General features: G+C 60.3%; 50 protein-coding genes. 33 read left to right on the forward strand and 17 right to left on the reverse strand.

The annotated features are described in order from the left end of the window. Positions 1-37: 37 nt before the first annotated feature. From BFP92_RS10830 to BFP92_RS10845, 3 genes are all read right to left on the reverse strand, one after another. A protein-coding gene (locus BFP92_RS10830; protein ID WP_122527355.1) for an IS3 family transposase occupies positions 38-1,260 on the reverse strand; the annotation gives its coding sequence in 2 pieces (ribosomal slippage) (positions 38-909 and positions 909-1,260; 1,224 coding nt in all). A gap of 105 nt (positions 1,261-1,365) precedes the next feature. After that, positions 1,366-2,154, reverse strand: a complete 789-nt coding sequence (locus tag BFP92_RS10840; protein WP_056857109.1) for an MlaA family lipoprotein — start codon at positions 2,152-2,154, stop codon at positions 1,366-1,368. Continuing rightward, on the reverse strand, positions 2,147-3,445 hold the full coding sequence (locus BFP92_RS10845; RefSeq protein WP_065929489.1) for a serine/threonine protein kinase: 1,299 nt from the start codon (positions 3,443-3,445) through the stop codon (positions 2,147-2,149). Before BFP92_RS10845 ends, BFP92_RS10840 begins: the two co-directional genes overlap by 8 nt. Positions 3,446-3,679: 234 nt before the next feature. Between BFP92_RS10845 and BFP92_RS10850 the strand changes: the two genes are divergently transcribed. Next, entirely contained in the window at positions 3,680-4,051 is a 372-nt protein-coding gene (locus BFP92_RS10850) for a hypothetical protein (protein ID WP_065929490.1), read from the forward strand. Positions 4,052-4,161: 110 nt separating this feature from the next. Here the strand turns inward: BFP92_RS10850 and BFP92_RS10855 are convergent, their stop codons facing one another. Then, positions 4,162-5,715: a glycoside hydrolase family 17 protein gene (locus BFP92_RS10855; RefSeq protein ID WP_065929491.1), complete on the reverse strand. Its 1,554-nt coding sequence runs from the start codon at positions 5,713-5,715 to the stop codon at positions 4,162-4,164. Positions 5,716-6,047: 332 nt separating this feature from the next. Between BFP92_RS10855 and BFP92_RS10860 the strand changes: the two genes are divergently transcribed. The 3 genes from BFP92_RS10860 to BFP92_RS10870 all read left to right on the forward strand — a co-directional run bounded on the left by BFP92_RS10860 (position 6,048) and on the right by BFP92_RS10870 (position 9,151). Further along, positions 6,048-6,899 (forward strand): glycine betaine ABC transporter substrate-binding protein, encoded by an 852-nt coding sequence (locus BFP92_RS10860; RefSeq protein WP_056859736.1) that lies wholly within the window; start codon positions 6,048-6,050, stop codon positions 6,897-6,899. Positions 6,900-7,184: 285 nt separating this feature from the next. Beyond that, complete coding sequence (locus BFP92_RS10865; protein WP_065929492.1) at positions 7,185-7,496, forward strand: DUF485 domain-containing protein; 312 nt, start codon at positions 7,185-7,187, stop codon at positions 7,494-7,496. Further along, the gene (locus tag BFP92_RS10870) at positions 7,493-9,151 is read left to right on the forward strand and encodes a cation acetate symporter (protein WP_065929493.1); all 1,659 of its coding nucleotides are present in this window, start codon (positions 7,493-7,495) and stop codon (positions 9,149-9,151) included. Before BFP92_RS10865 ends, BFP92_RS10870 begins: the two co-directional genes overlap by 4 nt. A gap of 324 nt (positions 9,152-9,475) precedes the next feature. On the opposite strand, the gene gltA is transcribed toward BFP92_RS10870, so the two are convergent. Next, the gene (gene gltA / locus BFP92_RS10875; protein ID WP_003210575.1) at positions 9,476-10,765 is read right to left on the reverse strand and encodes a citrate synthase; all 1,290 of its coding nucleotides are present in this window, start codon (positions 10,763-10,765) and stop codon (positions 9,476-9,478) included. 364 nt (positions 10,766-11,129) lie between these two features. On the opposite strand from gltA, the gene sdhC reads away from it, so the two are divergent. The 11 genes from sdhC to BFP92_RS10935 all read left to right on the forward strand — a co-directional run bounded on the left by sdhC (position 11,130) and on the right by BFP92_RS10935 (position 25,122). Further along, the gene (sdhC, locus tag BFP92_RS10885; protein ID WP_016979564.1) at positions 11,130-11,504 is read left to right on the forward strand and encodes a succinate dehydrogenase, cytochrome b556 subunit; all 375 of its coding nucleotides are present in this window, start codon (positions 11,130-11,132) and stop codon (positions 11,502-11,504) included. Continuing rightward, positions 11,498-11,866 (forward strand): succinate dehydrogenase, hydrophobic membrane anchor protein, encoded by a 369-nt coding sequence (gene sdhD / locus BFP92_RS10890; protein ID WP_003233245.1) that lies wholly within the window; start codon positions 11,498-11,500, stop codon positions 11,864-11,866. The genes sdhC and sdhD overlap by 7 nt, the downstream gene beginning before the upstream one ends. A 3-nt stretch (positions 11,867-11,869) precedes the next feature. Then, entirely contained in the window at positions 11,870-13,642 is a 1,773-nt protein-coding gene (gene sdhA, locus BFP92_RS10895) for a succinate dehydrogenase flavoprotein subunit (RefSeq protein ID WP_065929494.1), read from the forward strand. An 11-nt stretch (positions 13,643-13,653) separates the two neighbouring features. Continuing rightward, the gene (locus BFP92_RS10900; protein ID WP_003172807.1) at positions 13,654-14,358 is read left to right on the forward strand and encodes a succinate dehydrogenase iron-sulfur subunit; all 705 of its coding nucleotides are present in this window, start codon (positions 13,654-13,656) and stop codon (positions 14,356-14,358) included. A gap of 261 nt (positions 14,359-14,619) precedes the next feature. After that, the gene (locus BFP92_RS10905; RefSeq protein WP_065929495.1) at positions 14,620-17,451 is read left to right on the forward strand and encodes a 2-oxoglutarate dehydrogenase E1 component; all 2,832 of its coding nucleotides are present in this window, start codon (positions 14,620-14,622) and stop codon (positions 17,449-17,451) included. A 44-nt stretch (positions 17,452-17,495) separates the two neighbouring features. Beyond that, a complete protein-coding gene (gene odhB / locus BFP92_RS10910; protein ID WP_065929496.1) occupies positions 17,496-18,719 on the forward strand; it encodes a 2-oxoglutarate dehydrogenase complex dihydrolipoyllysine-residue succinyltransferase in 1,224 nt (407 codons plus the stop codon). A 99-nt stretch (positions 18,720-18,818) separates the two neighbouring features. After that, a complete protein-coding gene (gene lpdA, locus BFP92_RS10915) occupies positions 18,819-20,255 on the forward strand; it encodes a dihydrolipoyl dehydrogenase (RefSeq protein WP_065929497.1) in 1,437 nt (478 codons plus the stop codon). A 204-nt stretch (positions 20,256-20,459) separates the two neighbouring features. Continuing rightward, positions 20,460-21,626, forward strand: a complete 1,167-nt coding sequence (gene sucC, locus BFP92_RS10920; protein WP_003210567.1) for an ADP-forming succinate--CoA ligase subunit beta — start codon at positions 20,460-20,462, stop codon at positions 21,624-21,626. Continuing rightward, positions 21,626-22,507 carry a succinate--CoA ligase subunit alpha gene (sucD, locus tag BFP92_RS10925; protein WP_065929498.1) on the forward strand — a complete coding sequence of 294 codons (882 nt, stop codon included), beginning with the start codon at positions 21,626-21,628 and terminating at the stop codon, positions 22,505-22,507. Before sucC ends, sucD begins: the two co-directional genes overlap by 1 nt. A 328-nt stretch (positions 22,508-22,835) precedes the next feature. Next, positions 22,836-24,149: a branched-chain amino acid transport system II carrier protein gene (gene brnQ / locus BFP92_RS10930; RefSeq protein WP_056859730.1), complete on the forward strand. Its 1,314-nt coding sequence runs from the start codon at positions 22,836-22,838 to the stop codon at positions 24,147-24,149. Between the two features lie 232 nt (positions 24,150-24,381). Next, on the forward strand, positions 24,382-25,122 hold the full coding sequence (locus tag BFP92_RS10935) for a DUF599 domain-containing protein (protein WP_056859729.1): 741 nt from the start codon (positions 24,382-24,384) through the stop codon (positions 25,120-25,122). A gap of 96 nt (positions 25,123-25,218) precedes the next feature. Here the strand turns inward: BFP92_RS10935 and BFP92_RS10940 are convergent, their stop codons facing one another. Beyond that, complete coding sequence (locus BFP92_RS10940; protein ID WP_056859728.1) at positions 25,219-25,476, reverse strand: hypothetical protein; 258 nt, start codon at positions 25,474-25,476, stop codon at positions 25,219-25,221. A gap of 157 nt (positions 25,477-25,633) precedes the next feature. Here BFP92_RS10940 and BFP92_RS10945 point away from each other — a divergent pair, with 157 nt between their 5' ends. The 4 genes from BFP92_RS10945 (at position 25,634) to BFP92_RS10960 (ending at position 29,345) form a co-directional block, all read left to right on the forward strand. Further along, complete coding sequence (locus tag BFP92_RS10945) at positions 25,634-26,110, forward strand: PaaI family thioesterase (RefSeq protein WP_065929499.1); 477 nt, start codon at positions 25,634-25,636, stop codon at positions 26,108-26,110. Continuing rightward, a complete protein-coding gene (locus tag BFP92_RS10950) occupies positions 26,107-26,559 on the forward strand; it encodes a PaaI family thioesterase (protein WP_065929500.1) in 453 nt (150 codons plus the stop codon). Before BFP92_RS10945 ends, BFP92_RS10950 begins: the two co-directional genes overlap by 4 nt. 89 nt (positions 26,560-26,648) lie before the next feature. Beyond that, positions 26,649-28,553, forward strand: coding sequence for a molecular chaperone HtpG (gene htpG / locus BFP92_RS10955; RefSeq protein WP_065929522.1), 1,905 nt, complete (start codon positions 26,649-26,651; stop codon positions 28,551-28,553). Between the two features lie 66 nt (positions 28,554-28,619). Further along, positions 28,620-29,345, forward strand: coding sequence for a dienelactone hydrolase family protein (locus BFP92_RS10960; RefSeq protein ID WP_065929501.1), 726 nt, complete (start codon positions 28,620-28,622; stop codon positions 29,343-29,345). 113 nt (positions 29,346-29,458) lie between these two features. Here the strand turns inward: BFP92_RS10960 and BFP92_RS10965 are convergent, their stop codons facing one another. Continuing rightward, the gene (locus BFP92_RS10965) at positions 29,459-30,325 is read right to left on the reverse strand and encodes a pirin family protein (RefSeq protein ID WP_065929502.1); all 867 of its coding nucleotides are present in this window, start codon (positions 30,323-30,325) and stop codon (positions 29,459-29,461) included. Between the two features lie 64 nt (positions 30,326-30,389). Continuing rightward, positions 30,390-30,806, reverse strand: a complete 417-nt coding sequence (locus BFP92_RS10970; protein ID WP_065929503.1) for an OsmC family protein — start codon at positions 30,804-30,806, stop codon at positions 30,390-30,392. A gap of 205 nt (positions 30,807-31,011) precedes the next feature. Here BFP92_RS10970 and BFP92_RS10975 point away from each other — a divergent pair, with 205 nt between their 5' ends. Next, the gene (locus BFP92_RS10975) at positions 31,012-32,637 is read left to right on the forward strand and encodes a methyl-accepting chemotaxis protein (protein ID WP_065929504.1); all 1,626 of its coding nucleotides are present in this window, start codon (positions 31,012-31,014) and stop codon (positions 32,635-32,637) included. A 176-nt stretch (positions 32,638-32,813) separates the two neighbouring features. Here BFP92_RS10975 and fabB read toward each other — a convergent pair whose 3' ends face one another. From fabB to BFP92_RS11000, 5 genes are all read right to left on the reverse strand, one after another. Continuing rightward, a complete protein-coding gene (fabB, locus tag BFP92_RS10980; RefSeq protein ID WP_012723103.1) occupies positions 32,814-34,034 on the reverse strand; it encodes a beta-ketoacyl-ACP synthase I in 1,221 nt (406 codons plus the stop codon). A gap of 11 nt (positions 34,035-34,045) precedes the next feature. Beyond that, positions 34,046-34,561 carry a 3-hydroxyacyl-[acyl-carrier-protein] dehydratase FabA gene (fabA, locus tag BFP92_RS10985; protein WP_003210552.1) on the reverse strand — a complete coding sequence of 172 codons (516 nt, stop codon included), beginning with the start codon at positions 34,559-34,561 and terminating at the stop codon, positions 34,046-34,048. Between the two features lie 249 nt (positions 34,562-34,810). Next, complete coding sequence (locus BFP92_RS10990; RefSeq protein ID WP_056859721.1) at positions 34,811-36,712, reverse strand: ATP-binding protein; 1,902 nt, start codon at positions 36,710-36,712, stop codon at positions 34,811-34,813. After that, the gene (locus tag BFP92_RS10995; protein ID WP_065929505.1) at positions 36,709-37,638 is read right to left on the reverse strand and encodes an ABC transporter substrate-binding protein; all 930 of its coding nucleotides are present in this window, start codon (positions 37,636-37,638) and stop codon (positions 36,709-36,711) included. Before BFP92_RS10995 ends, BFP92_RS10990 begins: the two co-directional genes overlap by 4 nt. A 1-nt stretch (position 37,639) precedes the next feature. Beyond that, positions 37,640-39,760 carry a TonB-dependent receptor plug domain-containing protein gene (locus tag BFP92_RS11000; protein WP_342356517.1) on the reverse strand — a complete coding sequence of 707 codons (2,121 nt, stop codon included), beginning with the start codon at positions 39,758-39,760 and terminating at the stop codon, positions 37,640-37,642. Positions 39,761-39,953: 193 nt separating this feature from the next. Here BFP92_RS11000 and BFP92_RS11005 point away from each other — a divergent pair, with 193 nt between their 5' ends. The 9 genes from BFP92_RS11005 to BFP92_RS11045 all read left to right on the forward strand — a co-directional run bounded on the left by BFP92_RS11005 (position 39,954) and on the right by BFP92_RS11045 (position 47,801). After that, on the forward strand, positions 39,954-40,979 hold the full coding sequence (locus tag BFP92_RS11005; protein ID WP_056859718.1) for an NAD(P)H-dependent glycerol-3-phosphate dehydrogenase: 1,026 nt from the start codon (positions 39,954-39,956) through the stop codon (positions 40,977-40,979). 11 nt (positions 40,980-40,990) lie between these two features. Further along, a complete protein-coding gene (locus BFP92_RS11010; protein ID WP_065929507.1) occupies positions 40,991-41,338 on the forward strand; it encodes a DUF4389 domain-containing protein in 348 nt (115 codons plus the stop codon). Next, complete coding sequence (gene sixA / locus BFP92_RS11015) at positions 41,335-41,784, forward strand: phosphohistidine phosphatase SixA (RefSeq protein ID WP_065929508.1); 450 nt, start codon at positions 41,335-41,337, stop codon at positions 41,782-41,784. Before BFP92_RS11010 ends, sixA begins: the two co-directional genes overlap by 4 nt. Positions 41,785-41,869: 85 nt before the next feature. After that, the gene (locus BFP92_RS11020; protein ID WP_065929509.1) at positions 41,870-43,519 is read left to right on the forward strand and encodes an AMP-binding protein; all 1,650 of its coding nucleotides are present in this window, start codon (positions 41,870-41,872) and stop codon (positions 43,517-43,519) included. A gap of 30 nt (positions 43,520-43,549) precedes the next feature. Beyond that, entirely contained in the window at positions 43,550-43,993 is a 444-nt protein-coding gene (locus BFP92_RS11025; RefSeq protein ID WP_065929510.1) for a hotdog fold thioesterase, read from the forward strand. A gap of 97 nt (positions 43,994-44,090) precedes the next feature. Beyond that, on the forward strand, positions 44,091-44,894 hold the full coding sequence (locus tag BFP92_RS11030) for an alpha/beta fold hydrolase (protein ID WP_065929511.1): 804 nt from the start codon (positions 44,091-44,093) through the stop codon (positions 44,892-44,894). Further along, positions 44,891-45,745, forward strand: coding sequence for an alpha/beta hydrolase (locus BFP92_RS11035; protein WP_065929512.1), 855 nt, complete (start codon positions 44,891-44,893; stop codon positions 45,743-45,745). Before BFP92_RS11030 ends, BFP92_RS11035 begins: the two co-directional genes overlap by 4 nt. A gap of 102 nt (positions 45,746-45,847) precedes the next feature. After that, entirely contained in the window at positions 45,848-46,666 is an 819-nt protein-coding gene (locus BFP92_RS11040; protein ID WP_065929513.1) for a DUF4892 domain-containing protein, read from the forward strand. 73 nt (positions 46,667-46,739) lie between these two features. Beyond that, a complete protein-coding gene (locus BFP92_RS11045) occupies positions 46,740-47,801 on the forward strand; it encodes an AI-2E family transporter (protein ID WP_065929514.1) in 1,062 nt (353 codons plus the stop codon). Here BFP92_RS11045 and BFP92_RS11050 read toward each other — a convergent pair. Together BFP92_RS11050 and BFP92_RS11055 are read right to left on the reverse strand one after the other, a co-directional pair. After that, entirely contained in the window at positions 47,798-48,832 is a 1,035-nt protein-coding gene (locus BFP92_RS11050; protein ID WP_065929515.1) for a sensor histidine kinase, read from the reverse strand. The two genes, BFP92_RS11045 and BFP92_RS11050, sit on opposite strands and share 4 nt — an antisense overlap. Next, on the reverse strand, positions 48,832-49,596 hold the full coding sequence (locus tag BFP92_RS11055) for a response regulator (RefSeq protein ID WP_056859738.1): 765 nt from the start codon (positions 49,594-49,596) through the stop codon (positions 48,832-48,834). The genes BFP92_RS11050 and BFP92_RS11055 overlap by 1 nt, the downstream gene beginning before the upstream one ends. Before the next feature lie 261 nt (positions 49,597-49,857). Between BFP92_RS11055 and pyrF the strand changes: the two genes are divergently transcribed. Continuing rightward, positions 49,858-50,556: an orotidine-5'-phosphate decarboxylase gene (gene pyrF, locus BFP92_RS11060; protein ID WP_065929516.1), complete on the forward strand. Its 699-nt coding sequence runs from the start codon at positions 49,858-49,860 to the stop codon at positions 50,554-50,556. Positions 50,557-50,667: 111 nt separating this feature from the next. On the opposite strand, the gene BFP92_RS11065 is transcribed toward pyrF, so the two are convergent. Next, positions 50,668-51,675 (reverse strand): NADP-dependent oxidoreductase, encoded by a 1,008-nt coding sequence (locus tag BFP92_RS11065; protein WP_065929517.1) that lies wholly within the window; start codon positions 51,673-51,675, stop codon positions 50,668-50,670. A gap of 228 nt (positions 51,676-51,903) precedes the next feature. Here BFP92_RS11065 and BFP92_RS11070 point away from each other — a divergent pair, with 228 nt between their 5' ends. From BFP92_RS11070 to BFP92_RS11080, 3 genes are all read left to right on the forward strand, one after another. After that, complete coding sequence (locus tag BFP92_RS11070; RefSeq protein WP_065929518.1) at positions 51,904-52,665, forward strand: SDR family oxidoreductase; 762 nt, start codon at positions 51,904-51,906, stop codon at positions 52,663-52,665. Positions 52,666-52,868: 203 nt separating this feature from the next. Next, complete coding sequence (locus tag BFP92_RS11075; RefSeq protein ID WP_065929519.1) at positions 52,869-54,281, forward strand: aminotransferase-like domain-containing protein; 1,413 nt, start codon at positions 52,869-52,871, stop codon at positions 54,279-54,281. Positions 54,282-54,395: 114 nt separating this feature from the next. After that, positions 54,396-56,363: a methyl-accepting chemotaxis protein gene (locus tag BFP92_RS11080; protein WP_065929520.1), complete on the forward strand. Its 1,968-nt coding sequence runs from the start codon at positions 54,396-54,398 to the stop codon at positions 56,361-56,363. A gap of 27 nt (positions 56,364-56,390) precedes the next feature. Here BFP92_RS11080 and BFP92_RS11085 read toward each other — a convergent pair whose 3' ends face one another. After that, complete coding sequence (locus tag BFP92_RS11085) at positions 56,391-57,203, reverse strand: alpha/beta fold hydrolase (RefSeq protein WP_065929521.1); 813 nt, start codon at positions 57,201-57,203, stop codon at positions 56,391-56,393. Positions 57,204-57,457: the final 254 nt, after the last annotated feature.

Here is a 57,457-nt window from a genome sequence, read left to right on the forward strand (position 1 = left end):
TGTCCAGTCCTGACATAGGTTTACACCTATTTCAGCCTCAAAACGCCCGATGCACCGCATCGGGCGTTTTGTATTTCAGCGATAGATGTGGCCGCTCACTGTTATAGATATGCACGGATTGATCCACCATTCGCGCGGCTTCAGCCGCATCTTTGGGCCGATGCAAGAGAAACTCGGTTTTCAAAATCCCGTTCACTCGTTCGGCCAAAGCATTTTGGTAGCAGTCGTAACCATCGGTCATAGAACACCGGATACCGTGCTTTACATGCAGCCGCTGATAAAGCTCGGAGCAGTATTGGATGCCTCGATCTGAGTGATGAACAAGGTTTTGCTCTGTTTTTCTGCACTTGAGGGCTTTACTGAATGCCTGAATCACAGACTCCGTGTGCAAGCTTTCGTGAACATGATGCCCCACGATCTTCCGAGAGTAGGCGTCAGTCACCAAGCTCAGATAGGCCACGCCCGTTTGAGTGGGCAAGTAGGTGATATCGGCTACCCAAACTTGTTCTGGCGCCGTAGCAACTACCTGTGATGGCCCTTCTTTGAGCAGGTTGGGGTGCCTGTGAAAGCGATGATGACTGTTTGTCGTTTTGTGATAGGCCCGCTTTCGAGGAACCAACTCTCTGCGATCCCGCAAAATGTCGAAAAGGCAGTCTCGACCAACCTTTACCGGGGCTTCGGGCTCGCTATGCATGAGGTTATGAAGCTTTCGGGTTCCAAGCCTAGGTTGTCTGAGGCGCTTTTCGTGCACGAACCCCATAACCTTCTGAGCCTGGAGGGCTCGAGCATTACATGCTCGAATGCGTTTGTAATATGCCTGGCGGGATATCCCGATGAACTGGCAAGCCCGGCTGATACTCAGGTCTTGGACTTTCCTTTGGGAGAGGGCTTGCCGGATCGCTTTTTTACGACAGAGACACCAAAGTCATTCTTGAGTACATCAACAACGGCTTCGAAAAACTGAGCTTTCTGATTGGCTTGAGCGAGTTGCTCTTCAAGCTCTTTGATTCGCTGTTCGGGCGTCAGCGGCTTGTCGGGCTCATCCATGGAACGGGATCTCTTGGTACGAATGGACGCGCTTTGACTCCAGTTCTGTCGACCATGCCTGCGTAGCCAGTTCAACACCGTAGATTTGCCCTGGATGCCGTAGCGCTCTTGAGCCTCTTTATAACTCAACTCGCCTTTTTCGACCTGATCGACGACTGACAATTTAAAGGTCAGCGAGTAGTCACGCTGACTGCGCCTTTTTCCTGAATTCATTACGCCTTCCTGAGATTGGGTCAGAAGGTGTAAACCTTATTCAGGACGGGACACACGCAATAAAAAAGGCCATTCAGTTGAATGGCCTTTTTTGTGTCGCCAGATTTACTCGGCAATCTGCAACTTGCGCGATTCGGTATAGATGTAGCGCACCTTCTCATACTCAAACGGCGAGTTCATCTGACCGTAGCGGAAGCTGGTCTGGTAGCGCTTGTCGACGGCGCGCAGGGCCCAGATTTCCGGGTGGTTTTCGCTGACTTTGGAGACGTTGAGGAAGTTGATCTCGGTCTCGGCGCCGTAGTCGACGATCAGGCCGGTGGTGTCGCGCAGGTTCGAAGGGCCGAAGATCGGCAGCACCAGGTAGGCGCCGCCCGGCACACCGTAGAAACCCAGGGTCTGGCCGAAGTCTTCGCTCTGGCGCGGCAGGCCCATGGCGGTGGCCGGGTCCCACAGGCCGGCGATGCCGATGGTGGTGTTGAGCAGCAGGCGCCCGGTGGTTTCCAGGGAGCGGTGGCCCTTGAGTTGCAGCAGGCTGTTCAACAGGTTGGGCACATCGCCCAGGTTGTTGAAGAAGTTGCTCACGCCGGTGCGCAGGAAGCTTGGGGTGACGTAGGTGTAGCCGTTGACCACGGGCAGGAACACCCATTGGTCGAAGCGGTAGTTGAAGTGGTACACGCGGCGGTTCCACGACTCCAGCGGGTCATAGACGTTAAGTGCCGTCAGCGATGAACGCTCGAACTCACGTTGGTCCAGGCCTGGGTTGAACTTGAGTTTGGTCAAGGGCTCCTTGAAACCATCGGAGTCAACCTTGACCGGCTCGTGGGCCTTGCTGTTGTCGGCATTGGCGACGCCTGCGCACATCAGCGCGGCGAGCAGCAAAAGATATTTAGCCACGGAAGAACTCCAGCATGGCGTCGGCGTTGACGCGGTAATTAAGGTTGCCGCAATGGCCGCCCAGCGGGTAGACGGTCAAGCGATCGCCGAAGGTTTTACGCAGGAAGCCCAGATCGCCAGGGCCGAGGATCACGTCGTCGGCGTTGTGCATGACTGCAATTTTCGGGCTGTCGTGCAGGTAGTCCTTGAGTGCGTACAGGCTGACCTGGTCAACCAGTTGCAGCAGGCTGCCGCCGTCGGAGCGGGCGCGCCACATCGGAATCACTTGTTCGGTGAGGTAGCAGTCGAAGTCGCATTGCAGTGCACGCTTGAGGAACGGCGTGAGGCTGGTGCCTTCGGTGATCGGGTATTTCGGCGGGATGATCAGGCCACGGCGGTTGATCAGGTCCGAAGTAAAGGCAATGTCGGCCGCCGAGAAGCGGAACGAGGTGCCGATCAGCATGGCCATCTGTTCGTTGGTCAGGTGCTGCTTGGAGTTCTGGAAGTCGTAGAGCAGGGCGTCATTGAGGTCGATGTAGCCCTTTTGCTGGAAATAGCGCGTCAGTTTGGCCAGCACCAGCTCATAGAAGGTAGTGGTGTTGTTGATGCCCTTGACCTCGGTCTGTACCAGCTTGTCCAGGTTGGTGATCGAGGTGTAGAGGTTGACCGGCGGGTTGAGCAGCAGCACTTTCTTGAAGTTGAAGCTGCGGCGGGTCTCGTCGAGCTTGCTGACAAACGCTGCATCCAGGGCGCCGAGGCTGTAGCCGGTGAGGTAGTAGTCGGTCACCGGCAGCGAGGCGTTCTGCGCGCGCACCGCTTGCATCACGCGGTACATGTCTTCGGCGTCTTCCTGGGTGATACCCGGCGTGGCGAAGCGCGAGGCGGCGCTGATGAAGTCGAAGCTGGTGGGCGATGACAGCTGCACCACGTGGTAGCCGGCCTGGTAATAGAGCTTTTTCAGGTATTCGTTGATGCTGCTGTCAAACCGGGCGCCCGTGCCGGCGATCAGGAAGATCAGCGGCGCAGCGTGGTCCTGTTTGGCGATGCGGTAGGTGAGTTTCTTCACTGCCCAGAAGTTGTCCGGCAGGCTGAACTCACGCTCTGGGCGCATGTTGAGGGTGTAATCGGACTGGTTGATCTCGTCGTTGCTGGGCAATTTGGGCCGCAGGTCCGGCGGGGTGGTGGCAATGGTCGCCTCGAACGGGTTCGTCAAAGGGAAGCCATAAGTGGCCTGGTCGACATCGACGGCCAGTGCTGACGCACTCAAAAATAGGCTGCCCAGCAAGGCAGCGCAGCGCAAGGAACGGAGCATGACTTAATCCCTAAGAGGAAACGTGCTGAATGAAGTTCGCAGGCTATGACCACCGCGTTGCCACCGAAGTGCCAGCCCTCGGCACTAAAAGTCGGAAAAAACCACGGAATCGGGGTAATAGTAGCGAGAAGATACACTTTGCAGCGCCTTGATGAACAGTTATCTGCGTACACACCTTGCTAACGGCCGCCGTGGGATTAAGCTGAGCGCCGTTTTTGCCTATCGGAGTTCGCCATGTCCCGTCGTTTGCCACTTATCCTGCTGCTTATCGCCTTGCCGTTATGGCTGGCCGCCAGTTATGGCGCCCGTTACGGTTTTATGGAAGACGGCCAGTGGGTGGGGGTCTGCGTCGATGAGGCGAGCCGCTGGGAATGCCAGCTGCGCTCGAACCTGGGGCTGATGATTCACTTCAAGGTGTTGGGCTGGGCGGCGTTGGTGACGTCGGTGCTGGCGTTTTTTGTGCCGGGCCGCGTCGGCTGGGGGTTGGCGGTGCTGGGGATGGTGTTCGGGCTGCCGGCGCTGGCGTTGTATAACACCACGTTTGCGGTGTTTGCGGTGGTGATTGCGGGGTTGCGATTGGTCAGGAAGCCTCGTGTTGTCGGATAGGGCCTATTCGCGAGCAAGCCCGCTCCCACAATTGACCGAGTACATCCCTTGAAATGCGGTCGAATGTGGGAGCTGGCTTGTCGAATCGTCGCACCGCTGCGATGGCGATGTCAGCCCTTACGCACCCGCAAGCACCGCCACAAAGCCACCACCATCAACCCGCTGACCACCGCCCAACCCCACGCCTGCTGGTTCAGCAACCCTTCGCGATACAGCTGCGGCGCAATGCCGGCGCCAATAATGAAGGCCAGCAGCGCAATCTCCCGACGCGGGCCGGTGACCGGGCGAACCAGGTAAACCAGAGCCGGCAACACCAGCGCCGCACTTGGAAAGCTGCGATAGCGCGGGTCGAACACCAGCGCCAGCATCATCACTGCCCCTGCGAACCCGGCGATTGCCACCAGCCAGCCGGCGCGCTGTTCCAGCCAGTTGAAGCTCCGTTCACGCCAGCCTTCCCGGGCACTCAGCGCCAGTGCAGCATGGGCCAGCACGAGCAGGTTCAGCATCACCAGCAAGCCTGCCCACACCCATTCATCGTTGAAGCGCGCTGTGACGCGGGTCAGTTCAGCCCAGGTGCCGATGGAGCAGGCCGCCACTGCACCGAGCAGTGGCAGCAACAGCGCGGCACGGGTGCTGCGCGCCCGACCACCCAGCGCCAGGGTGCCCAGCAGGATCAGGCCGCCGACGCCCAGCCACAGCGGCCAATACGGCACGTTGCTCACCGGCCCGGCAAGAATGCCCTTATCCTGGCGGTCGGCATCAAACAGGCCCCAGTAACCACCGACGGCACCTTCGCTGGCGCGTTTCCAGGGTTGGTCAAACGCTTCGATCAGGTTGTAGCGCCAGCCATTGGCTTCGGCCATGGCCACGAAACCGCGCATGAACTTGGCCTCGTTGACCCGGCTTGGCACCGCGGTTTCGCGCTGGCGGCCTTCGCTGGGCCAGCCGGTCTCGCCGATCAGCACATCTTTAGGCGCGAATTTGTTGCCGAAGGTCTGGCGCACATCACCCACATGCTTGAGGGCTTGATCGATGCCCGATGGGTCGTCTTCCCAGTAGGGCAGCAGGTGAATGGTCAGGAAATCCACCGCCGGGGCGATTTCCGGGTGCTGCAGCCAGAATTCCCACACATCGGCATAAGTGACCGGCTGCTTGATCTGGCTTTTGACCTGATGGATCAGCGTCACCAACTGCTTGGCGGTGACTTCCTTGCGCAGCAGGGCCTCGTTACCGACGATCACCGAAGTGACCACATCGGGGTTGGCATTGGCAGCAGCAATCAGTTCTTTGATTTCTTTTTCGGTGGCCACCGGGTCACTGCTGACCCAGGCGCCGGCCATCAACTTCAAACCATGGGCGCGCGCCATGCCCGGCAGGGCTTCCAGGCCGGTCATGGAGTAAGTGCGGATGCATTCAAAACGGGTGGCCAGCAGTGCCAGGTCGGCGTCCATGCGCTCGGGGCGCAGTTTGAACGGTTGGTCGAACGGCGACTGGTCCTTGTCGAACGGCGTATAGGACGCGCATTGCATCTTGTGGCTGGCACTGGCCACATCCGGCAGCACCACCGGCCGGCCGAGGCCGTACCAGTAGCCGACAAGGGCAAGCACGCCGAGGATCAAGGCGCAGAAATAGGGCAGGGCAGGGAAGCGGGCAGTCGCGGGCATGGTCAGCTTATCTGGGGGAGCAAAGGCGCGCATCTTACCCGGATTTGGCCCGTCCCAGTGGGGCTGCATAATTTAGACATGCAAAGTTCGGGCGGGAAATTGACGCCAAGTCCTAGGAACTATCCTGCTGGCGATGTGATGTCGTTTCTTGCTTACCCGAGGTCGCTGACAGAGCAGGTCCAAGGTCCCGGCAGGTTGATGATCCAAGTGTCAGCACTCCACTGGCGGGGCACCACCGTGATCGACGCGCGTGAAGGGGGCGCGATGCACCCTATAACAACAGGTTGACGTCGCTCGGCATCCGCCGGGCGCAGCACTTTCGGGGAAGTATTATGAAGATGCGACGACTCTTGGGCGCAGCTGCCACTCTGGTAGTTGCGATGGGCTCCACACTGGCCAGCGCCGACAGCAAAACCCTGAGCATCGGCTATGTAGATGGTTGGTCCGACAGCGTTGCCACGACCCATGTGGCGGCCGAGGTGATCAAGCAAAAACTGGGTTACGACGTGAAACTGCAAGCCGTCGCCACCGGGATCATGTGGCAGGGCGTCGCCACCGGCAAGCTCGACGCCATGCTGTCCGCCTGGCTGCCTGTGACCCACGGTGAGTATTGGACCAAGAACAAGGACAAGGTGGTCGACTACGGCCCCAACTTCAAGGATGCGAAGATCGGCTTGATCGTGCCGGAGTACGTCAAGGCCAAGTCCATCGAAGACCTCAAGACCGACACCACCTTCAAAAACAAGATCGTCGGCATCGACGCCGGTTCAGGCGTGATGCTCAAGACCGACGAAGCGATCAAAGCCTATGGCCTGGACTACAAACTGCAAGCCAGCTCGGGCGCCGCGATGATCGCCGAGCTGACCCGCGCCGAAGACAAGCAGGAATCCATTGCCGTGACCGGCTGGGTGCCGCACTGGATGTTTGCCAAGTGGAAACTGCGTTTCCTCGACGACCCAAAAGGGATTTATGGTGCTGCTGAGACCGTCAACAGCATCGGCAGCAAGGGCCTGGAAAAGAAAGCGCCGGAAGTCGCCGCGTTCCTGAAGAAATTCCAGTGGGCCTCCAAGGACGAAATCGGCGAAGTCATGCTGGCGATTCAAGAGGGCGCCAAGCCTGATGCCGCGGCCAAGGATTGGGTCGCCAAGCACCCTGAACGTGTGGCCGAGTGGACCGCCAAATAAAGCACTGACGCTTCACAAGCCCCACCACAACCCAATGTGGGAGCGGGCTTGCCCGCAATTGGGGTGTATCAGTCAGCCTATGCATTGACTGATACGCCGCCTTCGCGAGCAAGCCCGCTCCCACATTTTTTTGCCTGTATTCAGGCTGTTGTTTATTTGTTGCCCGCAAAACTTGCTAAGTGGCCATCTCGATCTACTACTAAGGTCGTCTGGAACCTGTTCCGCAGCCGCATACAGTGGATATGTTCCAAAATAATAAAAAGCTGTGCTGCGAGGATAAAAACAATGAACGACAGCATTTACCTCTCGATTCAAAACAGCCCGCGTTTCAAGGAGCTGGTCAGAAAAAGGGAAAGGTTCGCCTGGATTCTCTCGGCGATCATGCTAGGGCTTTACTCCGCTTTCATCCTGTTGATTGCCTACGGGCCACAAGTGCTGGGGGCCAAACTCAGCCCCGGCTCATCCATCACCTGGGGCATCCCCATCGGGGTCGGCCTGATTGTCTCGGCCTTTGTCCTCACCGGCATCTATGTACGACGCGCCAACGGCGAATTCGACGACCTGAACAATGCGATTCTCAAGGAGGCTGCGCAATGATCCGTCGTCTATTGGCTGTACTTGGCGCTTCGGTCTTTGCGCCCGCCGTTTGGGCGGCGGATGCATTGACCGGTGAAGTGCACAAACAACCGCTGAACGTTGCAGCGATCCTGATGTTCGTGGTCTTCGTCGGCGCGACGCTGTGCATCACTTACTGGGCATCCAAACGCAACAAGTCGGCGGCCGACTACTATGCGGCCGGCGGCAAGATCACCGGTTTCCAGAACGGCCTGGCGATTGCCGGTGACTATATGTCGGCGGCGTCCTTCCTGGGGATTTCCGCGCTGGTGTTCACCTCCGGCTACGATGGGCTGATCTACTCGATCGGCTTTCTGGTGGGCTGGCCGATCATTCTGTTCCTGATCGCCGAGCGCCTGCGTAACCTGGGCAAGTACACCTTTGCCGACGTGGCGTCCTATCGCCTCGGGCAAACCCAGATCCGCAGCCTGTCGGCCTGTGGTTCGCTGGTGGTGGTGGCGTTTTACCTGATCGCGCAAATGGTGGGGGCGGGCAAGCTGATCCAGCTGCTGTTCGGCCTGGACTACCACGTCGCGGTGATCCTGGTAGGTATCCTGATGTGCATGTACGTGCTGTTCGGCGGCATGCTGGCGACCACTTGGGTGCAGATCATCAAGGCGGTGCTGTTGCTGTCCGGTGCCTCGTTCATGGCGCTGATGGTGATGAAGCACGTCAACTTCGACTTCAACATGCTGTTTTCCGAGGCGATCAAGGTTCACCCTAAAGGTGAGGCGATCATGAGCCCTGGCGGCCTGGTGAAAGATCCGATTTCGGCATTCTCGTTGGGCCTGGCGCTGATGTTCGGTACGGCCGGCCTGCCGCATATCCTGATGCGCTTCTTCACCGTCAGCGACGCCAAGGAAGCGCGTAAGAGCGTGCTGTACGCTACCGGTTTCATTGGCTACTTCTATATCCTGACGTTCATCATCGGCTTCGGCGCGATTCTGCTGGTGAGCACCAACCCGGCGTTCAAGGATGCTGCTGGCGCCTTGCTCGGCGGTAACAACATGGCGGCGGTGCACCTGGCCAACGCGGTGGGTGGCAGTATTTTCCTGGGCTTCATCTCGGCCGTGGCGTTTGCCACTATCCTGGCAGTGGTTGCCGGTTTGACCCTGGCCGGTGCTTCGGCGGTGTCCCATGACCTGTACGCCAGTGTGATCAAGAAGGGCAAGGCCAACGACAAAGATGAGATTCGCGTGTCGAAGATCACCACCGTGGCGTTGGGCGTGTTGGCAATCGGCCTGGGTATCCTGTTCGAAAGCCAGAACATTGCGTTCATGGTCGGCCTGGCATTCTCGATTGCGGCCAGCTGTAACTTCCCGGTACTGCTGCTTTCCATGTACTGGAAAAACCTCACCACCCGTGGCGCCATGATTGGCGGCTGGCTGGGCTTGATCAGCGCCGTCGGCCTGATGATCCTCGGCCCGACCATCTGGGTGTCGATCCTGCACCATGAAAAAGCCATCTTCCCTTACGAGTACCCGGCGCTGTTCTCGATGATCATTGCGTTCGTCGGCATCTGGTTCTTCTCGATCACCGACAAGTCGGCGGCGGCAGAGAAAGAGCGTGCGCTGTACTTCCCGCAGTTTGTGCGTTCGCAGACTGGCCTGGGGGCAAGTGGGGCGGTTAACCACTAATATTTGGAACGGCTACAAAAAATGCCCCGGTCGTGAGATCGGGGCATTTTTTTACTTTTATTGGTAACGGATTTCACAAAACAGTTTCTCAACTCCTGCATCAATAAAATGCCTCTACACCGATCGTTCCCATGCTCCGCGTGGGAATGCAGCCACGCACGCTCTGCGTCCCGATTGGCGCTGGCCTCAGATGTTGCGCAATGGGGCGCGGAGCGTCACGGGAGGCATTCCCACGCAGAGCGTGGGAACGATCATCAGGCTGCACAAATAAAAACGGCCTCCCTGGATAAGGAGGCCGCTTTTTATTACCAAGCCATCAGATGCTTACTTGCGATCTTCCAGTTTGGTGATATCACGCGACTCGTAGCCGGTGTACAGCTGGCGCGGACGGCCAATCTTGTACGGGCTGGAGAGCATTTCTTTCCAGTGCGAGATCCAGCCGACAGTACGTGCCAGGGCGAAGATCACGGTGAACATGCTGGTTGGAATGCCGATCGCCTTGAGGATGATCCCCGAGTAGAAGTCGACGTTCGGGTACAGCGAGCGTTCGATGAAGTACGGGTCGGTCAGGGCGATCTCTTCCAGGCGCATGGCCAGTTCGAGTTGCGGATCGTTCTTGATGCCCAGTTCCTTCAACACTTCGTCGCAGGTCTTCTTCATCACGGTGGCGCGCGGGTCACGGTTCTTGTAGACGCGGTGACCGAAGCCCATCAGCTTGAACGGGTCGTTCTTGTCCTTGGCCTTGGCGATGAACTTGTCGATGTTCGAGACATCGCCGATTTCATCCAGCATGGTCAATACGGCTTCGTTCGCACCGCCGTGGGCAGGGCCCCACAGTGCGGCGATACCGGCGGCAATACAGGCGAACGGGTTGGCACCCGAAGAGCCGGCCAGGCGTACGGTAGAGGTGGAGGCGTTCTGTTCGTGGTCGGCGTGGAGGATGAAGATCTTGTCCATCGCAGCGGCCAGCACCGGGCTGATCGGTTTGATCTCGCACGGAGTGTTGAACATCATGTGCAGGAAGTTTTCCGCGTACGTCAGGTCGTTGCGCGGGTACATCATGGGTTGGCCCATGGAGTACTTGTAAACCATTGCGGCCAGGGTGGGCATCTTGGCAACCAGGCGGATCGCGGAAATTTCGCGATGCTGCGGGTTATTGATGTCCAGGGAGTCGTGATAGAAGGCCGACAGGGCGCCGACTACGCCGCACATGACGGCCATCGGGTGGGCGTCGCGACGGAAGCCGTTGAAGAAGGTCTTCAACTGCTCGTGAACCATGGTGTGGTTCTTCACGGTGCTGACGAACTGGGCTTTCTGCTCGGCTGTTGGCAATTCGCCATTTAGCAGCAGGTAGCAGGTTTCCAGGTAGTCCGACTGTTCAGCAAGCTGTTCGATCGGGTAGCCGCGGTGCAGCAAAATACCATTGTCACCATCGATGTAGGTGATCTTCGACTCGCAAGAGGCGGTCGACATGAAGCCTGGGTCGAATGTGAAACGGCCCGTGGCCGTCAGGCCCCGTACGTCGATAACATCGGGACCAACGGTGCCGGTTAAAATGGGCAGCTCGACGGGGGCTGCGCCCTCGATGATCAACTGCGCTTTTTTGTCAGCCATGTGGCCTCCTATTTATGCTTCAAATCATCAGACAGACCCCCCACGCAGGGCCCGCACCACTATATTGATATAAATCCAGATGTCAATTTGCCTAAAGTCTTGCTCCAGAAGGCTTTAACCATACTTTTTCGTCGAAATTGACTGCCATTTACGCCTTTTATACCGCCAGCGCAATCAGCTATTAGGGTGAGGAGTGCGCGTTGTCATTAGTAACCTAACTGTCTATACTCGGCCACCGACCGCCAAGGGCTTTTGGGCTTGCTTTCATTGGGGGTCGCACTCCCTGGGTGGTGCTTACCTGACCAGTGCACTCCCCAACAACTTTGCCCTGATTGTTAGGGGCTCTTCAGTGTGAAAAAAAGCCGTGAATAGCCAACGACCTGTAAACCTAGACCTAAGGACCATCAAACTCCCCATCACCGGCGTTACGTCGTTCCTGCACCGTGTTTCCGGCATCATCCTGTTCCTGGGCTTGGGCATCATGCTTTATGCATTGAGCAAATCCCTGGGTTCCGAGGAAGGATACGCCGAGGTGAAGGCATGCTTGACCAGCCCGCTGGCCAAGTTCGTAGCATGGGGCCTCCTGTCCGCTCTGCTGTATCACCTGGTTGCCGGTGTGCGCCACTTGATCATGGATGCGGGTATCGGTGAGACGCTCGAAGGCGGCCGCCTGGGCTCGAAAATCATCATCGCCATTTCCGTGGTGCTGATCGTTCTGGCAGGAGTTTGGATATGGTAACCAGCGTTACGAACCTTTCGCGTTCGGGCCTCTATGACTGGATGGCACAGCGTGTGTCTGCGGTCGTTCTCGCGGCTTATTTCATTTTCCTGATCGGATACCTCGTCGCAAACCCGGGCATCGGCTATGAGCAATGGCATGGCCTGTTTGCCCACAATGCGATGCGAATCTTCAGCCTGCTGGCCCTTGTAGCCCTGGGCGCTCACGCCTGGGTCGGCATGTGGACCATCGCGACCGACTACCTCACGCCAATGGCGCTGGGCAAGTCCGCGACTGCAGTCCGTTTTCTCTTCCAGGCAGTCTGCGGCATTGCGATGTTCGCTTACTTCGTCTGGGGTGTGCAGATTCTTTGGGGTATCTGATTCATGGCTAACATTCCAACTATTTCCTTCGACGCCATCATTATTGGTGGCGGCGGTGCCGGCATGCGCGCAGCGCTGCAGCTGGCCCAGGGTGGTCACAAGACTGCCGTGATCACCAAGGTGTTCCCGACTCGTTCCCATACCGTATCGGCCCAGGGTGGCATCACTTGCGCCATCGCCTCCGCCGACCCGAACGATGACTGGCGCTGGCACATGTACGATACCGTCAAGGGTTCCGACTATATCGGTGACCAGGACGCTATCGAGTACATGTGTCAGGAAGGCCCGGCCGCGGTGTTCGAGCTGGACCACATGGGTCTGCCGTTCTCCCGTACCGAGCAAGGCCGTATCTACCAGCGTCCATTCGGCGGCCAGTCGAAGGATTACGGTAAAGGCGGGCAGGCTGCCCGTACGTGCGCCGCTTCCGACCGTACCGGTCACGCACTGTTGCACACCCTTTATCAGGGCAACCTGAAAGCCGGTACCACGTTCCTGAACGAGTACTACGCGGTTGACCTGGTGAAGAACGCCGACGGCGCCTTCGTCGGTGTGATCGCCATCTGCATCGAAACCGGTGAAACCACCTACATCCGCGCCAAGGCTACTGTACTGGCAACCGGCGGTGCAGGTCGTATCTATGCGTCGACCACCAATGCCCTGATCAACACCGGTGACGGCGTCGGCATGGCCCTGCGTGCTGGCGTGCCGGTACAAGACATTGAGATGTGGCAGTTCCACCCGACCGGTATCGCCGGCGCCGGTGTACTGGTTACAGAAGGTTGCCGTGGTGAAGGTGGTTACCTGATCAACAAGCACGGCGAGCGTTTCATGGAGCGTTATGCTCCGAACGCCAAGGACCTTGCCGGTCGTGACGTTGTGGCCCGTTCGATGGTTAAGGAAATCATCGCCGGCAACGGCTGTGGCCCGAACGGCGACCACGTACTGCTCAAACTCGATCACCTCGGTGAGGAAGTGTTGCACAGCCGCCTGCCAGGCATCTGCGAACTGTCCAAGACTTTTGCGCACGTTGACCCGGTGCTTGCTCCGGTGCCGGTTGTTCCAACCTGCCACTACATGATGGGCGGCGTGCCGACCAACATTCATGGCCAGGCGATCACCCAGAACGCCGACGGCGTGGACGAGATCATCCACGGTCTGTTCGCCGTAGGCGAAGTGGCCTGCGTATCGGTACACGGTGCCAACCGCCTGGGCGGCAACTCGCTGCTCGACCTGGTGGTATTCGGTCGCGCTGCCGGCCTGCACCTGGAAAAAGCCCTGACCGACGGCATCGAATACGATGACGCCACCGACGCCAACATCGAGGCCGCCCTGGCGCGCCTGAACGCTCTGAACGAGCGTACCGATGGCGAAGACGTGGCTACCCTGCGTCGCGAACTGCAAAGCTGCATGCAGAACTACTTCGGTGTATTCCGTACCGGCGAATACATGCAGAAGGGTATTGCCCAGCTGGCCGACCTGCGCACGCGCATCGCCAACGTCAAGATCAACGATAAGAGCCAGGCGTTCAACACCGCTCGTATCGAAGCCCTTGAGCTGCAAAACCTGCTGGAAGTGGCTGAAGCCACTGCGATCGCCGCCGAGGTTCGTAAAGAATCCCGTGGTGCCCACGCCCGTGAAGACTTTGAAGATCGCGACGACGAAAACTGGTTGTGCCACACCCTGTACTTCCCGGGTGACAAGCGCGTAACCAAACGTGCCGTGAACTTCTCGCCGAAGACGGTGCCGACGTTTGAACCGAAGATTCGGACTTACTAAGGGTGGCTGCCATGTTGAAAGTCAGTGTTTACCGCTACAACCCTGATCAGGACGCCGCGCCGTTCATGCAGGAATTTCAGGTCGATACCGGTGGTAAAGACCTGATGGTGCTGGATGTACTGGCACTGATCAAAGAGCAGGACGAAGGTTTTTCCTACCGTCGCTCTTGCCGTGAGGGCGTTTGTGGCTCCGACGGCATGAACATCAACGGCAAGAACGGCCTGGCGTGCATCACGCCGCTGTCTGCTGTTGTTAAGGGTAACAAGCTGATCGTTCGTCCACTGCCAGGTTTGCCGGTTATCCGTGACCTGGTGGTCGATATGAGCATCTTCTACAAGCAATACGAGAAAGTTAAGCCGTTCCTGCAGAACGACACGCCGGCTCCGGCCATCGAGCGTCTGCAGTCCCCTGAAGAGCGTGAAAAGCTCGACGGTCTGTACGAGTGCATCCTGTGCGCTTGCTGCTCGACCTCGTGCCCGTCCTTCTGGTGGAACCCGGACAAGTTCCTGGGTCCAGCTGCCCTGCTGCAAGCGTACCGCTTCCTGGCAGACAGCCGTGACACCAAGACGTCCGAGCGTCTGGCTTCACTGGATGACCCGTTCAGCGTATTCCGCTGCCGCGGGATCATGAACTGCGTCAACGTATGTCCCAAAGGCCTGAACCCGACTAAGGCCATTGGTCACATCCGTAACATGCTGCTGCAAAGCGGCGTGTAAGCGACGTTGTAGCAAAGCAGGACCGTTGTGCCCGTAAATGCTACGGCGCAGGCTTCAACCGGCGCCGTAGTTTTAACTTGAGCAGCGACTTACAAAGCCGCAGCTCTTATTTTGAAGAAATGAGACAAGCAGGGGCATTCGGGTTGGTACCCGAACTATCAGCGTGATCCTAAGTGGCTTGTTTTGGTCGCTGCACTTGGCCTTTTGCAAGCAAACTCGGTGTTTTCGCCGGTGGTGTCCCCAAATCGAGGGTGACCAAGCATGCAAGAAAGCGTGATGCAGCGCATGTGGAACAGCGGCTATCTTTCAGGTGGTAACGCTGCCTATGTGGAAGAGCTTTATGAGCTCTACCTGCACGACCCTAACGCTGTGCCAGAAGAATGGCGCACCAAATTTCAGACGTTGTCTTCAGACGGCAACGCTGCCACCGATGTATCGCACGCAACAATTCGCGATCAATTTGTGCTGCTGGCAAAGAACCAGCGCCGCGCCCAACCGGTTTCCGCCGGTAGCGTGAGCAGCGAGCATGAGAAGAAGCAAGTTGAAGTATTGCGACTGATCCAGGCTTACCGGATGCGTGGCCACCAGGCGGCCCAGCTTGACCCGCTGGGGCTCTGGAAGCGTCCTGCACCTGCTGACCTGTCGATCAATCATTACGGCTTGACCAATGCCGATCTTGATACGACCTTCCGTGCCGGCGACCTGTTCATCGGCAAAGAGGAAGCGAGCCTACGCGAAATTCACGAAGCGTTGCAGCAGACATATTGCCGCACCATCGGCGCTGAATTTACGCACATCACCGATTCCGAGCAGCGCCACTGGTTCCAGCATCGTCTGGAAGGTGTGCGTGGCCGTCCGGTTTTGTCCGCCGACGTGCGCAGCCACTTGCTGGAGCGCGTGACCGCGGCCGAAGGCCTCGAGAAATACCTGGGCACCAAATACCCGGGCACCAAGCGTTTCGGCCTGGAAGGCGGCGAAAGCCTGATTCCAATGCTCGACGAGCTGATCCAGCGTTCCGGTTCCTATGGCACCAAGGAAGTCGTGATCGGCATGGCTCACCGTGGTCGCCTGAACGTGTTGGTCAACACCTTCGGCAAGAACCCGCGTGAACTGTTCGACGAGTTCGAAGGCAAGAAGAAGGTCGAGCTGGGTTCCGGTGACGTTAAATACCACCAGGGCTTCTCGTCCAACGTAATGACCACCGGCGGTGAAGTTCACCTGGCCATGGCCTTCAACCCGTCCCACCTGGAAATCGTTTCGCCAGTGGTCGAGGGTTCGGTGCGTGCCCGTCAGGATCGTCGTAACGATTCCACCGGTGAGAAAGTCCTGCCGATTTCCATCCACGGTGACGCGGCATTCGCCGGTCAAGGCGTGGTCCTGGAAACGTTCCAGATGTCGCAGACCCGCGGCTTCAAGACCGGCGGTACGGTTCACATCGTCATCAACAACCAGGTCGGTTTCACCATCAGCAACCCGCTCGACGCGCGCTCGACCGAGTACGCGACCGACGTTGCCAAGATGATCCAGGCGCCGATCCTCCATGTGAATGGTGATGATCCGGAAGCCGTGTTGTTCGTGACCCAGCTCGCCATCGACTACCGCATGCAGTTCAAGCGTGACGTGGTCATCGACCTGGTTTGCTACCGCCGTCGCGGTCACAACGAAGCGGATGAGCCGAGCGGCACCCAGCCGTTGATGTACCAGCAGATCACCAAGCAGCGCACCACCCGTGAACTGTACGCCGACAGCCTGATTACGGCCGGCGTGGTTGACGATGCGCGTGTTCAGGCGAAAATCGATGAATACCGCAACGCGCTGGACAACGGCCTGCATGTAGTGAAAAGCCTGGTTAAAGAGCCGAACAAAGAGCTGTTCGTGGACTGGCGCCCCTACCTGGGCCACGCCTGGACGGCGCGTCACGACACTTCGTTCGACCTCAAGACCCTGCAGGAACTGTCCGCCAAGCTGCTGGAAATTCCAGATGGCTTCGTGGTGCAGCGCCAGGTTGCGAAGATCTACGAAGACCGTCAGAAGATGCAAGCCGGCGGCCTGCCGATCAACTGGGGTTACGCCGAAACCATGGCGTACGCGACCCTGGCGTTCGAAGGTCACCCGATCCGCATGACCGGCCAGGACATCGGCCGCGGTACGTTCTCGCACCGTCATGCTGTGTTGCACAACCAGAAAGATGCGGGCACCTACATCCCGTTGCAGAACCTGTACGAAGGCCAGCCACGTTTCGACCTGTACGATTCGTTCCTGTCCGAAGAAGCCGTACTGGCGTTCGAATACGGTTACTCGACCACCACGCCACAGGCGCTGGTGATCTGGGAAGCCCAGTTCGGCGACTTCGCCAACGGTGCCCAGGTGGTTATCGACCAGTTCATCACCAGCGGCGAGCACAAGTGGGGCCGTCTGTGCGGTCTGACCATGCTGCTGCCACACGGTTATGAAGGTCAGGGTCCGGAGCACTCCTCGGCCCGTCTGGAGCGTTACCTGCAGCTGTGCGCCGAGCACAACATCCAGGTGTGCGTGCCGACTACGCCGGCCCAGATCTACCACTTGCTGCGTCGCCAGGTGATCCGCCCGCTGCGCAAGCCGCTGGTAGTGCTGACCCCGAAATCGCTGTTGCGTCACAAATTGGCCATCTCGACCCTGGAAGATCTGGCCGACGGTTCGTTCCAGACCGTGATTCCAGAAATCGACACCCTGGACGCAGCCAAGGTCACTCGCCTGATCCTGTGCAGCGGCAAGGTTTACTACGACTTGCTGGAAAAACGCCGTGCCGAAGGCCGCGAAGACATCGCCATCGTGCGTATCGAGCAGCTTTACCCGTTCCCGGAAGACGACCTGATGGAGGCCATCGCGCCTTACACCAACCTCACCCATGCGGTGTGGTGCCAGGAAGAACCGATGAACCAGGGCGCGTGGTACAGCAGCCAGCATCATTTGCGTCGCAGCATCGGTAACCACAAAACAGGCCTGGGCCTGGAGTACGCCGGTCGTGATGCTTCTGCTGCACCTGCGTGTGGTTATGCGTCGATGCACGCCGAGCAGCAGGAAAAACTGCTGCAAGATGCTTTCACTGTTTAACGCCTTCGCGCTGACTGAAACCGAATTTTAAGGACCCACAGATAATGGCTATCGAAATCAAAGCCCCGTCATTCCCGGAATCGGTTGCCGATGGCACCGTTGCCACCTGGCACAAGAAACCAGGCGACGCTGTAAAGCGTGACGACCTGATCGTCGACATCGAGACCGACAAAGTCGTTCTGGAAGTGTTGGCCGAAGCTGACGGCGTGCTGGGCGCGATCGTGGCTGAAGAGGGCGCTACCGTCCTGTCGAACCAGATCCTGGGCTCGATCGAAGCGGGCGGCGCTGCTGCACCTGCTCCGGCCGCCGCTGCTGCTCCAGCTGCCGCACCTGCTGCTGCCGCTCCGGCTGCGGGTGGTGAAGACCCGATCGCTGCACCGGCTGCGCGTCAGCTGGCTGAAGAAAACGGCATCAACCTGGCGTCCCTCAAGGGCACCGGCAAAGACGGCCGCGTCACCAAGGAAGACGTGGTTGCGGCTGTTGAAGCCAAGAAAAACGCTCCGGCTGCCGTACCGGCCAAGGCTGCAGCACCTGCTGCCGCTGCGCCTGTGTTCGCTGCTGGCGACCGCACCGAGAAGCGCGTGCCGATGACCCGCGTGCGTGCCACCGTGGCCAAGCGTCTGGTTGAAGCACAGTCGAACATGGCGATGCTGACCACCTTCAACGAAGTCGACATGACCGAAGTCATGGCCCTGCGTTCGAAGTACAAGGATCTGTTCGAGAAGTCCCACAATGGCGTGCGCCTGGGCTTCATGTCGTTCTTCGTCAAAGCGGCCACCGAAGCGCTGAAACGCTTCCCGGCAGTCAACGCTTCCATCGACGGCAGCGACATCGTTTACCACGGCTATGCAGACGTCGGCGTTGCCGTGTCCAGCGACCGTGGCCTGGTAGTACCGGTTCTGCGTAACGCCGAGCTGATGAGCCTGGCTGAAATCGAAGGCGGCATCGCCGGCTTCGGCAAGAAAGCCCGTGACGGCAAGCTGACCATCGACGAGATGACCGGCGGTACCTTCACCATCACCAACGGTGGTACCTTCGGTTCGATGATGTCGACCCCGATCGTCAACCCGCCGCAAGCTGCGATCCTGGGCATGCACAACATCATCCAGCGTCCGATGGCCATCAACGGCCAAGTCGTGATCCGCCCGATGATGTACCTGGCGCTGTCGTACGATCACCGCCTGATCGATGGTAAAGAAGCCGTGACTTTCCTGGTAACCATCAAGAACCTGCTGGAAGACCCGGCTCGTCTGCTGCTGGATATCTGATAGAAGCAGCTTCACGTTGCGAGCTACAAGCTGTAGGAACAAGCAGCTTGGCTTGCAACGTGTGGCTAGAAGCTTGTCGCAAATAGAGGATCTATTTTCATGACACAGAAATTTGACGTTGTAGTGATTGGTGCCGGTCCTGGCGGCTACGTTGCCGCGATCAAGGCCGCACAACTGGGCCTCTCGACTGCTTGCATCGAAAAATACACCGACAAGGAAGGCAAACTGGCGCTGGGCGGTACTTGCCTGAACGTCGGTTGCATTCCTTCCAAGGCGCTGCTGGACAGCTCCTGGAAATTCCACGAAGCCCAGGACGGTTTCGCGATCCACGGCATCAACCATGCTGGCGTGACCATGGACGTGCCAGCAATGGTCGGCCGTAAAGCCAACATCGTTAAAGGCCTGACTTCCGGCGTTGCCACCCTGTTCAAGGCCAACGGCGTCACTTCCCTGCAAGGCCACGGCAAACTGCTGGCCGGCAAGAAAGTTGAAATCACCAAGCCGGACGGCTCGGTTGAAGTCATCGAAGCCGAAAACGTGATCCTGGCACCGGGTTCGCGTCCAATCGACATTCCGCCTGCTCCAGTTGACCAGAACGTGATCGTTGATTCGACCGGCGCCCTGGAATTCCAATCGGTTCCCAAGCGTCTGGGCGTGATTGGCGCTGGCGTAATCGGCCTGGAACTGGGTTCGGTATGGTCGCGCCTGGGTTCTGAAGTGACTGTGCTGGAAGCCCTGGACACGTTCCTGCTGGCTGCTGACACCGCCGTGTCCAAAGAAGCGCTGAAAACCCTGACCAAACAAGGTCTGGACATCAAGCTGGGCGCCCGTGTTACCGGTTCCAAGGTCAACGGCGAAGAAGTCGTTGTGACCTACACCGATAAAGAAGGCGAGCAGACCATCACTTTCGACAAGCTGATCGTAGCTGTGGGCCGCCGTCCGGTGACTGCTGACCTGCTGGCTTCCGACAGCGGCGTGAACATCGACGAGCGTGGCTTCATTCACGTTGACGATCACTGCGCTACCACCGTGCCAGGCGTGTACGCCATTGGCGACGTGGTGCGCGGCATGATGCTGGCGCACAAGGCTTCCGAAGAAGGCATCATGGTTGTCGAGCGCATCAAGGGTCACAAAACCCAGATGAACTACGACCTGATCCCATCGGTTATCTACACCCACCCGGAAATTGCATGGGTCGGTAAAAACGAACAGCAGTTGAAAGCTGAAGGCGTTGAAGTTAACGTCGGCACCTTCCCGTTTGCCGCTTCTGGCCGTGCCATGGCAGCTAACGACACCGGTGGTTTTGTCAAAGTCATCGCTGATGCCAAGACTGACCGCGTATTGGGCGTCCACGTGATTGGCCCGAGCGCTGCAGAACTGGTTCAGCAAGGCGCGATCGGCATGGAATTCGGCACCAGTGCCGAAGACCTGGGCATGATGGTCTTCTCCCATCCGACCCTGTCCGAAGCGTTGCACGAAGCAGCGTTGGCTGTGAATGGCGGCGCCATCCACATCGCCAACCGCAAGAAGCGCTAAGCGAGATAATAAGAAACCACGGCGGAGTTGCCCGTCGTGAGCCTTGCGCGCAAGACTCACCGCGGAATATCCGCTGGACGCAGCCTTGCACAGCTTTACGGGTGTTAAGCCCAGCAAGTTGTGCAAGCAGCAGTCACAGGTGGCGCGGCACTCATAATGAGCGCAGCGCCGAATGCGCAGTACCTAACGAAGACGGTAAAAAGCATGAATCTTCACGAGTATCAGGGTAAGCAGCTGTTCGCTGAATACGGCCTGCCAGTATCCAAGGGTTACGCAGTAGACACCCCGGAAGCAGCAGCAGAAGCTTGCGACAAAATCGGTGGTACCGAATGGGTTGTCAAAGCCCAGGTCCACGCTGGTGGTCGCGGTAAAGCGGGCGGCGTTAAGCTGGTTCGCAGCAAAGAAGACGCCAAGGCCTTCGCACAGCAGTGGCTGGGCAAGCGTCTGGTGACTTACCAGACTGATGCCAATGGCCAGCCAGTCACCAAGATCCTGGTTGAATCGTGCACTGATATCGCTAAAGAGCTGTACCTGGGCGCTGTCGTTGACCGTTCGAGCCGTCGCATCGTGTTCATGGCCTCCACCGAAGGTGGCGTGGACATTGAGAAGATCGCCGAAGAAACCCCAGAAAAAATTCTGAAAGCCACTATCGATCCACTGGTTGGCGCTCAGCCATTCCAGGGTCGCGAGCTGGCTTTCCAGCTGGGTCTGGAAGGCAAGCAAGTTGCCCAGTTCGCCAAGATCTTCGTAGGTCTGGCCAAACTGTTCCAGGATCACGATCTGGCCCTGCTGGAAGTGAACCCGCTGGTGATCAAGGCTGACGGCGATCTGCACTGCCTCGACGCCAAGATCAACATCGACGCCAACGCCATGTACCGTCAGCCTAAGCTGAAGACTTTCCACGATCCGTCGCAAGACGATCCGCGCGAAGCGCACGCTGCCAAGTTCGAACTGAACTACGTAGCCCTGGAAGGTAACATCGGTTGCATGGTCAACGGTGCTGGCCTGGCCATGGGTACCATGGACATCGTCAACCTGCATGGCGGCAAACCAGCCAACTTCCTCGACGTAGGCGGTGGTGCTACCAAAGAACGTGTGACCGAAGCGTTCAAGATCATCCTGTCCGACTCCAACGTCGCAGCAGTATTGGTCAACATCTTCGGCGGGATCGTTCGTTGCGACATGATTGCCGAAGGCATCATCGGTGCAGTGAAAGAAGTCGGCGTTAAAATCCCGGTTGTTGTTCGCCTTGAAGGTAACAACGCTGAACTGGGCGCTAAAGTACTGGCAGAAAGCGGTTTGAACATCATCGCGGCTACCAGCCTGACCGACGCTGCTCAACAAGTTGTCAAAGCTGCGGAGGGCAAATAATGAGCGTCCTGATCAATAAAGACACCAAAGTTATCTGCCAGGGTATTACCGGTTCGCAAGGTAGTTTCCACACCCAGCAAGCCATCGAATACGGCACCAAGATGGTTGGCGGCGTAACTCCGGGCAAAGGCGGCACCGAGCACCTGGGCCTGCCAGTGTTCAACACCGTGAAAGAGGCTGTAGCTGCCACTGGCGCCACCGCCAGCGTTATCTACGTTCCCGCGCCTTTCTGCAAGGATTCGATCCTGGAAGCGGCATTGGGCGGTATCAAGCTGATCGTATGCATCACCGAAGGCATTGCTACCCTGGACATGCTGGAAGCTAAAGTTCGGTGCGACGAGCTGGGTGTAGTCCTGATCGGCCCTAACTGCCCAGGCGTGATCACCCCAGGCGAATGCAAGATCGGCATCATGCCAGGTCACATTCACTTGCCAGGCAAAGTCGGTATCGTTTCGCGTTCCGGCACCCTGACCTACGAAGCTGTGAAGCAGACGACTGACGCCGGTTTCGGTCAGTCGACTTGCGTCGGCATCGGCGGTGACCCGATCCCAGGCTCCAACTTCATCGACATCCTGAAGCTGTTCCAGGAAGACCCGAAGACCGAAGCGATCGTCATGATCGGTGAGATCGGCGGTTCGGCTGAAGAAGAAGCGGCTGCCTACATCAAGGCCAATGTGACCAAGCCGGTTGTTTCCTACATCGCTGGTGTGACTGCCCCTGCGGGCAAGCGCATGGGCCATGCTGGCGCAATCATCTCCGGCGGCAAGGGCACTGCAGACGAGAAGTTTGCTGCCCTGGAAGACGCAGGCGTTAAAACCGTGCGTTCGCTGGCAGACATCGGCAAGGCTTTGTCCGAGCTGACCGGTTGGGCTGTCAAGTAAGCCTCGCGCTTAGCTGACGCTTCACCACACAAAGGCCACCTTCGGGTGGCCTTTGTGCATTCTGGAGGTTGGTGAAGATCAAAATGGGCCGGTATTGCCAAATTTAAGTACGAAAACGCGACATTTGGATGTCGCTTATCGGACAGTCCGCCCCGCAACAGTGCGTTTGTCGGCTTAATTCTGTACTCTAGCCGCCTCTTTATGCGTCCGCCTCCCAAAAGGAAGCCGCGCGCTAGACCGGTCGGCCCCCATCAGGGTCGGCAGCAGTTCCCTCATCCACAGGGAATCCCTCTCTAAATTCCGATTCAGTAGTGTGGTATTTCCTGAAATGAAAGTGTTGAAAAGCCAGGACATCCTGGCGTTAGGCTTTATGACGTTTGCCCTGTTCGTGGGCGCCGGCAACATCATCTTCCCGCCTATCGTTGGTTTGCAGTCCGGGCCGCACGTCTGGATGGCAGCGCTGGGCTTTCTGATCACCGCGGTCGGTTTGCCGGTGGTTACCGTGATTGCCCTGGCCAAAGTCGGCGGCGGCATGGACGCGTTGAGCAGCCCGATCGGCAAGATCGCCGGTGGCTTGCTGGCGGCGGCGGCGTACCTGGCGGTAGGCCCGCTGTTCGCCACCCCGCGCACCGCGACCGTTTCGTTTGAAGTCGGCCTGGCGCCGCTGACCGGCGAGAGCCCGCTGGCGTTGTTCCTCTACAGCTCGGTGTACTTCCTGCTGGTGTTCTTCATTTCCCTGTACCCGGGGCGTCTGCTGGACACCGTAGGGCGTTTCCTTGCACCGTTGAAGATCATCGCCCTGGCCGTGCTGGGCATCGCTGCGTTTGCCTTGCCGGCCGGTGATGTCGGTGTTGCTACCCCGGAATACGTGGCTGCACCGTTCTCCCAGGGGTTTATCAATGGTTACCTGACCATGGATACCCTCGGCGCGCTGGTATTCGGCATCGTCATCGTCAACGCGATTCGCTCCCGTGGTGTTGAGTCTCCAAAGCTGATCACTCGCTATGCGATCATTGCTGGCCTGATTGCCGGCGTGGGCCTGGCGCTGGTGTACATCAGCCTGTTCCGCCTGGGTTCGGGCAGCCACGCAGTGGCGGCCGGTGCCAGCAATGGCGCAGCCGTGCTGCACGCTTACGTGCAACACACCTTCGGCTCCCTGGGCAGCGGCTTCCTCGCCGTGCTGATCTCCCTGGCGTGCCTGGTCACCGCCGTGGGCCTGACCTGCGCCTGCGCCGAGTACTTCAGCAAGGTCCTGCCACTGTCTTACAAGACGCTGGTGGTGATTCTGGCGCTGTTCTCGCTGTTCGTGTCCAACCTGGGCCTGACCAAGCTGATTGCCTTCTCGATCCCGGTACTTACCGCGATCTACCCGCCGTGCATCGTGCTGGTGGCCCTGAGCTTCTGCAAAGACTTCTGGCAGGAGCAGGGCCGTATTGTTGGCCCGGTGATGCTGGTGTCGTTCATCTTTGGTTGCATCGATGCGCTCAAGGGCGCTGGCCTTGCCGATTGGATGCCTGCGCAGTTGGCGCACCTGCCGCTGAGTGAGCAAGGCCTGGCGTGGCTGGTGCCGTCGGTGATGACGTTGGGCGTGGCGGTAGTGGTTGACCGCATGCTCGGCAAGCGCAGCGAAGCGATCGCCTGACCTGCGCCGCACGCTTCACGGAAATGCCCCGTATCAATCGATACGGGGCATTTTTTATGCCTGCAAGACCACACCCTCTAAAGTGTGGAATACGGTCAGTGTGGGAGCGGGCTTGCGCGCGAATGCGGTGGATCAGTAATGCATCAGGCGACTGACACACCGTATTCGCGAGCAAGCCCGCTCCCACATTTAGATCGCATTAATATCCATATACCGAGCATAAGGCCCGCGCATGTCGTTCATCGAAACCAACCAAATCCATCTGCTGGCCGCCTTCTGGTTCGCCCTGTGCTGGGGTGGTTACACCCGTTATGCCAGCTGGAAAGCCCGTGACACCGCCTGCCTGGCCAGCGTGCTGCACCTGTATCGCGAAGACTGGATGCGCCGCATGCTGCTGCGTGATAACCGGATTGCCGACGCCAGCGTGATCGGCAACCTGGAGCGCAACGCCTCGTTCTTCGCGTCCAGTACGTTGATTATCCTCGCGGGTATTCTCACTGTACTGGGCGCGTCCGAGCGCGCAGTATCGTTACTGGCGGACATTCCCATGGTGCAGCAGGCGTCCCAGGGCATGTCGGAAATCAAGCTGCTGTGCCTGGCGCTGGTGTTCGTCTATGCGTTCTTCACGTTCAGTTGGTGCATGCGCCAATACAATTTTGCCGCCGTGCTGGTGGGGTCGGCGCCGATGATCGGTGAGCGGCATGTGTCGGAGCAGGAACGCAAAGCATTTGCCCTGCGGGCGGCGCGGGTGATTTCGATGGCGGCCAACCAGTTCAACTTTGGTCTGCGTTCGTATTACTTCGGCATGACCATGCTGGCCTGGTTTGTCAGCCCCTGGTTGTTCATGCTGATGAGCAGCGGGGTGGTGCTGGTGCTGTATCGCCGCGAGTTTCATTCCGACGTATTGCAGGTGATGGTCTACACGCCGACCGATATGCCAGTGGCTGAGCCGGCTAAAGACGCCGTGTCTTAACTGGAAGCACCGGTGTTAGTCCGGCTTTATTAAACCGCAGACAAAGAAAAGCCCGCTCTATAAGCGGGCTTTCTTTTTGCAGCAAAGACCAGGCTATTAAGGCTTGGCAGGTGCTGTTGGAGTAGCGGTGCCGTCTTCTTTCGCTTTTTCAGCGTTCGCATCAGCCTGAGCTTTGGCAGCATCGGCGTTTTCTTTTGCCGCGTCGTTCACTTTATCCTGTGCTTTGGCCATGTCTTTCTGAGCTTGCTCAGCATGCGATTGAGCATCTTGGGCTTTGTCTTCGGATTTCTTATCGCAGGCAGCGAGACCGAGGGCAGCGGCCAACATCATGGAAATAGCTAAAGTCTTGCGCATGGGGTGTTTCTCCTTATGGATATATCTACTGGCCTTTCGAGCTTAGACGGCCAGCATTAGTTCCTTTTGTTTCAAAGATATATAAAACACCACCGCCAAGGAACTTTTAGCCCTAACCCCATACTGCGTAAACCCGCACTAATAAGAGTCTGAACACATGACCGAAAATGCCTTGTTAGAGCGTGCCACACGCTTTGTTTCGGCCCTGCGCCATTGCCAGGTGCTGGGCATCATTGTCCATGCCGCCAGCCAGGAGGGCATGACGCTGGCCCTGCCTTACGGCCCGCATATCGTCGGCGACCCTCAAACCGGAGTAATTCACGGCGGCGCGCTGACCTCATTGATGGACACTGCCTGCGGCATGGCCACGCTGTGCGTGCTGCCGGAGTTCGAGGTGTGCCCGACCCTGGATTTGCGCGTCGACTATATGCATCCCGCCGAGCCGCATAAGCCGGTATATGGCTTTGCACAGTGCTACCGGGTGACCACCGACGTGATCTTCACCCGTGGGTTCGCTTACCAGGATGACCCGCAACAGCCCATCGCCCACGTGGTGGGCACCTTCATGCGCATGGGCAAGCGCCTCAAGGGCACGCAAGGGCTCGGCAACTCGATCAAGGGAGACCAGGCATGACGCATCGATTCAAGACCCGCCTCGAACAGGCCCATCAGCGCGGTGACTATGAGGCGCTGCTCAACCTGGTGCCTTACGCCAAGTTGATCGGCATTGAATGCTCAAGGCTCGGGGATGAGCTGCTGTTCCGCCTGCCGGCCAACAAGGACAATATTGGTAACCCGATATTACCGGCGCTGCACGGTGGCGTGATCGCAGGTTTTATGGAGCTGTCGGCGGCGTTGCATTTGCTGGTATTTACCGGCGCGCCGGGCTTGCCGAAAATCATCGATTTTTCCCTGGATTACCTGCGCGCCGGGCAGTTTCGCGACACCTACGCCAAATGCCAGGTGTGGCGCCAAGGCCGGCGGGTGGCGAATGTGGCGATCACTGCCTGGCAAAGCACCGCAGCGGAGCCGATTGCCACCGCCCGCGCACATTTCAAAATTGAGGAATGGGTGCGCCCTTGAAATCCTGGTCTTAGCCCCCAACTTTGATGACAACCCGCCGCCAACCCTTTCGGGCGCGGCCATTGCCATCCAATTGGAGTTTGATGACCATGAGTGTGGAAACTCAAAAGGAAACCCTGGGCTTCCAGACCGAGGTGAAGCAACTGCTGCACCTCATGATCCATTCGCTGTATTCCAACAAGGAAATCTTCCTTCGCGAATTGATCTCGAACGCCTCTGACGCTGTCGACAAATTACGTTTCGAAGCCCTTTCCAAGCCTGAGTTGCTGGAAGGTGGCGCCGAACTGAAAATCCGTGTGAGCTTCGACAAGGACGCCAAGACCGTCACCCTCGAAGACAACGGCATCGGCATGAGCCGCGAAGACGCGATTACTCATCTGGGTACCATCGCCAAATCCGGCACCGCAGACTTCATGAAGAACCTGTCGGGCGACCAGAAGAAAGATTCGCACCTGATCGGCCAGTTCGGCGTGGGCTTCTACTCGGCCTTCATCGTCGCCGACAAGGTTGAAGTATTCAGCCGCCGCGCCGGCCTTGACGCCAGCGAAGGCGTGCACTGGGCCTCCAAAGGTGAGGGCGAGTTTGAAATCGCCACTGTCGACAAGGCTGACCGCGGTACGCGTATCGTGCTGCACCTCAAAGCGGCTGAAGATGAGTTCGCCGACGGCTACCGCCTGCGCAATATCATCAAGAAATATTCCGACCACATCGCTTTGCCGATCGAGCTGCCGAAAGAACAAGCGGCTGTCGAGGGTGAAGAAAAACCTGCCCAGGAATGGGAAGTGGTCAACCGTGCCAGCGCCTTGTGGACCCGCCCTCGTACCGAAGTCAAAGACGAGGAATACCAGGAGTTCTACAAGCACATCGCTCACGACTACGAAAACCCGCTGAGCTGGAGCCACAACAAGGTCGAAGGCAAGCTGGAATACAGCTCGCTGCTCTACGTGCCGGCCCGCGCTCCGTTCGACCTGTACCAGCGTGAAGCGCCGAAAGGCCTGAAGCTGTACGTGCAGCGCGTGTTCGTGATGGACCAGGCAGAATCCTTCCTGCCGCTGTACCTGCGCTTCATCAAGGGTGTGGTCGACTCCAACGACCTGTCGCTGAACGTGTCGCGGGAAATCCTGCAGAAAGACCCGATCATCGACTCCATGAAGTCGGCGCTGACCAAGCGCGTGCTCGACATGCTGGAAAAACTGGCGAAGAACGAGCCTGAGCAATACAAGGGCTTCTGGAAAAACTTCGGCCAGGTCATGAAAGAAGGCCCGGCGGAAGACTTCGCCAATAAGGAAAAAATTGCCGGCCTGCTGCGTTTTGCCTCGACTCAGGGTGACGACGGCGAGCAGGTTGTGTCGCTGGCCGAGTACCTGGCACGCGCCAAGGAAGGTCAGGACAAGATCTACTACCTGACCGGCGAGACCTACGCTCAGGTCAAGAACAGCCCGCACCTGGAAGTCTTCCGCAAGAAAGGCATCGAAGTGCTGCTGTTGACCGACCGTATCGACGAGTGGCTGATGAGCTACCTCAGCGAGTTCGATGGCAAGACCTTCGTCGACGTGGCCCGTGGTGACCTGGACCTGGGTAACCTGGACTCTGAAGAAGAGAAGAAGGAAGCCGAAGAAGTCGCCAAGGCTAAAGAAGGCCTGGTTGAGCGGATCAAGACTGCCTTGGGCGATGCCGTCAGCGAAGTGCGGGTTTCCCACCGTCTGACCGATTCTCCGGCGATTCTGGCCATCGGCGAGCAGGACCTGGGCATGCAGATGCGTCAGATCCTCGAAGCCAGCGGTCAGAAGGTGCCGGATTCCAAGCCGATCTTCGAATTCAACCCGGCTCACCCGCTGATCGAGAAACTCGATGGCGAGCAGAGCGAAGAGCGTTTTGGCGACCTGTCCCACATCCTCTTCGACCAGGCAGCCCTGGCCGCCGGTGACAGCCTTAAGGATCCGGCCGCGTATGTGCGCCGCCTGAACAAGCTGTTGGTTGAACTGTCGGTTTAACACCGTTGTAGAAAAACCCGCTTCGGCGGGTTTTTTCGTTCTAACGCACCTCAACTGGAGTAAATGATGAGCCAAGTCACTGTACGTTCCGTGGTCTATCAGATTGATGGCCAGTCTTATGAAAGCCGCCTGGCGTTCGACGCCAGCCACAACGGCCCGTTGCCGGGCCTGCTGATGGCGCCGAACTGGATGGGTGTGAGTGCGGGTGCCGAAGAAATCGCCAAAAGCGTGGCCAGCCGAGGCTACGTGGTGCTGATCGCCGACCTGTACGGGCAAACCGTGCGCCCGACGAATGGCGATGAAGCCGGCGCTGCGATGATGCCGTTGAAGAACGATAATCCGGCGCTGCTCAAGCGCATGCAGGCGGCCTTTGAGCAGCTGCAAAGCCAGACCGAAGCGGCCGTTGATACCTCGAAGCTGGCCACTTTCGGTTTCTGCTTTGGCGGTTTCTGCTCCCTGGAGCTGGCACGTACCGGTGCGCCGTTGAAGGCAGCCGTGTCGTTCCACGGTACGATCGACACGCACAATCCTGCAGGTGCGAAGCACGTCAAAGGCTCGGTGCTGGTGCTGCACGGCGCTAGCGATCCATTGGTGCCAAAAGAGCAACTGCCGGCGTTTGAGGCGGAAATGAACGCCGCCGGTGTGGATTGGCAGTTGCTGAGCTACGGCGGCGCGGTGCATTCCTTCACCGACCCGCACGCCAATGTGCCGGGCAAGATGATGTACGACGCAAAGACGGCCAAACGGGCGTTCCAGTCGATGCATAACTTGCTGGACGAAGTGTTCAAATAGCCCCATTGATCGTTCCCACGCTCTGCGTGGGAACGCCTCGCTGGACGCTCAGCGTCCGCTCTTGGTGACGCGGAGCGTCACGGGCTGCATTCCCACGCAGAGCGTGGGAACGATCATCTCACCGGCAACTCAATCCTTTCAGACTCACCCGGCACCGTCGGCCAATCCCCGGCCGCCCAACGCTGTCTGGCCTGTTCAATCACCGCCGGATCGCTCGCGACAAAATTCCAGTTGATCCGCCGTGGCCCATCCAGCGGCGCGCCGCCGAACACCACCACGTGGCAATCGCTTTGAGCAAACAAGGTCATTGCCTGCCCGCTCGGCAACACCACCAGGCTATGCGCCTCGACGGCCTCACCGTCCAGTTGCGCCTCGCCGTCCAGCACATACACCGCCCGTTCTTCATGCTCATCCGGGATCAGCAAGGTGGTGGCCGTGTGCATCTGCACTTCGGCGTACAGCGTGGGTGACAGCACCGGCACCGGCGATTTAAGGCAGAAGCCCGAGCCTGCGATCAGGCGGATCTGCACGCCCAGGTTGTCGCTCACCGGCAGGCTCGCCGCAGGATGATGGCTGTAGTGGCCCGGACCGGTTTCGTGGTCTTTGGGCGAGGCCAGCCACACTTGCAGGCCATGCAGGCTGAAGCCGCTGGCCTTGATGGCATCGGGCGTGCGTTCGACGTGGGCAATTGCGCTGCCGGCGGTCATCCAGCTGACGTCACCGGCTTGCACTACCTGGTCCGAGCCCAGGCTGTCCTTGTGCTGCAAGGCGCCTTCGAACAGATAGGTGAGGGTGGACAGCCCGATATGTGGGTGCTGGCGAATATTCATGCCGGTGCCGGGCGCATAGCGGGTCGGCAACATGTGGTCGAAAAACACAAAAGGCCCGACGCTGCGGCATTCGCGTGACGGCAGCGGGCGCAGGATCGGCTGGCCTTCGACGTCTTCGGCGCGCGGGCGGATCACGGTGAGGGTGGTCATGGGGCGTCCCTGTCTGAGCGGGTTAGGTGCTACTGAGCATAACCCGCTCGACGGGAGGTTGGCGCTACTGGCTGAAGGCGCCTTCGGACAGTTTGGTCTCGATGATGACTTCGGCAGTGGTCATCAGCTTGTGTACCGGGCAGCGATCGGCCACGTGATGCAGGATGTCGCGCTGCTCGTCGGTGAGCACACCTTTGAGCGTCAGCTTGACGTTGAGCTTGTACTTGCCTTTTTGTTCCTCGGCGCTGTCGTGGGTGACTTCCACGGTGACGCCGGTAAGCGGGATGTCTTTTTTCTGGGCGTAGAGCTTCACGGTCAGCGCCTTGCACGAGGCCAGGGCGGCGTCGAAATAGTCGTGGGGCGAGGGCGCCGAGTCGCTACCGCCCAGGCTTTTGGGCAGGTCGGTGAACAGCTCGTGGTTGTCGATGTTCACGCTGTGGCGAAAGTTATCGTGGTTCAGGGTATTGACGGTAACAGGCATGGCAAACCTCACGAGGGCAGGAAAAGGTCATGCAGTTATAGAGCATGCTGGCACTTCAGTGTTCCGCGTTTTTTGCAATGGCAGCTCGCGCGATTGCAATGGGCGTTGATATCGCGTTTTCGTCTTACGCAAACGGGACAACGGGCCGATACCTTTCAGGAGACCTGCTGCAGGTGGATGCAGCGCATTCGGAAGGAATCCAGGCATGAGTATCCGTAGTTTGAATATCGCCCCGCGCGCCGGTTTGGGCTTTGGCGTGCTGGCATTGATGGTGTTTGCCCTGGGCGGTTTCGCCCTGCTGCAAATGGCCAATATGCGCCAACAGTCCGATCAGGTAGAGAACAATTGGTTGCCCAGCGTGATGGCGGTGGGGGAGATGGCCCAGGACCTGCTGCGGGTGCGTGCGCTCACCCTGCGTTTGCTGGTCAACCGTGACCCGCAGGCGCTGGCGCAGAACGAGCAGAAACTCACTGACCTGAAAAACGGCCTGCACCGGGCGCAGACGCTCTACGAAGGGCTGATCGTACTGCCCGAAGAGCGTGCGCTGTTTGATCGCTTCAAGGCCCAGGAGCAGCAATACCTGCAGCGCCAGGAGCAGGTGATGGGGTTTTCCAAGGCCAATCAGCTGGAAGATGCGATCAGGATCGTCAACGGTGAGATGAATCAACTGGCCGATGAGTTAGCCGCGACCTTGCACCACCTGGTGACCTTGAACAAGGCCAGTGCCAACCAGGCCGCGAACCTGGCGCAGAGCGTATTCACGCAATCGCGCACGTGGGTGGTCGGCATGATAGTGCTTACCGCATTGATCACCATCGGCCTGGCGGTCTGGCTGACCCGCAGCATCGTGCTGCCGTTGGCGCAGTCGCTGAAGGTCGCCCAGGGCGTGGCGGGCGGCGACCTCACCGGTGAGATCAACGTAACCGGCAACGATGAGCCCGCGCGCTTGCAGCAGGCGCTCAAGGGCATGCAGGCGAACCTGCGCGACACCATCCGACGGATTGCCGAGTCTTCGAACCAATTGGCTTCGGCTTCTGAAGAGCTCAGCTGTGTGACTGAAGATGCGACCCGTGGCTTGCACCAGCAGAACCAGGAAATCGAACAGGCGGCCACGGCGGTCAACCAGATGACCGCCGCGGTGGAGGAGGTGGCGAGCAATGCGGTGGCCACGTCCCAGGCGTCCCGCGAGTCTGACCGCATTGCCCAGCGTGGGCGCGAGCAGGTGCATCAGACCGTGGTGTCGATTGAAGCGCTGGCCGATGACGTCACCTCCAACGCCACTCAGGTCGAGGACCTGGCGCAGAAGGTCTATGGCATCAGCAAGGTGCTGGATGTGATTCGCTCGATTGCCGAGCAGACCAACTTGCTGGCGTTGAATGCCGCGATTGAGGCGGCGCGCGCAGGCGATGCCGGGCGTGGCTTTGCGGTGGTGGCCGATGAGGTGCGGGCTTTGGCCCATCGCACGCAGCAGTCGACCCAGGAAATCGAGTTGATGATCAGCGGGATCCAGCAAGGCACTGATCAGGCCGTCAGTTCGATGCAGCAGAGCAACACCCGGGCGCGCTCTACCCTGGATATCGCCAAGTCGGCGGGCACGGCGTTGGAGGAGATTGCGTCGGCCTTTACCTTGATCAACGAGCGCAACCTGGTGATTGCCAGCGCGTCGGAGCAGCAGGCGGCGGTGGCGCGGGAGGTGGATCGCAATTTGACGAACATTCGCGATCTGGCGCATCAGACGTCGACCGGGGCTAACCAGACCAGTGCGGCGAGCCAGGAGCTGTCGCGGTTGGCGGTGGACCTGAATACCATGGTGGCGCGGTTTTCGGTGTAGGGCTTGAGACCTGGGTGACGCTATCGCAGGCAAGCCAGCTCCCACATGTTGAATGGCGAACACCGTCAAATGTGGGAGCTGGCTTGCCTGCGATGAAGGCGACTCGGACTCATTCCGTTGCCCACAAAAAAGCCCCGAACCAGTCGGGGCTTTTTCAGGTGATCAACCTGCGGGGCTTACTTGCCCTGCCAGCGTTTCAGTACCAGGGTGGCGTTGGTGCCACCGAAGCCGAAGCTGTTGCTCATCACGGTGTCGATCTTGGCGTTTTCAACGGTCTTGGTCAGGATCGGCATGTCGGCGACGACCGGGTCGATCTCGTCGATGTTGGCCGAGCCGGCCATGAAGTTGCCTTCCATCATCAGCAGGCAGTAGATCGCTTCGTGAACGCCGGCGGCGCCCAGGGAGTGACCCGACAGGCTCTTGGTGGAGCTGATGGCCGGTGCCTTGTCGCCGAATACCGCACGCACACCTTCCATTTCCTTGGCATCGCCGACCGGCGTCGAAGTGCCGTGGGTGTTCAGGTAGTCGATTGGGGTGTCCACGGTGGACATGGCCATCTGCATGCAACGGATGGCGCCTTCGCCGCTTGGCGCAACCATGTCGTAGCCGTCGGACGTAGCGCCGTAGCCGACGATTTCCGCGTAGATTTTTGCGCCACGGGCCAGAGCGTGTTCCAGCTCCTCGACCACTACCATGCCGCCACCGCCGGCGATGACGAAACCGTCACGCTTGGCGTCGTAGGCGCGGGAGGCCTTTTCCGGGGTTTCGTTGTACTGGGTGGACAGCGCGCCCATGGCGTCGAACAGGAACGACTGGCTCCAATGTTCTTCTTCGCCGCCGCCGGCGAAGACGATGTCCTGCTTGCCCAACTGGATCTGCTCGACCGCAGTACCGATGCAATGAGCACTGGTGGCGCACGCGGAGGAGATCGAGTAGTTCACGCCCTTGATGGCGAACGGCGTGGCCAGGCAGGCCGAAACGGTGCTGCCCATGGTCCGTGTGACACGGTACGGGCCAACGCGCTTCACGCCTTTTTCGCGCAGGATGTCCAGCGCTTCCATCTGGTTGAGGGTTGATGCGCCGCCGGAGCCGGCGATCAGGCCGGTGCGTACGTTCGAAACCTGGTCTTCGCTCAGGCCCGAGTCGGCGATGGCGTCTTTCATGGCCAGGTAGGCGTAGGCGGCAGCGTGGCCGACGAAGCGATAGATCTTGCGATCAATCAGTTCTTCGAGGGGCAGGTCGATGGAGCCGGAAACCTGGCTACGCAGACCCATTTCGGCATATTCCGGGTTGAAGCGGATGCCAGGGCGACTTGCACGCAGGTTAGCGGTGACGGTCTCTTTGTCATTGCCCAGGCAAGAAACAATACCCAGACCAGTGATAACGACGCGGCGCATGCGGATAACCCTTAAAAGTTGTCAGTGGAAGTGAATACGCCGACCCGAAGGCCTTCGGCAGTATAGATCTCGCGACCGTCGACAGTCACCGAACCGTCGGCGATAGCGAGGTTCAGCTTGCCCTTGAGGACGCGCTTGATTTGAATGTTGTAGGTGACTTTCTTGGCGGTCGGCAGGACCTGGCCAAAGAACTTCACTTCGCCCGAACCCAGGGCACGACCGCGACCTGGCAGGCCTTGCCAGCCCAGGTAGAAACCGACCAGTTGCCACATGGCATCAAGGCCCAGGCAGCCCGGCATCACAGGGTCGCCTTCGAAATGGCAGGCGAAGAACCACAGATCAGGGGTGATATCCAGCTCGGCGACCAATTCACCTTTGCCGTACTTGCCACCCTCTTCGCTGATATGGGTGATGCGATCCACCATCAGCATGTTCGGGGCGGGCAGTTGCGCGTTACCTGGGCCGAACAGCTCACCGCGACTGCAGCGCAGCAGGTCTTCCCGAGTAAAGGCGTTTTGTTTGGTCATGCGAGCTCCTCAATAATCCCATGCGGCAGGGCAGGGTAAATCTTCCCGGACCGAATGAAGCGTTCATGCCTCATATCGGCAGCCTACACATAGACTATTGCGTTGTAGTGAAAGTCACAGCGTCAAGGTACTCAATGTACACTTGTTCACTGAAATTTTAAACCGAGCCTGTTTATCGGCCCGTTTGGGTGCCTAAGACTGCCGCACTTTCGTCTTTCACGCCAGTCGGAGTTGGCTGATGGCGCCGCGCTATTGCACCCAGCGCTGCAGTATTTGCTGCAAATCCGTGCGTTTGAACGGCTTGGCCAGGTAATCGTTCATTCCGGCTGCCAGACAGGCTTCGCGATCACCCTGCAAGGCGTTGGCCGTCAGCGCGATAATCGGCAGGTCGGCGCAGCCGGGCAGTTGGCGAATCCGGCGGGTGGCTTCGTAGCCGTCGATCAAGGGCAGGCGGCAATCCATCAGGATCGCGGTAAAAATCAGGCTCTCGGCACTGCGGATCGCCTCGGCGCCATCGATGGCCAGGCTCACTTCAAACCCCAGGCTGCGCAACATGGCTTCGACCACGGTGCGATTGACCGGGTTGTCCTCCACCAGCAACACATGGCGGCCATCACCCGCGCTGGCCTTGCCCTCGGCGTCCAGGGCGATCGCCGGCAGGCTGTGCTGGTCGATGGCCAGCGGGATTTCCAGAGTAAACACCGAGCCACGGCCTTCCTGGCTTTGCGCGCGCAGCGTGCCGCCCATACGTTCGGCCAGCGTGCGCGCAATGGGCAAGCCCAGGCCGGTGCCGCCGTAACGTCTGGAAATGGAACTGTCAGCCTGCTGGAACGCATCGAACATCAGTTCCAGGCGTTCGGCGGAAATCCCGATGCCACTGTCGCGCACCGTGCAGGTGAACCACACCAGTTCATGGTCGAGGGTTTGCCAATGGGGCTCGACGGTGACGCTGCCGTGCTCGGTGAATTTGAGCGCGTTACCGATCAGGTTCACCAGGATTTGGCGGATACGGGTCGGGTCACCCTGCACGCGCAAGGCGTCCATGCCCGGCGGAATCGGCAACTCCAGGCTCAACCCGCGCTGCTGTGCGCTGTGCTGGAAGGCCTGGGCACAGCTGTTGATCAGGTCGGCGAGGTTGAAGGGGATATGTTCCAGCTCCAGCGCGGCGCGTTCGATGCGTGAGAAATCGAGGATGTCGTTGATGACTTTAAGCAGGTGCTCGGTGGACTCCGACGCCAGCGCCGCGTATTCGGTCTGCTCCTCGGTCATCTCGGTGGTTTCCAGCAGTTGCAGCATGCCCAGCACGCCGTTCATGGGCGTTCGCAGCTCGTGGCTCATCATCGCCAGGAAGTCCGACTTGGCGTTGTTGGCCCGTTCGGCCTCCTCGCGGGTCTGGATCAACTGGGCCATGGCCTGCTGCTGTTCGCGGCTGGCCTGGTTAAGGCCTTCGGCGAGGTTGTTGATGTGCCGCGACAAGTCGCCCAGCTCCGAGTCATCGACAATCGGCAGCGGTGTCTTGTAGTCGCCTTGCTGGATGGCTTTTACCGCGTGGCCCATGGCGCTGATCGGCTGCGACAGGCTGGCGGCCAGGCGCCGGGCGAGCAGGAAGGTAAACAGCAGGGCGAACAGTGCGAGGATGCCGGCCTTGAACAGAATCTCCTGCTGGCGCTGGCTGAAGGCGTCGTTGGACATGCCGACGATCACCCGGCCCAGGTAATCGGCACGCGGCGCCTTGGGTTCGTTGAGGTTGTCCTGGAAAAAGTCATTGCCCAGCTGGATATGCTGCAAGCGGATGGGGGCCTGGAACACTTTCACCGACAGCGAACGGTCGTGTTTCTCCGAGGGTTGCTCGACATACACCAGGATGTTCTCGGTGCTGTCCTGAATCTCCAGAAAGCGCACATGCGGGGTGGCCAGCGTGGCACGCAGCAGGCTTTCGAGCACATCGTTGTTGCCGGAAATCACCCCGTACTCGGTGGCCGGGGCCAGTTGGTTGGCGATCAACTGGCCGGTGTGGTCGAGCTCCTGGCGCAAGTCCTGGATACGCACGAAGGTAAAGAAGCTGATCAACAGCAGGGTCAGCAACAGCGCCGGGCCCAGGGTGATGAGCTGGGTGCGGGTGTTGATGTCCCAGCGACGACGCAAGGTCATGGGCGTTTTTCTCCTTCGGCCAGGCGGGCGGCGACGGCGGCTTCGTCCACCTGTTCGATCCCCAGTGAGCGCGCGACTTGCGGGTTGCCCACGACTTTGAAGTGTTGCGGGTACAGGCTGCGTGGCCAGTTGGCGGGCGGATGATCCAGCAGCCGGTCGAGTACATCCAGCCAGTCGGCCTGGTCGCTGTAGGTGCTGGCCAGGCTGCCGGCCTTGACGAACCCGGCGTTGGGGCCCACCAGCGGCAGTTGCTGGGCATAGCTGCTGAGCAACAGGTTCTTCACGGTTTTCGGGTTGTACAACTGCGGGTCGTCGAGGCCGAGCAGCACGTCACTGTTCTTGAGCAGGTTTTGCAGCGGGCGGCTGTCGCTGATGTTGTCCCAGCGCTGCGGCACGATTTGCAGGCCCATGGGCGCTGCGTACTCGCGCAGCTCCGGCAGCAGGAACTCACTGTCGCTGCCATAGAGCACACCGATGCGTCGGGCCTGCGGCAGGATGTTGGCGATCAGCTTGAGTTGGCGCGCCAGCGGCGGGTCGCTCCACAACAGGCTGATTTTTGCCGGATGGGTGGTGCCCAGGCGCTGGCGTGCCTGCAGGCGGCTGATACGCAACACCAGGGTCGGCGGGCCCTGGTCATCCTGCAGGCGCCAGTCGAGGCCGGGCAGGTCCAGCAGGATCAGGCGGGTGGCGGGCGGCAACCGGCTCGGCGCGGGCAAGTCTTTGAGCGGGACAAAGCTCACCTGGTCTTCGGGGCGCTGCCGGGCCAGGGCTTGGGTAAATGCCTGAACGCCGGCACCGTCTTCGGCGGCGGTCAACAGGATATCGGCGCTCCACGCCGGCGCGGTCAGCAGCAGGCACACCAGCAGCAAGGCACGGCGCCAGAGCCGAAAGATAAAGAAGGGGGTCATCCGTGACTGAGCGCTCATGTCAGAATTCCAGCTCCGCGCTGAAATAGAGGACATGGCGACTGTCGTAGTTGTTATCGGCCCAGGTGGTGGGCTGGTTATCGAGGCGTTGTTGCAACATGCCGGCCAGCTCCACATTGGCTTTGCCCAGGGCAATGCGCTTGGCCACCCGCAGGTCGACCCGTTCGAAGCGATATTGGTTGAGCGCATCGTCGCCATAGTAGAACAGCGCACTGGACCAGCCGTGGCCCCACTCGCGCAGCCAACCGGCCGAGCCGCTGTTGCGCGCGGTTTGCGCCTTGTCCAGCGGGTTGCTGGATGCGGCGTCGACGTAAGCATAGGTCAGGCGCAGGCGGTCGGTATTGCTCATGCGCCAGTCGAACTGCGATTCGGCGCCGGTGAACCGTGCGCTGTTAGCGTTGCTGGCAATGTATTGGTTGTTGCGCAGCGGTGAGCTGATCATCTCGGTGATTTCGTCGTAGAACAGTTTCACGTCGACATTCAACCCGAAGTCGGCAAAGAAGCCGTTGTAGCCCAGCTCTCGTGAGCGCATCAACTCTTTATCGAGGTTGCCGGGGCCCCGCGTCACCACAAAATATTGCCCGGAGTTCTGCCCGTAGGTCGGGGAGCTCAAGTTGGTGACGCGGTAGCTCCAGTTGACGTTGTTCTCGAACATGTCGGGCGAGCGAATCGCCTCGGAGTACACCGCCCGCAGGCCGTGGCGCGGGTTGATCAGGTAGTTGACCGCCACCCGCGGCGTCAGCGAGTTGCCGCTCAAGTGGGTGTCTTCGTACATGGCGCCGCCTTGCAGCAGCCAGTGTTCGCTGGCGCGCCATTCCAGGTGGCCGAACAAGCGCCAGGTGGTGTCGTCAAGGGTGCCGTTGAAGTAGGTGTCGGAGTCGGCGCGGTCGTAACGGTAGTTCATGCCGCTGACCAGGCGCAGGCTGTCGGACAGGCTCAGGGTGTCCTGGATCTCCAAGTCGTAGCGGCTTTCGCGGGTGCTCTGGTCGATATCACCGCAGACGCTCTGGTTGGCGCCGTCGCGCCACTGTTCCAGGACTTGCTTGGCCAGGCCCTGCTCAGTGCTGCTGCCAGGCGGTAAACTGTCTGGTTTGTAACTGTTCATGTGCCGGGCCAGCTGTTCGGCATAGTTGGGGTTCAGTTGCCACAACCGCGTCAGCTCCGGGCTGAACGAGACCTTGGCATCACAGGCTTTCCAGACCTGCTGTCGGTCCCATTGCTGGGCCGAGCCCTGAATGTACAGGCTGTGCTCGGGGTTGAAGTCGACGTTCCAGCGCAACGACCCGGCATAGTCCTTGGCGACGGCATCGGAATTGGTGCCGCCTTCGGTAATCCCGGCAAATACCGGCGTGTAGGTATAAGGACGCTGGTTGGTGCCTTCCTTAGCGTCAAATTGCCAGTCGAGGCTCTGTTGCGCATTCAGGGTCTGGCTCACCGCCAGGCTGAAGCGGTTGAGGCGGCGGCTGTCACGGCGGTCGGCGCCGACGGCATCGCTGTCAAAGCCATCGTCCTGCTGACCGGACAAGGACAGGCGCAAGTCACCGGTTTCCCAACCCACGCCCTGGCTGGCGTAGTAGTCGTTGATGCCGCGCTGGCCACGGATGACTTTAATCCGCGAACCGTGGCTGTTGGCCGGTGAGCGCGTGAGGATATTGACCACCGCCATCAGCGCGTTGGCGCCGTAGCTGACAGTGTTGGGGCCACGGAATACCTCGATGCGCTCGATATCTTCCATGGCCACCGGGATGTCGCTCCAGTCCACGGTGGCAAGGCCCGCGCGGTACACCGAGCGCCCGTCGATCAACACCTGCATGCGCCGCGCGTCGCTGGCGCTGGTGCCGTGGTAGTTCACCGCGGCCTGGTTGCCGCTGGTGTAGCCGACCATCATCCCCGGCACCAGCCGCAGCAGCTCGGCGATGTCGCGTGCGCCGCTGGCCTTGATCAGCTCGCTGTCGATCACCGTCATGCTGCCGGGCACGGCCGCGGCCGATTGCTTGAGGCGTGTGGCGGTCAACACTTGCGGCAGCGGCTGGCTGTCGAGAAACAGGTCATCAGCCAGCGCAGGTGTGCTGCACAGCAACATCAGCAACAGCGATGAGCGAGGAGGAGGGCCCAGATACACGGCACGGCCTTGATAATTACGGATAGCCGCCCATGTTAACTGAGGTGGGGCCATTTGCCAGTCGTGGGACTTGCAATTACTTCACACAAGTGTGGCATTTTCCGACAAGCGCACGAATTGACGCGGGGGCTGGCCGCAAGCGGGTCGCCCCGTATAATGCCGCCATCGCCATGTAAGGATTAACGGATTGCATATGACTGAACAGCGCCCTATTGCGGTCCTGGGAGGCGGAAGTTTTGGTACCGCCGTGGCTAACCTGCTGGCTGAGAATGGCCACGCGGTGCGCCAGTGGATGCGCGATCCCGAGCAGGCCGAGGCCATCCGCGTGCATCGGGAAAACCCCCGTTACCTTAAAGGCATCAAGATTCATCCGGCGGTGGAACCGGTCACCGACCTGTTGGCGACGCTGACCGACTGTGACCTGTGTTTTGTCGCGCTGCCTTCCAGCGCCTTGCGCTCGGTGTTGGCACCCCACGCTGAGCGTCTGGCCGGCAAGCTGCTGGTCAGCCTGACCAAAGGCATTGAGGCGCAGACCTTCAAGCTGATGAGCGAAATCCTCGCCGAGATCGCCCCGCAGGCGCGCATCGGCGTGCTGTCCGGGCCGAACCTGGCGCGGGAAGTCGCCGAGCACGCGCTGACCGCCACGGTGGTGGCCAGCGAAGACGAGGCGCTGTGCGAACGTGTCCAGGCTGTGCTGCATGGCCGTACCTTTCGCGTCTACGCCAGTGGCGACCGCTTCGGCGTCGAGCTGGGCGGGGCGCTGAAAAACGTCTACGCGATCATCGCCGGCATGGCCGTGGCCCTGGGCATGGGCGAGAACACCAAGAGCATGCTGATCACCCGCGCGCTGGCGGAAATGACCCGTTTTGCGGTGAACCAGGGCGCCAACCCGATGACCTTCCTCGGGTTGGCCGGCGTAGGCGACTTGATCGTCACCTGCTCGTCGCCCAAAAGCCGTAACTATCAGGTCGGTTTCGCCCTCGGCCAGGGCCTGAGCCTGGAAGACGCGGTTACGCGCCTGGGCGAAGTCGCCGAAGGCGTCAACACCCTCAAGGTGCTGAAGGCCAAGGCCCAGGAAGTCGGTGTGTACATGCCGCTGGTCGCCGGGCTGCACGCGATCCTGTTTGAAGGGCGCACCTTGAACCAGGTGATCGAGCTGCTGATGCGCGCCGAGCCCAAAACCGACGTCGACTTTATTTCCACCAGTGGTTTCAACTGAGGAACGCGCACATGAACGATCCGAAAGACAGCCCAAAATACGAGTCCATCCTCCTGCGTATCCTGTGGATGCTGGTGTTTGCGCTGGTGTGGCAAGTGGCGCAGTTCCTGCTCGGTGCGCTGGTGGTGGTGCAGTTGATCTATCGCCTGATCTACGGCGCGCCGAACCTGGGCCTAATGAACGTTGGCGACAGCCTCAGCCAGTTCCTGGCGCAGATCGGCCGTTTCGGCAGCTTTCATACTGAACAGAAACCCTGGCCGTTCGCCGATTGGCCAACCCCACGTGCACCCGAAGGCGAAGCCGCCCACAGCGTGCCGCCGGCGCCGCACCCGGTGCGTGATGAGGAGCCGAAGCTGTGAAGCTATGGATTTTGCGTCACGGTGAAGCCGAAGGGCATGCGCGCACCGACGCCGAGCGCAACCTCACCGAGCATGGTCGTGGCGAAGTGTTGCGCAGTGCCGCGCACCTGATTGGCCAGCCCATCAGTGCCATTATCGCCAGCCCCTATGTGCGGGCGCAGCAGACCGCGCAGTTGGTGCGTGAGGCGCTGGGTTTCGAGCCGCAGGTCCGCACGGTGCCGTGGTTGACGCCTGAGGGCAACCCGCTGCAAGTGCTGGAAAAGCTCGACACCGATGACAACGTGCTGCTGGTCAGCCACCAACCCTTGGTGGGCAGCCTGATCAGCTTTTTGCAGCATGGTCACCCGCGCCAGCCAGAGCCGATGCACACCGCCAGCCTGGCGGAGCTGGAAGGCGATTTTCCGCTGGCAGGGCTGATGAGCCTGGTCAACGTAAAAAACCCATAAGCTGGATCGCTTCTTTTTGTGTGCTATATAGTCAACCAAGCAAGTGCTTGGTTGGCTATCATCGGATCACAAAGGAGCGCGTCCCATGCCTGTCGCTTTTCGTTTGCCGTTGCAGGTCTTCTTCGAACGTGAAGCGCGACACCCGCGCAAACCTTTCCTGGTGCAACCCATCGGCGGCGGCGAGGTGCAGACGCTCACCTGGGGCGATGTCGGCCATCAGGCCCGATGTGCCGCGCATTGGCTGCGCGCCCGGGCATTGCCCCAGGGCTCGCACATTGCCCTGATCTCGAAAAACTGCGCGCACTGGATCATTGCCGACCTGGCGATCTGGATGGCCGGGCATGTGTCGGTGCCGTTGTACCCCAACCTCACGGCGGACTCCGTCAACCATGTGCTCACGCATTCGGAGGCGGCGCTGGTGTTGATCGGCAAGCTGGATGACTGGCCCGCCATGGCGCCCGGCATCCCGGCCGGTTTGCCGACCATCAGCCTGCCGTTGTGCCCGGCCGGCGACTTTGATTTCAGCTGGGCAGACCTGCAAGCCAGTTCACCGATTCAGGACAACCCTTTGCCTGAGGCCGCGAGCCTGGCCACCATTGTCTACACCTCCGGCACCACCGGCTTGCCCAAAGGTGTGATGCAAACCTTCGGCGCCTTGGGGTTTGCCGCCACGCGCGGCACGCAGATATTTGGCTTGGGCGAGGACGACCGGCTGTTGTCCTACCTGCCGTTGTGCCACGTGGCAGAGCGCATGTTTGTCGAGTTGGCGGCGATCTATACCGGGCAAACCGTGTTTTTCGCCGAAAGCCTCGACACCTTCCTGACCGACCTGCGCCGCGCGCGCCCCACGGCCTTGTTCGGCGTCCCGCGTATCTGGACCAAGTTCCAGATGGGCGTCTACGCCAAAATCCCGGAAAAACGCCTCGATACCCTGTTGCGCCTGCCTTTTATCGGCAAGCGCGTCGGCCACAAAGTGTTGGTCGGGTTGGGCCTGGATGCGCTGCGCATCGCGCTGTCCGGCGCCGCCCCGGTGCCGGAAGCCTTGCTGCGCTGGTATCAACGCCTGGGCCTGGACGTGCTGGAGGTGTATGGCATGACCGAAAGCTGCGGCTATTCCCACGTGTGCCGCCCTGGCCATCAGACGCTCGGCTGGATCGGCTTGCCGTGTCCTGGCGTTGAGGTGCGCATCGACCCGATGGGCGAAGTGCAGGTGCGCAGCGGCGCGACCATGCTCGGTTACTTCAAGGACCCGCAGAAAACCGCCGAAACCCTCACCGACGATGGCTTCCTGCGCACCGGCGACAAGGGCGAGCAGGATGCTGACGGCCGCCTGCGCCTGACCGGGCGTCTCAAGGAGATCTTCAAGACCAGCAAGGGCAAGTACGTGGCCCCGGCGCCGATCGAAAACCGCCTGGCTGAACACGCGCGCATCGAACAGGTGTGCGTGGTCGGCGATGGTTTGCTGGCGCCGATGGGCCTGTGCGTGTTGTCGGCCGGCAGCCAGGACCGACAGGCACTGCGCAGCAGCCTGGAATGCTGGCTGGAACAGGTCAACGGCGCGCTGGACAAGCACGAGCGGTTGCGCCAACTGGTGGTGGTCAAAGACAGTTGGGCAGTAGAGAACGGCTTTCTGACGCCGACTTTGAAGATAAAACGCAACGTGATCGAGTCGACTTACGGCGCACAATTTTCGGCCTGGAGCGAACGCAGCGAGCCGATTGTGTGGCAGGATTAGGGTCGTAATAAAACCAATAAGGACGATTTCATGAGCTTGTGGCGCACCCAACCGAATATCGAGCAACTCAACGCCAGCCAGAAAAACACCATCGGTGAATTGCTGGATATCCGTTTCGAAAGCTTCGACGACGAGTCCCTGACCGCGAGCATGGTGGTCGACCAGCGCACCCACCAACCGTACGGCCTGCTGCACGGTGGCGCGTCGGTGGTGCTGGCCGAAAGCGTCGGTTCCATGGCGGCTTACCTGTGCATTGATGCCAGCAAGTTCTATTGCGTGGGCCTTGAGGTCAACGCCAACCACCTGCGTGGTGTGCGCAGCGGGCGGGTGACGGCGGTGGCGCGGGCGATTCATATCGGCCGTACTACGCAGGTCTGGGACATTCGCTTGACCAGCGACGATGGCAAGGCCAGCTGCGTGTCGCGCCTGACCATGGCCGTGGTGCCGTTGGGCGAGAAGCCGCTGGCACGATAGGCGTGGCGTGAGTGTCATCATTCCTGGCGGTTACAGTCATTGCTGTACGATTAAAGGCTGGTGACAATTCACTTCTGTTCTCGTAGATGGATCCTGTATGTCGCAGCACGTGTTTTTTGCCCATGCCAATGGCTTTCCTTCGGCCACGTACGGCAAGTTGTTTGCCGCCCTGGCCCCGGAATACGCGGTGGCGCATTTGCCGCAGCACGGTCACGACCCCAGGTTTCCGGTGGATGACAACTGGCAGAACCTGGTGGACGAGCTGATCCACCACCTGGAACAGCAACCGGAACCGGTGTGGGGCGTGGGCCATTCCTTGGGCGGCGTACTGCACTTGCACGCCGCCATGCGCTGCCCGCAGCTGTACCGTGGCGTGGTGATGCTCGATTCGCCGGTGTTGACCCGCGCTGACCGCTGGGTGATTCGCGCCGCCAAGCGCTTTGGTTTTATCGACCGTCTGACGCCGGCGGGGCGCACCTTGGGGCGACGGGAAGAATTCAGTGACCTGGCAGCTGCACGCAGCTATTTCGCCGGCAAAACGCTGTTTCGCGGTTTCGACCCGGAGTGCTTTGACGCGTACCTGCAACACGGCCTGCAACAGGTGGGCGATCGCCTGCGCTTGCGCTTTGACCCGGCCACCGAGATCAGTATCTACCGAGGCGTGCCCCACACCAGCCCAGGCCAGGTTCGCCAATTGAAGGTGCCGCTGGCGGTGGTGCGCGGTCGCCAGAGCCGGGTGGTGATGCGTCACCATGCCAGTGGTGTCGACCGCCTGCCCATGGGCGAAATGCTCACCATGCCCGGCGGCCACATGTTTCCCCTCGAACGCCCCCAGGACACCGCGACGTTGATCAAGAACCTGTTTTCCCGCTGGCAAGCCCGCGAGCGCAGCTGCGCATGAGCAACCCGGTCGAAGAAGTGCGCCTGAGCCTGCCGCATATCGAATTGGCCGCGCATCTGTTCGGGCCTGAAGACGGCCTGCCGGTGATCGCTTTGCATGGCTGGCTGGACAACGCCAACAGCTTTGCGCGGCTGGCGCCCAAGCTTGAGGGGTTGCGCATCGTTGCGCTGGACATGGCCGGGCATGGGCATTCGGCCCATCGGCCTGGCGGGGCCGGTTATGCCTTGTGGGATTATGTGTTTGATGTGCTGCAAGTGGCTGAACAACTGGGCTGGAAACGTTTTGCATTACTTGGCCATTCCCTGGGCGCCATCGTTTCCCTGGTGCTGGCCGGGGCGTTGCCGGAACGTGTCACTCACCTGGGGTTGATCGACGGCGTGATCCCGCCGACCGCTGCTGGCGAGAACGCTGCCGAGCGCCTCGGCATGGCGTTGCAGGCGCAATTGAGGTTGCAAGACAAGCGCAAACCGGTCTACAGCACCTTGGACCTCGCGGTGCAAGCGCGCATGAAAGGCGTAGTGGCGGTCAGCCGTGAAGCCGCCGAACTGCTGGCCCAGCGCGGTTTGATGCCCGTGCCGGGCGGCTACACCTGGCGCACCGACGCGCGCTTGACCCTGGCATCGCCGATGCGCCTGACCGATGAGCAGGCGATGGCTTTCGTGCGGCGTGTGGGTTGCCCTACACAGTTGGTCGTCGCGGCTGACGGCCTGTTGGCGAAACATTCCGAATTGCTTTCTCAGCTACCTTTTACGGTGAGCACGCTGCCGGGCGGCCATCATTTACACCTTAATGATGAGCCCGGCGCGATCCTTGTTGCAGACTGTTTCAATCGGTTCTTCTCCACGCCTTGACTTGGCGGGGTCAACTGCCGAGGCTGGGCGGATTGAAAGGGAGTCAACCATGTACGAACTCAACACTGCTGTGCACTTCGATGGCCAGGGCTCACTCATCCGATGAGCCTGCGTAAAGAATGTCTCCGTGCCCTTGGGCTGTGCTGTTTCAGCCCCCTGGTGTTCGCCGCCGATGTGCCAGGCAGCCAGGATCTGCCGGCCGTGGCCCGTCAGGTCGATGCGCAAATCGTCGATTATCGCCCCGCTGAAGAAAAAGAACGCATCTACCCCATGGGCGCGATCCGCAAGATCAGCGGCCAGCTGCGCTACGAAGGCCAGGCCACGGCCCGCGGCCAAACCACTGCCATCACCTATGAACTGCCCGCCGAGCACACCTCCAGCGCCGCCTTTACCGCGACACGTGAAGCGTTGCAGGCCAAGGGCGCGCAGCTGTTGTTCTGGTGCCAGGCGCGTGATTGCGGCGAAAGCAGCCTGTGGGCCAATGAAGTGTTCGGCAATGCCAAGCTGGTCGGCGCCGACGGCCAGCAGGAATACCTGCTGCTGCGCCTGGCAGCCCCGCAGGACCACTCGTTGGTGGCGCTGTATGGCATTACCCGTGGCAACCGCCGTGCTTATCTGCATGTAGAACAACTGGACGCCGGCGCGCCCTTGGGCGACTTGCTGCCCACCTCGGCGACCTTGCTGCGCGAGCTGAAAAGCACCGGCGAGCTGGACTTTCCGGCACTCGGCAACGCGCCTGACACCACCTGGCTGACCTTGATTTCCCGCGGTTTGAACCTCGACGCCACCTTGCGCGTGAGCCTCACCGGGCCGACCGCCGAGGCCTGGCGCCAGGGCCTGATCGACAGCGGTGTGCGTGCCGCCCGCCTGGAAACCGGCAGCGGTGACGCTAAGGGTTTGCACCTGCATCTGATACGCTGACCGTTATCAAGGCGAACGGACCCGCGCCGTTCGCCTAAGCTCTCTTCCTACAGCCTTATTCTCGAGAAACCCGATGCTCAATAACGATCGCCTACTGGTGCAAATCCTGCTGCTGGTGTTGTTTGGTGCCAGCTTCTGGGTGATGGCGCCATTCTGGTCGGCGCTGTTCTGGGGCGCGGTGCTGGCGTTTGCCAGCTGGCCGCTGATGCGCTTGCTCACGCGCTGGCTGGGTGGCCGTGAATCCCTGGCGGCGGGCATCCTCACGTTGGGCTGGATGTTGCTGGTGGCGGTGCCGCTGGTGTGGCTGGGGTTCAACCTGGCCGACCATGTGCGTGATGCGGTAGGCCTGATCAAGGATATCCAGGTTGACGGCTTGCCGGCCGCCCCGGCCTGGCTGAACGCGATCCCCTTTGTTGGCGAGCGGCTGGTGGCGACCTGGGACAGCATCGACCAACAGGGTGCAGCGCTGATGGTCAGCATCAAGCCGTACCTGGGGCAGGTGGGCAACTGGCTGTTGGCGCGCAGTGCGCAAATTGGTGGCGGTATTCTTGAGCTGACCCTGAGCCTGGTGTTCGTGTTCTTCTTTTACCGTGATGGGCCACGGCTGGCGATGTTTGCCCATCGGTTGCTGGAGCGCCTGATCGGCGAGCGCGCCGGTTACTACATCGAACTGGTGGCCGGCACTGTGCAGCGGGTGGTCAACGGCGTGATTGGTACGGCGGCGGCCCAGGCCCTGCTGGCGCTGATCGGCTTCCTGATTGCCGGCGTGCCGGGCGCGCTGGTGCTGGGCATCGTCACCTTCCTGCTCAGCCTGATCCCCATGGGCCCGCCGCTGGTGTGGATTCCCGCCACGGCCTGGCTGGCATGGAAGGGCGACTACACCTATGCGGTGTTCCTCGGTGTCTGGGGCACGTTCATCATCAGTGGCGTGGACAACGTGCTCAAGCCGTACCTGATCAGCCGAGGCGGCAACCTGCCGCTGGTCATCGTGCTGTTGGGCGTGTTTGGCGGCTTGATTGCCTTTGGCTTCATCGGCCTGTTTATCGGCCCGACCTTGTTGGCGGTGGCCTACAGCCTGCTGACGGATTGGAGCGCGACCCAGTCCCAGGAACGTCGCGAAGATAAAGCGCTTTAGGCCCTAGGCAAGTACATCACGGCCGTCAGGCCACCGCCTGGGGTTTCCTCCAGGCTCAGGTGGCCGCCGAGGCGCTCCACGGCTTCCTTGGAAATGGTCATGCCCAGGCCGACGCCACCGGAGTTGCGGTTGCGTGAGCCTTCGAGGCGAAAGAACGGTTCGAACACCGCCTCACGTTTATCCGCCGCGATTCCAGGCCCGTGGTCGATCACGCGGATCACCAGGGCGCCCCGGCTGTCTGCCAACTCAATACGCGCCGTGCCGGCATACCGCAGGGCGTTGTCGATCAGGTTGTTGAGGCACGAACGCAGTGCCATCGGTTGCACCTGCAACGGCGCGCAAGTGCCGCAAAACTGCACGTCCGCGCCTTGGTCCTGGGCGTTTTCGCTGAGGGACTCGACCAGCGCCTGCACGTCGAGCCAGTGCCGGGTCTCGCTGGTGCGCTGTTCGTGCAGGTAGCTCAAGGTGGCGTCGAGCATGCCGATCATGTCGTCCAGGTCCTGGCGCATCTGGCCTTGCAGCTTGGGGTCTTCGATTTGCTCCAGGCGCAGCTTGAGGCGTGACAGCGGCGTACGCAGATCATGGGAGACGGCGCCGAGCATGCGCGCGCGCTGGCTGACTTGCTCGCGGATGCGCTTTTGCATCAGGTTGAAGGTCGATGCAGCCTGGCGCGCTTCCCGTGGCCCGGACTCGTTGAGCGGCGGGCTGTCGAGGTCAAGGCTCAAGCGTTCGGCGGCTGCACTCAGGCGCTGGATCGGCCGGCTCAGCAGTTTGGCGCCGTACCAGGCGGCGATGATCAGCGAGATAAACTGAAAGGTCAGCGGCACCACGGGGCCGCCGTACCACGGCCGGTGATGGCGGGCCAATGGCTTCATCGTACCGTCCGGTTGCTCGACAAAGGTTTCCTGGGGCGGCGGTGGCGGCGGGCCGTAGTGGCGGAACCAGAAGATCGCCAGCACATGAGCGAGCACAATGGCCACCAGCAATACGCCGAACAGCCTGCCAAACAGCGTATTGAAGGTGGCGCGCATCAACCGATATCCCGGGCGTCGAACAGGTAGCCTTCGCCGCGCACGGTCTTGATCAGTTGCGGGGCTTTCGGGTCATCCCCAAGCTTCTGGCGCAGGCGCGATACGAGCAGATCGATGCTGCGGTCGAAGGCTTCGATGGATCGGCCACGGGCAGCATCCAGCAATTGTTCGCGGCTCAGCACACGGCGCGGGCGCTCGATGAACACCCACAGCAGGCGAAATTCCGCATTGGACAGCGGCACCACCAGGCCATCGTCGGCCACCAGTTGGCGCAGTACGCTGTTGAGGCGCCAGTTGTCGAAACGGATGTTGGCGCGCTGCTCGGTGCGGTCATCGCGCACCCGGCGCAGGATGGTCTGGATACGCGCCACCAGCTCGCGCGGCTCGAACGGCTTGGACATATAGTCATCGGCGCCCAGTTCCAGGCCGATGATGCGGTCGGTGGGTTCGCAGCGTGCGGTGAGCATCAAAATCGGGATGTCCGACTCGGTGCGCAACCAACGGCACAGCGACAGGCCATCTTCGCCCGGCAGCATCAGGTCGAGTACTACTACATCAAAGGTTTCGGCTTGCATGGCGGTGCGCATGGCCGTGCCGTCGGTGACGCCGGTGGCGAGAATATTGAAGCGGGCCAGGTAGTCGATCAGCAGTTCGCGGATCGGCAGGTCGTCATCGACGATCAGCGCGCGGGTGTTCCACCGCTTGTCTTCGGCGATCACCGCGCCTTTTTGCTCTTCGTTTACAGAGACGGTAGGGGTATGCATAGTGCGATCATCTGCCTGGGTTGTTGCATTGAGCATAGGCGCCCGGTTCCATGGCTGGAAGTGCCGGGCGAGCGGTCATGTGCGCGAGGCTAGTCGCGGGGCGTGTTGAGGGCATGTCGGGAATGTATCGGTCTTGACACAATGACTCGAAATCCCCGGTTATGCGCGCTTGATCAGCATTTTACCGATCATCGGATCCCGCAACGGCGCCGCTTGCGCTACAATCCGCGCCGATTTCGACTTGCCTGAGAGCCCATTCCAATGCCCGTCTGCCAGACTCCTATCATCGTCGCCCTGGATTACCCCACTCGTGACGCCGCACTGAAGCTGGCTGACCAGTTGGACCCCACGCTTTGCCGGGTCAAGGTCGGCAAGGAACTGTTCACCAGCTGCGCCGCCGAAATCGTCGGCACCCTGCGTGACAAAGGCTTCGAAGTATTCCTCGACCTGAAATTCCATGACATCCCCAACACCACGGCCATGGCGGTTAAAGCCGCCGCCGAAATGGGCGTGTGGATGGTCAACGTGCACTGCTCCGGCGGCCTGCGCATGATGAACGCGTGCCGCGAAGTGCTCGAGCAGCGCAGCGGCCCCAAACCCTTGCTGATCGGTGTGACCGTGCTGACCAGCATGGAGCGCGAAGACCTGGCCGGCATCGGCCTGGACATCGAGCCGCAGGAGCAGGTCCTGCGCCTGGCGGCATTGGCGCAGAAGGCTGGCCTGGATGGCCTGGTCTGTTCGGCCCTGGAGGCCCAGGCGCTGAAGACCGCGCACCCGTCGCTGCAACTGGTGACCCCGGGGATACGCCCGGCAGGCAGCGCCCAGGATGACCAGCGTCGTATCCTGACGCCGCGTCAGGCCCTGGATGCCGGCTCGGACTACCTGGTGATCGGTCGCCCGATCAGCCAGGCGGCGGATCCGGCCAAGGCACTGGCGGCAGTTGTCGCCGAAATCGCCTGATGATCGTTCCCACGCTCTGCGTGGGAACGCCTCTTGTGACGCTCTGCGTCACGCTTTGGGACGCAGAGCGTCCCGGGCTGCATTCCCACGCAGAGCGTGGGAACGATCGGGTCAGCTGACTTTAAGCACCAACTTCCCAAAGTTCTCGCCGTTGAACAGCTTCATCAACGTCTCCGGGAACGTCTCCAGCCCCTCGACAATATCTTCCTTGCTCTTGAGCTTGCCCTGGGCCATCCAGCCGGCCATCTCCTGCCCGGCGGCGGCAAAGTTCGCCGCGTGGTCCATCACCACAAACCCTTCCATGCGCGCACGATTGACCAGCAACGACAAATAGTTGGCCGGGCCTTTCACCGCCTCTTTATTGTTGTACTGACTGATTGCGCCGCAGATCACCACCCGCGCCTTCAGGGCCAGGCGGCTGAGCACGGCGTCGAGAATGTCGCCGCCAACGTTATCAAAATACACATCCACGCCTTTGGGGCACTCGCGCTTGAGGGCGGCTGGCACGTCTTCGCTTTTGTAATCGATGGCTGCGTCAAAGCCCAGTTCATCAATGAGGAATTTGCACTTGTCGGCGCCCCCGGCAATGCCCACCACGTGGCAGCCCTTGAGCTTGGCAATTTGCCCGGCAATGCTGCCCACCGCACCGGCGGCGCCGGAGATCACCACCGTTTCACCGGCCTTGGGCGCGCCGGTGTCGAGCAGGGCGAAGTAGGCGGTCATGCCGGTCATGCCCAGCGCTGACAGGTAGCGCGGCAGCGGTGCCAGTGTTGGGTCCACCTTATAAAAACCGCGCGGCTCGCCCAGGAAATAATCCTGCACGCCCAGGGCGCCGTTCACATAATCACCCACCGCGAATTTCGGGTTGTTCGAGGCAATCACCTTGCCCACGCCCAGCGCCCGCATGACTTCGCCGATGCCGACCGGTGGAATGTAGGATTTTCCCTCGTTCATCCAGCCACGCATGGCCGGGTCCAGGGACAGGTATTCATTGCGCACCAGCACTTGCCCGTCCGCTGGCGTGCCCACCGGCACTTCCTGGTAGGTGAAGGTCTCCCGCGTGGCCGCACCGACCGGGCGTTTGGCGAGCAGGAATTGGCGGTTGGTCTGGGCAGTCATGGCAGGGACTCTTCAAAAAGTGAGCCTTGAGTGATAGACCTTCATCGGCTTGGGGGCAAGTTAAAGGGTGAGTGCGAATGCCCGCCGATAGGTCGGGTTGATAGTTGGCCCCTGCGTCTTATCACTGCCATTCATGCGACCCCAACCGGCCATATGATAGTGCTGACGCGCCCGCCATGCGCTTGGCTAGACTCGGCTCACGGCCATTTCTTGCATAGGACATCCCCCATGAGCATGACGTTTTCCGGCCAGGTCGCCCTGGTGACCGGCGCCGCCGCCGGTATTGGCCGCGCCACTGCGCTGGCATTTGCAGCAGAAGGCTTGAAAGTAGTGGTAGCCGACCTGGATGTGGCGGGCGGCGAGGGCACGGTTGCGTTGATTCAACAAACAGGCGGCGAAGCGCTGTTCGTGCGCTGCAATGTCACGCTGGAGGCCGATGTGCAGCAATTGATGGCACAGACCATCGCCGCCTATGGGCGCCTGGACTATGCCTTCAACAACGCCGGCATCGAGATCGAGAAGGGCAAGCTGGCCGACGGCAGCCTGGATGAGTTCGATGCAATCATGGGCGTCAACGTCAAGGGCGTATGGTTGTGCATGAAGTATCAACTGCCGCTGTTGCTGGCCCAGGGCGGTGGTGCGATCGTCAACACCGCCTCGGTCGCCGGGTTGGGCGCTGCGCCGAAGATGAGCATCTATGCGGCGTCCAAGCACGCCGTGATCGGCCTGACCAAATCGGCCGCCATCGAATATGCAAAGAAGAAAATCCGCGTGAATGCAGTGTGCCCTGCGGTGATCGACACCGACATGTTTCGCCGTGCCTATGAAGCAGATCCGCGCAAAGCCGAGTTCGCCGCCGCCATGCACCCGGTCGGGCGCATTGGCAAGGTCGAGGAAATCGCCAGTGCCGTGCTGTACCTGTGCAGCGATGGGGCAGCGTTTACCACAGGGCAAGCCTTGGCGGTGGATGGTGGCGCGACGGCTATCTAGGACTCAATGCCATGCACTCTTGGAAAAGGATAGGGTCGCTGTGGGGCGTTTCCATGGCTGGCACAAGGCCTCGTCAGAATGTGTATCAGAAGGTAAATAAGTCAATAAAATCAATACTTTAATAAGAGTTTACGGCCGGTTTTAGCGAGCTTCTGTGCTTAACTGTTTGGGGTTGAATAACAGACAGTTGAAGTGAGTGGCTCATGGATTTAGGGATCGATCGACAAGCCCTTGTACCGGTGGTGCAGCAAATCGTCAGCGCGGTGGCGCAATGGATACGCAAGAGCGGCGCGAGCCCCGGTACGCGCTTGCCGTCCATCCGGCAACTGGCCCTCGACAACCTGCTCAGCCAGTCCAGCGTGATAGAGGCTTTCGAGCGAATGGTCGCCCAGGGTTTACTGGCGTCCAGGCAAGGCTCGGGATTTGTGGTCGCCCAGCCGGCTGTTTGCCTTGAAAGCCACTGGTATGAGGGGGCGGAGCTGGGTTGGGGCGACTATGTCGATGGCCCGTTGGGCGAGTTGAAGCTCGGTTGCGGCTGGCTGCCGGACACCTGGCGTGAAAGCGATGACCTGTGCTACGCGATACGGGAAATCAGCCGCACCGACACGGGCGGCCTCTTTAACTACAGCACGCCACTGGGCCTGCCGGCATTGCGCGAGCAGTTACTCAAGCGGCTGACCCAGATAAAGGTGGCCACCTGCCTGGATCGCATCCTGACCACCCATGGTGCCAGCCATGCACAGGACCTGTTGATACGCTCGCTGCTCAAGGCCGGCGATACGGTGGTGGTCGAGACGCCGGGCTACGCCAACCTCTATCGACAGTTGGAGCGTCATGGCGTCACGTTGCTGGAAGTTCCGCGCACCGTGGGCGGCCCGGACATGCCGGTGCTCGAGCAACTGCTGCTGCGCCATCGCCCCAAGTGCCTGTTCATCAACTGCCTGTACCACAACCCCACGGGCACCAGCTTGTGCCGCGCCGTGGCCGAGCGGTTGCTGGAGCTTTCGCACCGTGATGGCTTCCTGATCATTGAAGAGGACGTTTTCGGCGACCTGCAGCACGCCAGTTGCACGCGGTTGTCGGCCTTGCCCCATGATGACCGGGTGATCTACGTATCAAGCTTTTCCAAGACCCTGAGCAGTGCCCTGCGCGTGGGTTACGTCAGTGCCGGCGCGGCCATCGTTGCGCGAATGGCCAGCCTCAAGACCCTGACCGGTATCGGCACGTCACGGTTTGCCGAAACAGTGGTGGCCGCGCTGTTGGCCAATGGTACTTACCGCAAATGGGTGCAACGCCTGCGCAAGCGTTTGAATGCGCAAATGGCAGCCACTCTGGAGGTGCTGGAGGATGAGGAATGGCAGGTGTTTGCCGTGCCTGCCGGCGGTATGTTCGTGTGGGCGCGGCCGGGTCTGGGCGATCATTCCCGGTTGCAGGCGTGCGCGCGCAGGCTTGGCGTCTTGCTGTCATGCGGGGCGCTGTTTGCTCCCCGCGGCGAACACAGTGACTGGCTGCGCATCAATGTGGCCTATGCTGCTGATCAGCGGGCGTTGGCGTTGTTCCGCGCCATGGGGCCTGCCAGATCGACCTCGACCATTCTGAAAACGACGAGCATGTAGCTTTTTGCCATTATTGTGGCGCCAACGTCTTGTGCCAATGGCGTCTCGTTGCGAATCTCGCTGCATGGCAACCAGGCTTGCTGGCAGCTGCCCGTGCAAGAGGATTCAAGTGCAATGATTTCGGCCGTGCAACGACGTTTCGCCAACCTCGGTATGGCAAAAAAACTGGGCTTGGGCTTCTCCCTGGTGCTGCTGCTGACGGCGCTGGTGGCGGCCATTGGCGTGTGGTCGCTGCAAACCGTTGGTCAGCGTTTCGAAGGCCTCAATGCGATGTCCTCGCTCAACAGCGGCTTGCTCAAGGTGCGCTTGATCGAGCAGGACTACGCGTTGCATGCCGACCCCAAAGCCGTCGATGCCTTGCATGAAAGCGTCGATGCCCTGGCTGCCCTGGCGGCCTCGCTCAAGGCCCAGTCCGCCGCCAATGTGCCGGTGATGGGCGACGTTGAACAGGCGTTGGCCGCGTATCGCCAGGCGTTCGACGAATTTGTCGAGTTGACCCAGACCAAGGACCTGGCGCTGGAAATGGCCAGTTGGTCGGTCTCCAGCGTGGCCAATAACCTCGATGTGCTGCAAGCCGGCCTGGCCGACGATGGCGCCTACGGCCTCAAGGAAAGCCAGGGCAAAGAGGGCGCCGAGTTTATCGAGCAGGCCGGGCAGGTCAGCCAGGTGTCGCGGTTGATGCTGCAAGCCATGAACGAGGCGCGGGTGCGCCTGGACCAGAGCCGCAGGGCCGATGCCGACAACGCCGAGCAGGGCAAGATCGAACAGGCCGACCAGGCCCTGGCGCAGGTCGAGCAACTGAAAACCGCGGTCAAGGACGCGGGTTACCAGACCGTGCTCAACGAGGTGTCCGGGCATATTGCCGCCTTCAGCGAAAAACTCGGTGAGTACACCGGTTTGCTGGCTCAGGAAAAAATCGTCTACAAGCAATTGCATGACCGCGCCGACCAGGTGGTCAGCCGGGTCAACCAGGCGTATGCCGCCGAAGACCAGTCGATGCAGGCGCAATTGAAGAAAAGCACGTGGCTGATCATCGGTTCCTCGACGTTGGCGTTGTTGGTGGGGCTGATTGCCGCCTGGCTGATTACCCGCCTGATCGTGGCGCCGCTGCGCAGTGTGATTGCCGTGGCCCAGCAGATTGCTGCCGGTGATCTGAGCGGGCGCATGGAGGTCAGTCGCCGTGATGAAATCGGCCAGCTGATGCAAGCGATGCAACAGATGGGCACTGGCCTGAGCCAGATGGTCAGCGGCTTGCAGGCCGGCATCGAGCAATTGGCCAGCTCTGCACAATCACTCTCCAGCGTCACCGAACAAACCAATCTAGAGGTCAGCAGCCAGAAAGAGGAGACCGAACAGGTTGCCACGGCGATGAACCAGATGACCGCCACGGTGCATGACGTCGCGCGTAACGCCGAAGAAGCTGCGCAAGCGGCGCAGACCGCCGATGCCAAGGTCGACAGCGGCCAGCAGGTGGTGCGTCAGAGCCTGCAACGCATTGAGTTGCTGGCGGCCTCCAGCACCAGCGCCAGCGCCAGCATCGACAGCCTCAGTGCCGAGATCCAGCACATCGGCACGGTGTTGGGGGTGATCAAAAGTGTCGCCGAGCAGACCAACCTGCTGGCCCTTAACGCCGCCATTGAAGCCGCCCGCGCCGGCGAGCAAGGCCGAGGGTTTGCGGTGGTGGCCGATGAGGTGAGGGCGCTGGCCAAGCGTACTCAGCAATCGACCGAGGAGATCGAGCGGTTGGTGAGCACCTTGCGCAGTGCCGCGCAGTCGTCGGTGCAGCAGATTCAGCAAAGCGGCGAGCTGGTGAAGCTGGCCGTCAGCGATGCGCTGGAAACCGAGAGCGCGCTGGGCAGCATCGCCGCTGCCGTGTCCCTGATCCAGCAGATGAACCAGCAGATTGCCGCCGCCGCCGAGGAGCAAAGCTCGGTGGCCGAAGAAATTAATCGCAGTGTCACCAGTATCCGCGCGAGTGCCGACCAATCGGCGCTGAGCATGCAAGGCAACGCCGCGTCGAGCATTCAGTTGGCGCAGTTGGGGGCGCAGCTCAAGGGTATGGTGGGGCACTTCCGCCTTTGATCCATGAGCAAAGGCGGAACCGTGCGATCAGGCGTTGTTGGCGAGGAAGGTCAGCAGGGCTTCGTTGACGAAGTCCGGGTTTTCGCGGCTGGAGATATGCCCGGCGTCTGGAATCAGGGTCAGGCTGCAACCGATCAGCTCGGCCATTGCCCTGGATTCGGCAGGTGGGCGGGGCTTGTCCTGCTCGCCGCACATAATCAGGGTGGTGTCGGTGTCCAGGCGGTGCAGTTGGTCGAGGATATCGGCGCGGCTGAAGATCTGACGACCCAATGGCACGATGCTGTGCAGCAGGCGCTCCTTGGAGAAAGCCTGCAGCGACTGGCGAAAATCCTGGTACAGCGCAGATTCGCGGTCGATGCCTGGCCGGAAGAAGATCGGCGCGACCACATCCAGTAGCGGCTCAGGAATGGCGCCGGCGTCCTCAATCATCTTGAACAGCGAAAAGTAATACTGGCGCGTGGCCTCGGGCTCGGCGCCGAGGTAGGTGTCCATCAGCACCAGGCTGTTGATGCGCTGCGGCGCCAGCAGCGCCAGGCGCGCGCCCCACATGCCGCCTACCGACAAGCCCACCAGGTTGATCTGTGCAATGTCCAGCTGGTCCAGCAGGGCCAGGGTCTGGCGCGCCAGGTCGTCGAGGGACTGGGTTTTGGCCGGCAGCGGGCCGGATTCACCATGGCCCCACAACTCGGGGACGATCACGCGGTACTGTTGCGACAGGGCTTCAATTTGCGGCGCCCACATGTGGCGGTCCCACAGGTAGCTTGAGCCCAGCAGAACGACCGGGCCGGTGCCCTGGTCGACATAGTGCAGCGGTTGTCCATCAATGACGGCGACAGGCATAGCAGGCCTCTGACTTCACGGAGTTAGGGGCACTTTTTTACGCTAGTCGGGGGCGGGGGGATAGGTGCAAAGTGATGGCACTTGGTGGTGGCGTGGCGTGGCGTGGTGGGTTGGGCTGGGTTGGGTTGGGTGAATATCCGTTATTTAGGTAACGGCGGCTTATGGTTCCGCTCTTACAGCGGCTCACTTTTTGAGGGACCAAAAAGTAAGCAAAAAGTCCTCGCCCCAACACTCGGTGCCTCGCTGTGGCTCGG

The sequence above is a fragment of the Pseudomonas sp. 58 R 3 genome, assembly GCF_900006605.1.
Lineage (GTDB): Bacteria > Pseudomonadota > Gammaproteobacteria > Pseudomonadales > Pseudomonadaceae > Aquipseudomonas > Aquipseudomonas salomonii.

Coding starts and splice junctions, on each gene's coding strand:
- BFP92_RS10845 (WP_065929489.1), bottom strand. CDS start 3,445: ATGCTCCGTTCCTTGCGCTGCGCTGCCTTGCTGGGCAGCCTATTTTTG.
- BFP92_RS10850 (WP_065929490.1), top strand. CDS start 3,680: ATGTCCCGTCGTTTGCCACTTATCCTGCTGCTTATCGCCTTGCCGTTA.
- BFP92_RS10855 (WP_065929491.1), bottom strand. CDS start 5,715: ATGCCCGCGACTGCCCGCTTCCCTGCCCTGCCCTATTTCTGCGCCTTG.
- BFP92_RS10860 (WP_056859736.1), top strand. CDS start 6,048: ATGAAGATGCGACGACTCTTGGGCGCAGCTGCCACTCTGGTAGTTGCG.
- BFP92_RS10865 (WP_065929492.1), top strand. CDS start 7,185: ATGAACGACAGCATTTACCTCTCGATTCAAAACAGCCCGCGTTTCAAG.
- BFP92_RS10870 (WP_065929493.1), top strand. CDS start 7,493: ATGATCCGTCGTCTATTGGCTGTACTTGGCGCTTCGGTCTTTGCGCCC.
- gltA (WP_003210575.1), bottom strand. CDS start 10,765: ATGGCTGACAAAAAAGCGCAGTTGATCATCGAGGGCGCAGCCCCCGTC.
- sdhD (WP_003233245.1), top strand. CDS start 11,498: ATGGTAACCAGCGTTACGAACCTTTCGCGTTCGGGCCTCTATGACTGG.
- sdhA (WP_065929494.1), top strand. CDS start 11,870: ATGGCTAACATTCCAACTATTTCCTTCGACGCCATCATTATTGGTGGC.
- BFP92_RS10900 (WP_003172807.1), top strand. CDS start 13,654: ATGTTGAAAGTCAGTGTTTACCGCTACAACCCTGATCAGGACGCCGCG.
- BFP92_RS10905 (WP_065929495.1), top strand. CDS start 14,620: ATGCAAGAAAGCGTGATGCAGCGCATGTGGAACAGCGGCTATCTTTCA.
- odhB (WP_065929496.1), top strand. CDS start 17,496: ATGGCTATCGAAATCAAAGCCCCGTCATTCCCGGAATCGGTTGCCGAT.
- lpdA (WP_065929497.1), top strand. CDS start 18,819: ATGACACAGAAATTTGACGTTGTAGTGATTGGTGCCGGTCCTGGCGGC.
- sucC (WP_003210567.1), top strand. CDS start 20,460: ATGAATCTTCACGAGTATCAGGGTAAGCAGCTGTTCGCTGAATACGGC.
- sucD (WP_065929498.1), top strand. CDS start 21,626: ATGAGCGTCCTGATCAATAAAGACACCAAAGTTATCTGCCAGGGTATT.
- brnQ (WP_056859730.1), top strand. CDS start 22,836: ATGAAAGTGTTGAAAAGCCAGGACATCCTGGCGTTAGGCTTTATGACG.
- BFP92_RS10935 (WP_056859729.1), top strand. CDS start 24,382: ATGTCGTTCATCGAAACCAACCAAATCCATCTGCTGGCCGCCTTCTGG.
- BFP92_RS10940 (WP_056859728.1), bottom strand. CDS start 25,476: ATGCGCAAGACTTTAGCTATTTCCATGATGTTGGCCGCTGCCCTCGGT.
- BFP92_RS10945 (WP_065929499.1), top strand. CDS start 25,634: ATGACCGAAAATGCCTTGTTAGAGCGTGCCACACGCTTTGTTTCGGCC.
- BFP92_RS10950 (WP_065929500.1), top strand. CDS start 26,107: ATGACGCATCGATTCAAGACCCGCCTCGAACAGGCCCATCAGCGCGGT.
- htpG (WP_065929522.1), top strand. CDS start 26,649: ATGAGTGTGGAAACTCAAAAGGAAACCCTGGGCTTCCAGACCGAGGTG.
- BFP92_RS10960 (WP_065929501.1), top strand. CDS start 28,620: ATGAGCCAAGTCACTGTACGTTCCGTGGTCTATCAGATTGATGGCCAG.
- BFP92_RS10965 (WP_065929502.1), bottom strand. CDS start 30,325: ATGACCACCCTCACCGTGATCCGCCCGCGCGCCGAAGACGTCGAAGGC.
- BFP92_RS10970 (WP_065929503.1), bottom strand. CDS start 30,806: ATGCCTGTTACCGTCAATACCCTGAACCACGATAACTTTCGCCACAGC.
- BFP92_RS10975 (WP_065929504.1), top strand. CDS start 31,012: ATGAGTATCCGTAGTTTGAATATCGCCCCGCGCGCCGGTTTGGGCTTT.
- fabB (WP_012723103.1), bottom strand. CDS start 34,034: ATGCGCCGCGTCGTTATCACTGGTCTGGGTATTGTTTCTTGCCTGGGC.
- fabA (WP_003210552.1), bottom strand. CDS start 34,561: ATGACCAAACAAAACGCCTTTACTCGGGAAGACCTGCTGCGCTGCAGT.
- BFP92_RS10990 (WP_056859721.1), bottom strand. CDS start 36,712: ATGACCTTGCGTCGTCGCTGGGACATCAACACCCGCACCCAGCTCATC.
- BFP92_RS10995 (WP_065929505.1), bottom strand. CDS start 37,638: ATGAGCGCTCAGTCACGGATGACCCCCTTCTTTATCTTTCGGCTCTGG.
- BFP92_RS11005 (WP_056859718.1), top strand. CDS start 39,954: ATGACTGAACAGCGCCCTATTGCGGTCCTGGGAGGCGGAAGTTTTGGT.
- BFP92_RS11010 (WP_065929507.1), top strand. CDS start 40,991: ATGAACGATCCGAAAGACAGCCCAAAATACGAGTCCATCCTCCTGCGT.
- BFP92_RS11020 (WP_065929509.1), top strand. CDS start 41,870: ATGCCTGTCGCTTTTCGTTTGCCGTTGCAGGTCTTCTTCGAACGTGAA.
- BFP92_RS11025 (WP_065929510.1), top strand. CDS start 43,550: ATGAGCTTGTGGCGCACCCAACCGAATATCGAGCAACTCAACGCCAGC.
- BFP92_RS11030 (WP_065929511.1), top strand. CDS start 44,091: ATGTCGCAGCACGTGTTTTTTGCCCATGCCAATGGCTTTCCTTCGGCC.
- BFP92_RS11035 (WP_065929512.1), top strand. CDS start 44,891: ATGAGCAACCCGGTCGAAGAAGTGCGCCTGAGCCTGCCGCATATCGAA.
- BFP92_RS11040 (WP_065929513.1), top strand. CDS start 45,848: ATGAGCCTGCGTAAAGAATGTCTCCGTGCCCTTGGGCTGTGCTGTTTC.
- BFP92_RS11045 (WP_065929514.1), top strand. CDS start 46,740: ATGCTCAATAACGATCGCCTACTGGTGCAAATCCTGCTGCTGGTGTTG.
- BFP92_RS11050 (WP_065929515.1), bottom strand. CDS start 48,832: ATGCGCGCCACCTTCAATACGCTGTTTGGCAGGCTGTTCGGCGTATTG.
- BFP92_RS11055 (WP_056859738.1), bottom strand. CDS start 49,596: ATGCATACCCCTACCGTCTCTGTAAACGAAGAGCAAAAAGGCGCGGTG.
- pyrF (WP_065929516.1), top strand. CDS start 49,858: ATGCCCGTCTGCCAGACTCCTATCATCGTCGCCCTGGATTACCCCACT.
- BFP92_RS11065 (WP_065929517.1), bottom strand. CDS start 51,675: ATGACTGCCCAGACCAACCGCCAATTCCTGCTCGCCAAACGCCCGGTC.
- BFP92_RS11070 (WP_065929518.1), top strand. CDS start 51,904: ATGAGCATGACGTTTTCCGGCCAGGTCGCCCTGGTGACCGGCGCCGCC.
- BFP92_RS11075 (WP_065929519.1), top strand. CDS start 52,869: ATGGATTTAGGGATCGATCGACAAGCCCTTGTACCGGTGGTGCAGCAA.
- BFP92_RS11080 (WP_065929520.1), top strand. CDS start 54,396: ATGATTTCGGCCGTGCAACGACGTTTCGCCAACCTCGGTATGGCAAAA.
- BFP92_RS11085 (WP_065929521.1), bottom strand. CDS start 57,203: ATGCCTGTCGCCGTCATTGATGGACAACCGCTGCACTATGTCGACCAG.